Genomic DNA, 57671 nt, shown 5'->3' with positions numbered 1-57671 from the left:
TCTTCCAGCTTCAATCCTAAAAAGCGAGAAAAAGAAATGGAATCATTTACACGCTCCTCCAAGGCAACGTCGCTGAGATTGTACCACGTTTCCAAAAGCAACATCTTAAAAAGAAGTATCACGTCATAGGCAGGTGCCCCAACTGCATTCTGTCTCTTCGTATATTTCTTATTGATCAACGTACGGATGGGGCGCCAATCAATCAATTGGTCAATTTGATTCAAAAATTCATTTTGAACCTTACGATATCGTCTCTGATAAAGAATGTCTCCAAAGGTTACATCCTCTTCTTGTGTGTTTTTTTGCTTGTTTGCCATAATAAACTACTGAATTTTATACTACAATATACTAAATATATGGCTAACATACAAGCTTTTACGATACTATTTTTCGCCAAATTACCATGCAAAGGTCTCTTAATAACCATTAGACAAGATACAAATTAACGCCTGACCATGAAGCTCATCGACTCATTTATACCCTCTGAAATTTCATCCTATACGGACAACTGACTTATCCTATACGGACAATCGACTTATCCTATACAGTCGTTCGTCCGTGTACGATAAAACGTTCGTCCGTGTACGATAAGTCGATTGTCCGTATAGGATAAGTCAGTTGTCCGTATAGGATGAAATTTTTACCAGATGTAAGGCGCCCTTTTTTATGCCACCTTAAATTGATCGGAAAGCAGTAATATGGAAATAAATACGGTATCAGAGCGTTTGGTTATTATACAATGATTGCAATTGGCTATCTTTGTATGTTTATATATGTTATGTGCTAGGATTTAATCATTGTATATGTCTTTACGCCGTAAATTCAGCGGTTTTTATCATTGGGTTCTCAACCATTTGCGCAAGATTGCCATCGTGTTTGCCGTCCTGGTGGCGGTATTCGTAGTATTGCCCAATATTGCGCTTAGAATTCCTTTTGTCCAGGAAAAGATAGGGTCACAAGTAGCTCATTTATTACAAAAAGAGTTATCATCAGAAGTTCGTATCAAGGGGATATCATGGGGGATAGGCAGGCTACTTGAGCTTGATGGCGTAGTGTTTTACGACCGAGCCAATAAACCAATGGTAAGCGGAGAAAGGCTTATTCTCAGCATCAACGTATGGGAACTCATCAAGACCGGCAATCTTAAGTTTTCCTCGGCAAGGCTCTTTGGGGGAGATGTCAACATCTATCGCACAGCCAAAGACAAGCCCCTCAACATCCAGTATGCTATCGATATTCTGGCCAAGCCCTCCGATACTCCATCTCAAAAAGTAATAGACTTCAACACCATATTACTCCGTGGTTGTCGCATAGCATATACTGAGATCGACAAACCTACTTATGAGCTAAACGAAGTTTCTATAAAAGCACGCTTACTCAACATCAAAGGGGATAAGATATCCGGAAGCCTCGACAATCTCAGTTTTGTGGACAACAGAGGCTTTGTGCTCAAGAAACTCAGCGGAAAATTACTTCTCAATAAAGAAAAAGTAAGTATCACCAATGCTGTAATGCATTTGAAGAATACGAGGCTTGAGATGCCGCTATTGAAATTGCAGATACTCAAAAACAAACCACCCGCACTACGTTCTTTGAAGATAAATCCTTCCGAAATATATCTCAATGACTTCGCCGGATTCATACCTGCTCTATCCAAGATGGACGAACCAGTGAAAATCAATCTTGAAGTTGTGCCCGGCAGAGATGAAGAATTGCAGATCAAGCATCTTGCTCTCTACGGACAGGGGATGATAGAAGTCGATGCGCACGGATTACTGACACACCATGCTGATGGAGTTTATATTCCCCAACTCTCAGTGGATAGGTTCTTTGTCACAGACAAAGCTTTGGAGACAGCACTTTTGTTCTCGCCCCATCTTGTGAATGAAGAAGCCGTGGTAATGGCACAACGCATCCGCCAACTCGAATTCAAGGGCATTGCCGGTTATAGCCCCCATGAGTATAAGCTACAAGGAACTCTCACAACACCCCAAGGGGCACTACTCACCGATATCACGGCTGATATACAGCCTAAGCCATACGAACTCCATGCGGTAAAAGGGTCTATAAAATCCGAGTCGTTCAATTTCGAACCTTTCTTCGGACTAAAGAAGACCTTGGGCAAAGGTGTTTTTGACATCCGATTCGACCTTTCACATCCTAAGGGCGGAGCTTTCGACCTCTCCAACTTAAAAGGCTATCTCAGTGCAGAGATTCCTTTGATCACATGCAACACGGAAGCTTACCGACACCTTCTGGTCAATTTCAGCGCCGAGTCGGCAGGTCATTATATAGCATCAGCAGACATTGAGAATGAGCATGTCAAAGGCTTTGTCGATGCGACTTTCAACAGGGGCAAAAACCTCAATGACTTCCATAGTGTAGACATGAAAATGGATATTGACCACATTGACCTCAAGATTTTAGGGATGAGCCCGGATTGGGGACAAAACAGCGCTTCGCTTGCAGGCACAGTATCGCTTCATGGCAAAGATATTAATTATGCATCGGCGGATATGCACATGAAGGAGCTGATTCTGTTTCGAGGTAAAACCAAAATTGATCTGAGCGATAGCCATCTCTCCCTTCAAGGTGATATTACCGACCGCACAGCTACTATCACTACCCCCTATATTGATGCTTCGCTTACGGGTGCATACAAGATCAAAGACATTGGAGAACATCTCAAATACCTTACCTATGCTTACCTCCCGGCTTTGAGCCCGATAAAAGACAAACCACGGAATCTCTCCACAGAAGTACGTGCGGGGTTCTCTGTAAAGGTCAAGAAATGGGACAATGCTGTAGCCGATCTATTAGATATACCGCTCAAAGTTTATGAACCCATAGATATCAACGGAGAATATAACTCCCTGTCACAATTCCTCAATATCGGTATACGATCTACCAAAGTACGGTATGGCGTGAACGAAATAAGCAACCTCAACGGGTCAGTACTGGCTCATGAATCCGAGGCCAAAGTATGGCTGAGCGGGTCTGTGATGACACCGGACAGTGTACGCTTCAATCACGCATCTATTCTAGCCCGTGCCGCAGAAGACAAGGTAGATGTGAATATCGACTTAGGTAAGGGTACTGACAGTCTGCCCAATGGTAATGTACGGCTCAATGCTTTGCTCAAGCGTGATTTGTACCATACAGCACAGGCTGGAGCAGGGGGATTGCAAGGTATTATCAATGTTGCACCGTCTGACATACGCTTGGACGGGACGGCGTGGACGCTGAGCCCATCTCATATCTACGTATCCCCAAAAGGGGTATACGTAGATCACCTAAACCTTGTCTCCGATGATAAATATATCAAGATCAACGGCGCACTTACCCACAATCCATTGGACAAGATGGAAGTAGATCTCAACAAAATAGCTCTTATTTACATCCTCGATGTGGCGAAGGTAGATTTTGACATGCTCGATACCAAACTCTCAGGCAAAGTGCTCATCCGTGACATCTTTAACAAACCCGATATCACGGCTGATATTCATGGAGAAGACTTTAAGGTAAATGGCATCATAGCAGGCGATGTAGATATTAAGGGAAGATGGGATCAAGCAGGAAAGAAGATTATGCTTGATGGTGATGTAGATGATCCTTTGGGAGGCAAGGTGCATGTCAATGGCTATATCAAGCCTGTAGATAATGCGGGGCTGTCTCTCAATTTTGACGCTGATAAGTTCAGACTCGACTTCCTGTCGGGCTTTGTAGATACTTTCTCCCATGGTATGGGAGGTAAAGCTACCGGTAAAGCACGCCTATTCGGACTTTTTGAGAATGGAGTCACCATAGAAGGAGATCCATACATCCAAGATGGTTATTTCTCCGTCAAGCACCTCAATACTACTTACCATTTCTCAGACACATTGCATTTCACTCCCACTCTGATGTCTTTTGAGAACATCAACATGAAAGACTCCGAGGGCAATACAGCTATTTTCGACGGTAGGATTACACACGACCACTTTGGGAATTTTGTACTTGACCTTGATATGAAAAACCTCAGCAATCTGCTCGCATACAATGTGGGGGTCAACGAGAGATTCCCTGTTACTGGACGGATTTACGCATCGGGTGATGCATCACTCAAAGGGCCTGTGGAAAAAATGGATCTGCGATTGAAGATGAAGACGGAGAAGCGTACCGATGTGAAGCTGGACTTTAACAGTCCGTCCATCAATGCCGATCACAGATTCATCACATTTACAAACTTGTCGTCGCCCACGAAAGCGGAGTCAGCACCTGCCGATACATCTATCATAGACAAACTCAAGGCTCTACAAGCTACCACAGAGGATGAATTTAATATCTATATGGATCTTATGGTGACACCGGATGCTCAGGTATCCATGGTGATAGACCCCGTGAGTAAAGACGGTATCAAGGCTCGTACCAACGGCAATATCAAGATCAACATCCCTACTCTCGGTGATGCTACGATGTATGGCACCCTCAATGTAGACACAGGTACGTACAACTTCAGCTTCGAGCAACTCTCTCATAAAACATTCAAGATCAAAGAAGGTGGTAAAGTGATGTTCCGAGGCGACCAAAACAATATATTCCTGGACCTCTCTGCCGTCTATTCCCTTACGGCCAATATATCGGATCTTGATGATCACTTGTCTGCCGACGTAAGACGTACCAACGTGCCTGTCAACTGTGTACTGAATGTAAGCGGACAGATTGCCAAACCTACCGTAAAGCTCAATATAGAATTACCGGGATCAGACACCGAGCTGGAGCGCAGAGTGCGATCACTCATCAATACCGATGAGATGATGGCTAAGCAGGTAATCTATCTGCTCGTACTGGGCAAATTTTATACATCGGACAGAAACACCGGTAATTCATTCAACAACAACCTCTCCTCGGGCTGGGCGTCGGTAGCTTCGTCCACACTCTCCGAGCAACTGTCATATCTCTTGGGCGGACTATCCGAAAACTGGTCTATAGGCACCAGTATTAAAACCAAAAATACATCCTTCGATGATACTGACATCGAGCTGCTACTCTCAGGGTCTCTACTCAACAACAGACTGCTCTTCAATGGTAATTTCGGGTATCGTGACAATCCCTATCTGCGTAATACATACATCGGAGAGTTCGACCTGGAGTATAAGTTGGATGAGGGCGGGGTATGGCGCCTCAAAGCGTACAATCATTATAACAATATGTATCAATACTTACGTCAGTCACTCACGACTCAGGGTGTAGGTATCCTTTACCGCAAAGACTTCGATACATTCTCCGAGCTCTTCCGCAGTTCCCGTAAGCGTACTCCGCGAAGACCTGTATTCCGAACGGATAGCATTAAAACAATCAAACCTCCCCTCCGCTGATTCGTGTACTGCAGGATGTGATGAGCTGATGGATGTGTATTTGGCGTTTGCTGTCTGTTTTGCCCAACTATAATTTGTATTTTTGTAATGATAGGCTCTGTCGCATGCATAAGTACAATGCGCAACCCCAAATACATAAGCCGCGAATAAAGTATGACTATAGATCAGTTGCATATTATCAACTTCAAAAGCATTGCCTCTGCCGAGTGTAGCTTCTCCTCCAAAATCAATTGCTTTGTGGGACTCAACGGTATGGGCAAAACCAATTTCCTTGATGCCCTGCATTACTTGTCATTCGTCAGGAGCCACTTGGGCATTCCTGATACACTGGCAGTAAGACAAGGTCAGGAGATCGCTATGCTGGAAGGATTGTACTCCTCTCACAATGGTGACCAACGGAGCGTGATGCTTACTTTACGGCCGGGTAAAAAGAAGATACTGCGCAGGAATCAGAAAGAATACACCAAACTCAGTGAGCACATCGGGCAGTTTCCACTTGTGATAATATCTCCGCAAGACTATCAGCTCATACAAGGTGGCAGTGATGAGAGACGTAGGTTTCTGGACCAACTACTGTCACAGCAAGACGCTTCGTATATGAATGCACTCATCCAATACAATAAGAACTTGGTTCAGCGCAACAGCCTTCTCAAAAATGAGCACAAAGACATCGCCCTCATGGAGGTAATAGAGATGCAAATGGATAGATACGGCACTATGATTGCCTCCAAAAGGCGTCAGTTCATCCACGAGTTTATCCCCATCTTCAACGAATACTACGCTATCATCAGTGGGGGACACGAGCGTATCAATTTGTCATACGAAACACAGCTCACACCGGATGCACCCGTGCTTATGGAGCAGCTTAGGCTATCGCGCCCCAAAGATTACATCCTAGGATATACTACCCATGGTATACACAAAGATGAGCTGCTCATGACACTCAATGGCGAACTTATCCGTAAGGTAGGCTCCGAGGGACAAAACAAAAGCTTCCTGATCAGCCTCAAATTGGCGCAGTTTGCACATTTACGTAAAGATAATCCGGAGATCCCCATACTTCTGATGGATGATATCTTTGACAAACTCGACTCCGAACGTGTCGAGAGAATCATCAATCTGGTTGGCGGTAATGAGTTCGGACAGATATTCATCACTGATACCAACCGCAAATACTTGGATGAGATCATCCGAAAATGGAGTAATGACTACAAGATATTCCGTATCTACAATGGGGACATACACGAAGAGACAAGTCACCGTCTGTAACGTAATCACAACATTATGAAACGATCACGTACACTCAGCGTAAGCGACATAGTCAAAGCTTGGATGGAAGAAGAACCCACTATGCACGAGCACCTGAAGGAAACGGAAGCTATGGAAGTTGTGCATAATATCTTCGGCCCTCTCAAGCGCTATATAGCCGAGTGTCGCATCGTGGACGGGACTCTCACCCTTCGCCTTTACTCCTCTGCCATGAAACATCAGATATTACTTACCAAGGCCGATCTGATCCAACGCATCAATAATGAAATTGATGCAGAACTCATAAGAGATATAGAGGTTTACTAAGCCTTTTGATACAATAATCCACCAAAAGCTGGGTATGTAACGGTCTCATCAATGCGGATATAAAAGAGATTAAGAACTATAATACCCGGCTTTCGATATACAAGCCATTCAACCAATGAAAAAGACTGTTTCAAATCAGTAATTGATTCAGAACAGTCTTTATGGTTGTTATATATACTGAGACTGTTGCAAAAGTCAACAGTCTCATGGATTTTGGAGGCAAAGCCGACAAAAGACACTTTGACCGGGCAAAGAGGGTAAAGTGCAAGGCGCTAAGAGTGAGTGAACAGGGAGTTTACTTCAGGTAAATGACCAAGCGCGAAGCTCGCAAGCAACGAAGCAATTGGCCTGCTATGCAACGGTCTCATCCTGAGAAAGAGGGCTAAGGATGCTCCGTACGTATGAAGCGTGCCTGTAAGTCCAAGTCCTCTTCTATCAGGAACGTGAAGAAGGGAGCCTTAGAAAATACTATTCCTTGGTATATCCAGGCATCGAATACATATCGATGCGATGACGGTTGGGCTTCCAATGTCACCAGTGATCCTACACGGTATTCTCCCGCGCCATGCAATACACCCGCACCTTCGGGGTCAGGTGTAAGCGTGAGCATAAAACTATTGCGCTTACTGCTCATTTCAAAGCTTTGGGGAGTAGCAATATCGTGATATTTATTGGGCGTTGAGGAAGAGTTATTTTGTTCGTTGTCCATATTTATGCTTTTTCCAATGTCAATGCTAATGTATTATTTTTCGGTATAATCTTCAATTGGTTTTATCAATAGCACCATAGATTACATGACTCAGTATCAGTGAATGATGAGGCTATAGATAGAGGAGGAATAGATATTTGTGTAACAAGTCGATTTACGATAAGCTACAGCCGTCCCTCCTCCACCAACAAAACGATGCGCTCAGTAAAGGCATCAGTACTATCGTTGATAGGGTCATAACCTGTTTTGAGGCTGGCTCCGAAGAACCCCGCAAACATATTCCACCAAAAAGCCTTAAATCCGCCAAAGAATGCCTTCACGATATGATAGCTCGATTGGTTGCACTGTCGGTTTATAAGTTTGATGAGCAACTTCCCTTGCCTCAAAGTCAGTTTCTTCATCTTGGGCTTATACTCAGCGAGAAGTTCTTTTTCCACTTTTTTCAGATGTTCACGTTGCATCTTCTCGGCGGGCATCGTTTCCATGTACTCGTAAGTTTCTATCAGCGTCGATGATATTATCTTGGCATACGGCAGTGTGCGCTTCACATCTCGAATGAGTCGCCAGAATTCCTCTTTTTGTTCTTGAGTAAGAGCCTTAGCCTTATAACTTTTGCCATATACGGTCACAGCCGGCAAGGCGTTGATGTAGATAGTATCACCGTCGATCACCTCCATTTGCATCACTTTCTTGAGTGCTTCTGTTCTATTCTCATTGGATTGGGCTGCGACAGGCGCTATACTCCGTAATATGATCAAGCAGAAGACTAAGGAAGGAAATATATTTTTTAAACAGGTCAGATGCATATTATAATAAATTGTCACGGTTATGATTATTGCTTTCGAGATGCTAATTTATAAATATGTAACGGATTACGATGCAAAATCATGCATGAGGTCATAGGCTTTTTATGAAATCACGCCCCACTCTTCCTGTTTATGGTATATTTTATTCATCCTTTCCTTGAGAACGAGATGTTCCGGACGTGACATTTCAGGGTCAGTAGAGAGGATCTGCTCCGCCAAGTCCCGTGTATATTGTACCATAGCTCCGTCTCGAGCCGGATTGGCTATCTTGAGGCTTATCTGTTTACCGCTTTGCCGCGTACCTTCCAGCTCGCCGAAACCTCTGAGGCGCATATCTTCCTCCGCAATCTCAAAACCATCGTTGGTATCTACCATCACTTTGATGCGCCTGCGTGAGTCTTCCGACAAGTTATGACCGGTAACAAGGATACAATAGCTCTGGTCAACCCCTCTCCCTACACGACCTCTCAATTGATGCAACTGCGAAAGCCCGAAACGATTAGCCGCCTCTATCACCATCACACTAGCATTGGGTACATTTACGCCCACCTCTATCACCGTAGTTGCAAGCAATATTTTGGCTTTGCCCGTAACAAAATGCTGCATGTGCGCATTCTTTTCTTTGGCCTTCATCTTACCATGTACCCATGTGACTTCATATTCGGGAAAGACCTGACAATAGAGCTCATACCCCGCCTCGAGGTTTTTCAGGTCTTCGGTCTTAGACTCTTCTATCATGGGATAAACTACATAGACCTGGCGTCCCAACTCGATCTGCTGTCTGATGAAATTATATACAGGCACCATACTATTGTCGTAACGATGTATCGTTTGTATGGGCTTCCTGCCGGGGGGCAATTCGTCTATCACCGAGATATCAAGATCACCATATAGTGTCATGGCCAATGTGCGGGGAATAGGTGTGGCACTCATGATGAGAATATGAGGTAATACGGCCTGATTTTTCTGCCACAAACGGCTCCTCTGCTCTACCCCGAAGCGATGTTGCTCATCGATTACCGCCAAGCCCAGATGCTTGAAAATCACTGTAGGCTCAAGCAAGGCATGTGTCCCCACAATAATTTTCATAGAACCATCAGCCAAGGCGGGGAGCAACTGTGCTCTCTGCCTTGCGGTACTACTTCCCGTAAGTATCCCCACCTCCAGGCCTATAGGGCGTAACATCTCCTCCAATGCGGCATGATGCTGGCGTGCCAAGATTTCGGTAGGAGCCATGAGACAAGCCTGACAGTCATTGTCGAGAGCCAGCAACATGCTCAGTAGCGCCACAAGCGTTTTACCGCTCCCCACATCCCCTTGCAACAGGCGATTCATCTGCTTACCGCTCAGCGTATCTTGCCTGATCTCCTTGACCACCCTCTTTTGAGCTCCGGTGAGTTCAAACATCAGGCATTCGTTGTAAAACCTATTGAAATTGTCTCCTACATTGGTAAACACAATACCCTTGAACATTACCTTGCGCTCGTGTTTGAGACTTTGTAGCTTGAGCTGGATAAAAAAAAGTTCCTCGAATTTCAGCCTTTGTCGGGCAGCCTCCAGCAGACGTGCATTCTCAGGAAAGTGTATCTGTCGCACAGCTTCAGCGTAATTCATAAAACCGGTATGACTAAGGAGATATGCAGGTAATGTTTCTTCGAGATAAGGTGAAAGCACCAGCATGAGGGAGTGCATAATCTTTTGCATCTGCCTGTTGTTGAGCCCGATACCCTTCATCTTTTCGGATGTATTGTACATCGGCACCAAACCACCGGCCACCTGAGCAGCTTTTTCCTGCGGATCTATCTCCGGGTGTGCAATATTGTATATTCCGTTATACAAAGCCGGTTTGCCAAATATTATATAAGGACGCCCCAGTTGATAATTCTCTTCGATATATTTAAATCCCTTGAACCACACGAGCTCAATCACCCCCGTTTTGTCATGAAAGTTTGCGACAAGTCGCCTTTTGCGCCCCGTACCCATTTCTTTAAATTCGCGTATGGTGCCGCAAAGCTGTATATAGGGCATATCCGATGACATCTCACTGATAGTATAGATACGGCTGCGATCGATATATTTGTACGGAAAGTAGTGAAGCAGATCAAGGTAAGTCTCCACATCGATCTCTTTGGAAAGCACTTCGGCCTTCTTGGGCCCTACGCCGGTAAGATATTTTACGGAAGTATTGAGTATATCTGCCATAGATAGCCAATTTTGGTCTTGGATATCAAAGATCCTTGGGCAATAGATGCTCAGCTATGATAAGGTCTGTAGGCGTGGTGAGCTTGATGTTTTCCACATTGCTTTCGACCAAAGCGATGGGGTTGTCAAATGTATTCTCAAATACTGATGCGTCATCCGTAAAGAGTGGTTTATACTCTGTGTCGTATGCTTTGCTCAGCATATCCAACCGAAAAACTTGTGGTGTTTGTATAGCTATATAATCCGATCGATCTACCGCTTTGCTGACATTACCTTCGCGATGTCTGATGCTCTCCGTGATGGGGCGGTAGGGAATAGCAGCTCCATGGATGGCAGCTTGAGTATAGAGTTGCTCTATGGTTTGAACCGAAACCAGTGGTCGCACACCGTCATGCACAGCCACAAGGTCGCTATCACCGGTCTTCTCTCCCAAGGCCTGGAGACCGTTCTTAACGGATTGGAATCGAGTATCACCACCGTCAGCTACAATGTGGGGTACACTGAAGCCGTACTCATCCACCAGTTGCTCCCAATAATCTTGATGATCATGTGGTATTACCAGCACAATCTCTTCGGCCTGACGCTCGAATACGGCAAGCGTGTGCATAAGTACGGGTATGCCGCCAATAGGAATGAATTGCTTAGGCAAGTCCGTCCCCATGCGCAGTCCCTTTCCTCCTGCTACAATGATGGCATAACGTCTGGCTGTATTCATGACTCCTGTTCTTCTTCGTCCAACTTAGCCATCAGCTCTTCCAACTGCTTATCTGCCTTGGTAAGCTTGTCCCGGCAGAAACGAGTGAGATCAATGGCCTCCTCTACCAGCTTGGTAAGCTCATCTACATCCGGGCTTTCGTGCTCTATACGGCTTACTATAGCTTCGAGCCGATCAGCCGCTTCTGTATAGGTCATATTTTCTTTCATAATTACAAATATAAAAAATATAACGGCTCATGATTGCCACAGCCTGATGAATACTTTTATAAATAATATCATTGGCTCATAAAACGGACTTACAAGAGACCTACTCCCTTAGCCAATCTATACAGCCTAAGCTCCACCTCCTACATAGGATATAACTATCATTTTGTCAATTTCGGGGATAAAACATCGGACCATGTGTTCCCGCTTTGTACCTCTATGTTAGAGCTCTTGACAAAGGGGGGTACATGTTGTATCTTTGTGATTGCCCCATTTACATCCCACGAATTACATTACTACAAAAACAGAGTTATGACGATAAACACTTTACATCCTTGTACAGACAAGAGCTTATCCGTAGAGGGATATGCGGGGTGTGTGCATGCTGCTCGATTGCCATTCGTCACCTCCTATGGGGCAAGTCTTTGCCCCCTCAGTGAATGATCCAAGCCGGGGACTATCATACCGGGCATACCCGCTCTGATACTTCTGTACATTCCTTACTTAAACATCAACAATCCCGCATCTGACCCCTGTGACCTATCATAATAAGTCGGCTGATTCATCGTATAGAGTCAGCTGACTTATCGTATACGGACAATCGACTTATCGTATCAAGTCGGTTGACTTATCATAATAGGTCATTAGACTTATCCTATATGGATGGTGATCCTATTATGGTGAAATTTTGATCTCAAATTCTATCCTCACAAAATTGGTGTGTAAGATAAAGAAATAGAATAATGCCACGGCATATTTTGCCATTATTCATTTGGGAGAGAAAAGTATAGCCGCGGATTTATTTAGCACCTGTTTCAGGTCGATTCTGATACTCAAAATAGAGGATTCTTATTTAGACTTTGTATAAATAAGCCTATAATTGTAACTAAGACACGATAAATTCTGAGCCTTATCAAAAGTTAAGAAATTTATTTAATATCCTTGTGTATATACTGTTGCGTATTTCAAGGCAATTATAAGTGAAGGCGGTTTATTTTGACATTATGTCAGGATGATAGAGCATTTTCTGCAAAGTGTCAAATGTTAAGATTTATGCCACAAACCAGTATTTATCGCAAACATGGTACATGATGAGACCGTTGCATAGCAGGCAAATTGCTTCGTTGCTTACGAGATTTGCGCTTGCTCATTTACCTGAAGTAAACTCCCTGTGCACTCACTCTTAGCGCCTTGCACTTTACCCTCTCTGCCCGGTCAAAGTGTCTTTTGTCGGCTTGGCCTCCAAAATCCACAAGACTGTTGACTTTTGCAACAGTCTCATGATATTGATACATTATACTGGATAGCATCCATCCAAAAAACCCATAGTCTTCACCTAAGCATGGTGACGACTATGGGGAAAATAATAAGGCTCTATCGGCTTAGCAATAGAAATATCGCTCCACTATTCTGGCAAGCAAGCCGGGATCAGCTTTGATCTGTTCCCTAAGGTGTGCATCGTTGTAGGAATTGAGCTGTGTTTCGATACTATCGATAAGATCTTTGCTGAATACTCCGTACTCCTCATAGATACTACGGTCTTTTTCGAGTCGTAAAGCCGACTCTGCACAGGATGCAGGCAGACTGTCAAGATGCCCCAATCTATCGGTAAATTCACTCTTGTGAATATTGACATCTACATAAGTTGAACGAGCTATTTCTTCGGCATCATTCATTTCAAATCCATGACGTGCCGCACACACAAGTCCTGCCAATAAGAGATAGAGATTGGCCGAGCCATCAGGGCATCTGAACTCTATGGTTTGCTTGAATGAGTAATCTTTGGTGCATGGTTTCTCCTTCGGATTCACAATACGGCACATATCAGATTTACCGGCCCATCCCAGAGGCACACGTACCAAGGCAGAACGGTTGCGGTCGCCCCAACAGATAGTGGTGGGAGCCTCCTGATGCGGTACAAGGCGTAGATATGATGTAGGATTGGTATTACCAAAAGCCGTGAGGGATCCGGACATCGTCATCATACCCGCAATAGCTTTGCGTGCTATGGAAGTCAGTAGTCCTGCACTGTCGACATACATATTCTTTCCTTCTTCAGAGACAATCTTGGTATGTATGTGTAAACCGCTACCGGCTTTACCCACACTGATCTTGGGTGCAAAGGTTACATTGAGCCCCATACGCCAACCGAGCTCATACAAGATCCATTTTCCCAAAAGCAATTGCTCTACGGCCCTCTCCACATTGACTGGCAAGAATTCTATTTCGTTCTGTTCATAATTATGCGCATCCGTGCTGAAGTTTCCGACTTCGCCATGACCATATTTGATCTCTCCGCCACACTCGGCAATAAGCCTCATAGCATGCGTGCGAAAATCGATATGTTTGCTGAAAGGCCCCATCTCGTGATAACCTTTCTGATCTACGGCTGCAAAATCCGTCTCACGCGGACTGATCACATAATACTCCAGTTCGCCCATAGCATAGAACTTCAGACCTCCTGTCACTTCCTTGAAAGCATCATGAGCTTTTTTGAGAATATACTCAGGAGAGGTTTCCAAGGGTTTTCCGTCTTTGTCCATAAAAGAACAAAAGAAAGATATGGTGGGATTCTCTGCAAAAGGATCCATAAAAGCGGATGAGTATCGAGGTATCACATAGAGATCCGAAGATCCCGCTTCCATGAAAGAGAAGAGACTGGAGCCATCGACACGCTCACCTGCGGTGAGTACCTCGTCGAGGTAAGAGGCGTTGTGAATAACGAAGTTGAGAACTTTGAGCCTACCGTCGCCGGCTATGTAGCGAAAGTTCATCATCCGTATTTTATTGCCCATGATATAACGTATCATATCGTCTTTGGTAAAAGACGAAGGCGTCTTTTCAAGGAATTGCACAATGGGATTGATGGTGTAATTCATAATTTATACGATTGTTTATTGAGGTGGAAGCACCCTTCTGAGACTTTGATTGTGAGTGAAAGTCATAGTTGGGTCAAATAAGTTCAGCTAACACATTTTTCTGCGGAAAGGTAGCGATTTTTTTATTTATCACGGGCGTACTAAAAGCTTTTTTCGCAAGGTGGACAAAATTTGGGCGAAAAAAGATCCGATGATCATCAAGAGGATGATTGTGAGGCGCTAAGAAAAGAATGCCGTAGCACCTAAGAGTGCTACGGCATCACTAAAACAATATGGAAGTAAAAATCAAATCGTATCCTTACAATCTATATCCTAACGTAAGAGCTAAGTGTAGATCATTACGATCGGTTTTTATAGGAGGCAGAGATGTTACCTTTACGTCCTTGTCATTGATGGATGGGAACGAATAAGTATAACTCTTATTGGTGGTCCAAACCAAAGCCAGATCGGCAGTAAACTTAGGCGTAATACGGAAACCTACACCGGCAGTAATAGCACTCAACCCCTTGTCCAGGGTGTAGTGGGGTAATGTCCTGTCGATATAGACCTCTTTGGTAGCAGGTCCGTCTGTATTTTTTATCCTTTCGTCTTTGATAGGAGAAGTACGCATCATATATCCTGCACGCACTGATAACCTGTCTGTGGGTCTCGCTTCGGCTCCTATACGTAATGTATGCTGAGCTCCAAAGTCATCTTTTAAAGCCAGGTTGGTATATTTATACCCATCATTTTCGTCGGGAGACTTCAACTTTACATCTGCAAAATTGGTGTATTCATAATCAACACTAAGAAGTCCGTAACGGCCGAAAACATAAGACGCACTTCCCACAAAACGTCCGTTGGTAGTCAAATCAAAATCCGTAGAACCGCCATTGGGAGTATTAGCTTTGGTAAATAAATTGGTAGTGGAGGGCTCTACAGGAATCTTGTAGTGTGTCTCGGCATAACCGCTATACTTATCAGTCAAGCTATAAAACATAGGAGTGAAATAGGATAACCCGAGTTTAAACCCGTCGAAAGGCTGTACTATAACGCCTAAAGAACCTCCTAAACCTCCGCCGGTAGTCTTCTGGTAGTTCTCGAGATAGAGATAATCAGGCTTAACAAAAGACTCGTTGTAAGCTGAGGTGATCTCTCTATAGAAAGTGGAGTAGATAAACGACCCTCCGATATACACACGCTCGTCATAATTTGCTCCGAATGTAAAGTCGAAATTGGTTGTAGCACCTTTTTCGGTCAATACCATAGACGCTGTGGAGGGCCCTACAGGCTTACCTGCTCCCGCTCCATATCTAAAGCGTGAATAGTAAGGACCTCCCTTGTCTGTATCCGAGGTAATGAAACCGGCATCATACCCAAGCACCGGAGCCCATGGATATCTGCTGTATGCATCATCGCCCAAAAGGTCTTTTTTGGTAATACTATTGTATCCGCCGTTGCCCAGAGCAGTGAGGTTGAGCAAGCCTGCAAAATAATCACCTAAGGAATGGATAGACCCTGCGTTGTCGAAACCTCCTTTGATATCAATTTTCCTATCAAAAACAGCGTCTTTCTGAAGACCAAAGCCATAGGAAAAACTCCATCCGCTATAACTCCTGCGACTGCATGAAGCAAAACTGAAAGCATCGAAGTCGACACCTCCTTTGGTTTTGTCATTATTGCTTCCTGTCCATGACGACTTAAACTTAGTAGAGTAGGCACTCAGTGTAAGGCTCAAGTCCATAGGTGAACGCATCAAAGCAATACCTGCGGGATTTTGCTTGGTAGATGAGTAATCCCCTCCTAAAGAGCCAAATGCACCTGCCATACTTTGGAAGCGTGCTGATCCTCTCAATTCTTTCTGGGTGTTACGGATAGGGTCTGTCTCACTTTGGGCGTTGGCCATGGAAGGTAATGCCAAGCAAAGGAGTGCAAACGCACCCCATATGTTGATCTGCATATATATTCTTTTCATAGATTATCTTCTGTTATATGAACTACGTGCACTGGATGAATTGCTACCTGATGAACCTGAAGAGTTGCTGTTATTATAACTGCTGCGACTATTGCTCGATGATGAGCGGTCATAGTTGTATGATGATCTGGTAGAGTTAGAGTCATAGCTACGACTATTCACATTATTTCTGTTGTTGTAATAGTCACGTCTTGAAGAAGCTCTATTGTAATCAGACTGATAGTTATAATTATTGTTGCGGTTACTATTGTAATCATAAGTGCTACTGCGACTCTCCCATCCTCCGCGAGGTCTTGAATAAGAATCATTGTAGCGATCTATATTATCCCTGTTGTAGGAACCATTACCTCTATCATATCCATAACGGGGCGAAGTCTGACTGTGGGTGTAATAATTACGTCTCTCATATATAGGATACCCATTGTACCACCCATCATAAAAACCATTCCAATAACCACCATAATAGCCACCGTAATAGCCCCACGGTCTATAATAGAAATCGTAATAAGGGGAATAGAAGGGATCATAGAAAGGATCGTAATATCCCCATCCTCCCCACCTGCGTGGGTAGTAATTATTCCAATATCCGCCATAATATCCGGGACGATAATATGGACCATACCAAGAGTCGTACCAAGGATACCAATTATTACCCCAACCGAAGTTGAAGTTGAAATTAGTATTGCCCGAAGGCACCATGTAGTAGTCATATGCTCCTGCTGAAGAAATAAGCAACGGCTCTGAGCCATCTATCATAATTACATCAGGATTATGAAAGCGATCGAGTCTGGCAGAGTAAGTGCCGTATACCCTATTGTTCTTGTCAAAAGACAAAGAGTTATACCCCATTCGGGATAGACTGTCGATCTGCTTATCCGATAAACGTCTGTTGTATGCCTCTATCTGAGCATCAGTGGCATTGCTTGTTATTAAGACATTAGTATTGCTACCTTGGTTTTTTGCCAACTCTTCCTGCGCAAGACGATAACGAGCGCGCTCTTCTTGGAGCCTTTTCTCTTCTATCTTGCGATCTTTTTGCGCATCCTTGCGTGAATAATAAACATCATCCTTATAAGGATTGTCATTCTGGGCAAAAGCCAGTAAGGATGTCATGAACATCACTCCGGCAAGGAGTTTAAATTTATTCCGTTTCATACCCATATTGTTTTTAATCGATTTGAATTCCTTCTATATATATTAGACTTCCTTAATTACGGGAGTTTAATCTTTGCGTGTACTAAAATTATATATTTTTATCAAATATACAATTTTAAACATTTATATATTGCATCAGAAATGTTAAAAGGAGCATTTCTATACCATAACGGGAAAAGAAATGCTCCTTGTATACTTTTCTCGTATAAAATAAACGAGAAAAATAACATTTTACTGCTTATGAGTCATAATATTAAGCACATATTTATCTGTCTGCTCCATAGCTTCGCGGCCGATACTGGTAAGATTGTCTATTGACTTATCCACATCATCTTCCACAATACCTTCATTACTGGTTACCACCTGATGTTCCATTGCCAATAATGCAGAAAACATAGCAGAACTTACCCCACTGGAGACTTTCATACTGCAACTGGGCTTGGCTCCGTCGCATATCATGCCGGTAAGATTACCAACCATGTTCTTTATAGCATAGCTAATCTGCTGTTTGGTTCCACCCATAAGATAGGTAATACCACTGCTTGACCCTGTGGCAGCCACCACACATCCGCACAACGCTGAGAGACGCCCCAGCTTCTGTTTGATATAAATTACCATGAGGTTGCTCAACATCAGAGCACGTATCTTTTTCTCTTCTGATACCTTCTCGTCTTCTGCAAAACTCAATACCGGCAATGTAGCCGTGATACCTTGGTTACCACTGCCGGAATTGCTCATCACCGTAACGGGAGCTCCATCCATACGGGCATCACATGCAGAGCTGGTGTAGGTGAGCATATGTGTAAGAGCACTATTACCCAAATATTTTTGGCCTAATTTCCCTTGTATCATTCGGCCTACAGAGTGTCCGTATTTACCCTTTAGGGAGTAGTCACTGGCAGCTCTGTTGAGCTCGGCAGCCTCCAGAATAAAGCTGATCTTTTCCAAGGGAGCATTCAATGCAAAATCATAAACCATGTCAAAATTAAGGGTGATATCCTCGTCTTGTACCTCTTCCTCTGTTTCACAAGGCTCGTCATCATGTTTATCATGATCAAGATGCACCGGGACATTATTGAGAAGAAGCTTATGGAGTGCATTATGCTTTTTGCTAATAATGGCAACAGCATCATTACCTTCTTCGTCAGTCATGATAGCTTCGATATAAAGTTTGTCCACATCGCCTTCTTTAAGATCGACATGTATCATCCCTTTTTCCACAATCGCTTTGGCTTTAGCAAAGTCTTGTTGGCTGAAACCATCGAGGACTTTGAGATCTTTGGACGGATCCGCCACTACAGCTCCCAATGCTATGGCAATAGGAATACCTATCATACCGGTGCCCGGTATACCAACACCCATAGCATTTTTGAGCACATTAGCGCTCAACTTCACTTGGATATCTTTTACCTTGCCGGGCAAGATAGATGAAGCATATGCCACTGTGAGAGCTACTGCCACAGGCTCGGTACATCCCGTAGCCGGGACTACTTCTCTTTTTATTAGTTCAATAATACGTTCTTCAGTTCGTGCATTCATGATTTTTATAATTCCTTTCGTTTGTTTTTTATGCTAAGATAGATTCATAGTACCATTGACAAAGTCTATTCACACCTTCTTCAATTTCTATCTTATGATGCCATCCCAGTCCATGCAGTCTAGCAGGGTCGGTAAGCTTTCTCATTGTACCATCAGGCTTAGATGAGTCGAAAACGATATTTCCCTTATACCCCACAACCTGTGCAATGAGGCTGGACAATTCTGCAATGGAGATCTCTTTACCGGTACCTATATTGATATGGCAGTTTCGGATCTCATGCGCATCCTTCTGATATAAATCACTAAAATTCACCCTTTCCATGATGTAAACACAGGCATCTGCCATCTCTTCACTCCAAAGAAACTCTCTTAAAGGCTTACCGCTACCCCAGAGACATAGTTGGTGAGGGGATATCCCATAGTTGGTCAGGGCTTCGAGAAGGTCTTCGGGAGTAGCTTTCATAGAATCCTCAACCTGAGGAATAGGACGGCACAAAAGATCTTTTCTGATCATATCATAGTCTCTTTCCTTTACACATTTTGCCAGAAATATCTTTCTGATCATCGCAGGCATCACATGTGATGAGACAAGGTCAAAATTATCTTGAGGGCCATAAAGATTGGTAGGCATCACCGCAATATAATTGGTGCCGTACTGGATATTGAAGCTCTCGCACATCTTCAGACCGGCTATCTTGGCTATGGCATAGGGCTCGTTGGTGTACTCCAAAGGAGAGGTGAGTAAGCAATCCTCAGACATTGGCTGAGGAGCTTCGCGAGGGTATATACACGTGCTTCCGAGAAAAAGAAGCTTTTTGACGCCATGGCGATAACTCTCGCCGATCACATGCTGTTGGATACCGAGATTATTATATATAAAATCGGCTCTGTAGGTATTATTGGCCATGATGCCACCAACAAAAGCAGCCGCTAAAAATACGTATTCGGGGCGTTCTTCGTCGAAAAAGCGCTTTACCGCAATAGCATCCAAGAGATCGAGCTCAGTGTGCGTACGACAGATGATGTGAGTGTAGCCTTTGGACTTGAGGTTATTCACAATAGCACTCCCTACCAATCCTCTGTGACCTGCTACATATATCCTGACATCTTTCTTCATCATTTATTCGAAATAGTTGAGGATCTTATAACCGCCCTCTTTGAGATAAGCATCCTGCTTCATCAGTTTGACATCACATTCCACCATATCAGCAACGATATCCTTGAGTTCGTATTTAGGGAACCAACCAAGCTTTTCGTGCGCTTTGGTAGGATCACCCAGTAGCAAATCCACTTCAGTGGGTCGGAAATAAGCCGGATCTACAGCCACTACATCTTGTCCTATGAGCGTTTTTACTACGGGTAAATAGGATTCGCCTACGCACCGCACAAACTTATCTTCATTGATATAAGACAATCTGCCGGTCTCATGCACGCCTTCTCCTGAAAAAACAATCTCAAGCCCAACCTCGTCAAAGGCAAGCCGAGCAAACTCTCTTACCTCAGTGGTAATTCCTGTAGCTACGACATAGTCATCAGGGCGATCTTGCTGCAAGATCAGGTACATTGAGCGCACATAATCCTTGGCATGCCCCCAATCTCGTCGAGCAGAAAGGTTGCCCAAATAAAGCTTCTTTTGAAGACCAAGGGCAATACGGCTTACCGATCTGGTAATCTTGCGAGTTACAAATGTCTCTCCTCGAAGAGGGGATTCGTGATTGAAAAGGATACCATTGCTACAATGCATACCATAAGCTTCACGATAATTGACTGTAATCCAATAAGCATAAAGCTTGGCACAAGCATACGGGCTACGCGGATAAAAAGGCGTCATCTCACTTTGGGGAGTCTCACGCACCAAGCCGTAAAGCTCACTGGTCGACGCCTGGTACATCCGTGTTTTCTGCTCAAGCCCCAAAAGGCGTATAGACTCCAATATCCTCAAAGCTCCTAAACCTACTACATCACCTGTATACTCGGGACTCTCAAAGCTTACTTTGACATGGCTCATAGCTCCAAGGTTATAAACCTCATCAGGTTGGATTTCTTTGATGATGCGAGTAACATTCATCGAGTCCGACAAATCACCATAGTGCAGGAAGAAGTTCCTGTTACTCTCATGCGGATCCTGATAGATGTGATCCACACGCTGAGTATTGAATAGAGAAGATCGCCTCTTGATACCATGCACTTCATACCCCTTCTTTAGCAAATATTTTGAGAGGTAGGCGCCATCTTGACCGGTCACCCCGGTAATTAAAGCAACTTTCATCGGCTTGTATAGTATTTTCTTATTATTCTGTTATTGTTTCTTGCTCTACCTCCGGCAGTTCGTCAGATAGTATGATGCTGGTAGCCCCCAAAGTAATCACCTCTCCGGGTTCTATCCAAGCCCACTCTTTCTTTCCGAGAATGCGCCCGCCAACAAATGTACCCACAAGACTGTCATCATCCTTAACGGCAAATCTTTTAGTTCCGTCAGCTTTGGTCTCAGCCTTGATCACCGCATGGTGCCTCCCCATACTGGGGTCACCGGTAAGTACAGGGATATCCACATCCGTATCCTTGTTGCGTCGTCCTATATGATTAGCACCTTCGTAAATGGCAAATGACTGTCGGTAACCAAAGCCATTCTCAAGTACTATGATTTGTCCCAATACATTTCCCTTGCGAGAGTCATGTCCGGCAGTAGTTTTATTTACAGATGATTTTATCCGTGCTTTTATTTGTCTACCGCAACTCCCACACACCACAGCCAATTTACCATCGATCTTGGCTTGTTCCATTTTTTCATCAGAGATGATGATCTGCTTGTCACATTTGGGACAATGGATTACTTTCACGCTTTCACCTCCTTTTCATCAGATTTCTTGGTGAGGATTTCTTTGTATTTATCAGAATTGTTAAGTATTTCCAGAGCTTTCTCCACAGTCTTATCTTTTATGAGCATTTTCTTTACGGCTCCCTTCTTGTAATAAACTCTCGTCACTATCTCACTATTAATATAGTCTGTAATCTGAGGTTTAAACTTCTCAAGATCTCGGTTTAGATTCGGCTTGAGTTGCTCTTCAAGTTTCTTGATAGTCTCTTGAGCAGAGTCGAGATAGCCTTCAAGTCGAGCTACCTCTTTTAATTTTTCCAACATCTTGCCACTCTGCCTGTCATATTCAAATTTCTTATCGATGAGCATCTTCTTGAAGTCATCATAGTCTTTGTCAGTGATAGAGAATTGTTCCGGCTGGGATATATGAGGGTGCTTGCTCATATAGCCTGTGACATAGTCGAAAGCTATATTGTTGGTAGCAATATAAAAAAGCATGGTGGGCATAGAATCCGGCACCACGGATATATCCGGCAGTATACCACCCGCATCTCTTACCGGTCTGCCACCTGCTGTATGAAATACCTTTGTCAGGCTGTCAGGGGTAACGGTATTGGTATTTCCCTCTCGGGCTTCATGGTAGTCAATACGCTGTATGCACCTGCCACTGGGGATGTAATACTTAGCTGTTGTGAGTTTAATAACTCCACCGTATGGAAGTTGACGAGTGCTTTGTACGAGGCCTTTGCCATAACTTTTTTGTCCGATAACTACTGCTCTATCCATATCTTGCAAAGCGCCTGTAACGATCTCAGCAGCAGAAGCCGACTGACCATCTATCAACACTGTGATAGGAATCTCTGTGTCGACAGGCTTGCTGAATGTCTTAAAGATATTCTCGTCATTGAGGTCAGGACGTCCTTTGGTTGTTACGACCACCTTGCCCTGGGGGACAAATAGATTTACCATCTTTATAGACTCTTCGATCAATCCGCCTCCGTTGCCTCTGAGGTCTATAACCAGACCCTTGATCTTATGATTGGTCTTCAAGTCGTTGAATGCTTTTTTGAAAGCATCGGCGCTTTCTGAGGTAAAACTATTAAAGTTGATATAGCCATTATTACCGGGCAATACTCCATAATATGTTATAGGGTTTACCACCACTATACGTCTCTTGAACTCAAACAACCTGTCTTTTTTCTCAAAAGGTCTGCGTACAAGAATTTTAATTGTAGTTCCCGGCACGCCTTTCAAGGCTTCACTCACTTTTACGGTAGTGGTTTTTCTGAAATCCTTACCATCTATCTCCAAGATTACATCACCGGCCTTGAGCCCGGCTTTATCTGCTGCCATACCTTCGAATGGCTCATTGATCACAACGGTACTATCGGGTCTCTGGGATATAATAGATCCAATGCCTCCATACTCACCCTTAGTAAGGAGCTTGAGCTGATCAGTATCTTCTGCTGCAAAATACTCGGTATAAGGATCAAGACTGCTGAGCATGGCGTCGATACCTTTACGGCTCATCCTATCTACACTCACTGTATCTACGAAGTACCTGTTGATATTGCTCATCACAGAGCCAATTACATCAAGCGAGCGTATATAATTGTACTGGTTAGCAGACTCTTTATTCTCCTTTTTAGGAGTCGGGGTCTGCGCTGAAGAAGAAAGCATAGCTCCAAGTGTCATTAACACACAAAGGCTGATATGTCTGATATTCATATAGGATTTTTTCTTTCTGTTAATTAAGCAATAATACCTTACACCGCACTCAAAGCAATGAGTTTCGGGCTATAAAGTTACCAAACTTTTATAAGGTAACGTTTATTTGGCATATCTAAGTATTTATATTCTCCTCTTACTCCACATGATAAAGTTATATCGAGCATATAACAGTGCGGTTCTTACTCTTCAGCAATTATACCTCGACGAATAAGCTCCTTGACCGATGCTCCCAAAACCCTCACATCCGAAAGTGTTTTGCTACGCCATTCTACCTTCACGGCAGGGGTTCTGAAATACAGGGTTCCGAAGAGCTCCGAAAGCTTGGGTAGTTTCCATCCGCCTCCGGGCATCATAATATGTACAATATCTACCCCCAATTGCATCGTACACAACTGCTGGAGAAGAAACATCGGAGAGGGATCCAAGCCCAAGCGCTCCATATCCGCATACAATACCTCTCGATGAAAAGAAAGGTTGTGAGCGACCAAAACTTTACAACTCAGGACATCTTCAATGAATCGGTTATAAATAATAACGGCGTCATTACCCTCTGATAGCTCTCCTCTACTTATTCCACAGCATTGCAGGCTGTCCGTATCCCTGACTTCTTTTCTCATAATATAACTATGCTCATTCAGGCAGGAACCTTCCTCAGACAATATTTGCCATGACAAAGCAAGCAATACAGGAGTATTATCATGATCTGTATCGAGGTCTTCAGAGGCAATATCCGTAGTCTCTGTATCAAAAAGTAAATAATAAGGAGGTGAAGTACTATTTGTTTCTATACGGGGAACCAATAGTGATGACTCGTGCGCATTGAGGATATGAGCCGGCTTGAAGTTCTCTTGCTCGTATGCAGATATGTCTTTGCGACGGCTAAGTGCAAACCATGCAAATACCAGGACAAAAAGGATACAAGCGATAAGTCCCCAAAGTGTCATGATAAACCTCCTAAGGGATGAAACAGTTGATTATGATTGTAAGCAGACAAAAATGTAATTTATGTGGGAATTATAAATCCATAAATGTAGCATCCTTCTTTATCGCCGCGCTTACCCACGCTTTGGGGACGAAGAGCCAGTTAGCCGGATTTACAGGGTCAATTGTACCCTTACTCTCGAAATATTTCATGAGCAAATACATTTCGTCGTAGGAGGATGTCTCCAATACTCTTGAGGATAATGCCTCGCGGGGTATCTTGGCACCGTCTGTCATGTGACCACCACCGCCACCGCCACGATATGAATTGAGAGCCACACGGTAATGCTTGGCTGATTCAAACGGTTTACCGTCGGACATTTTGTGAATAGTTACACGCTCACCCACCGGTTTGGATACATCTACAATATAGTCTATACCCTGCGCCGCACTGAAGTTGAAGGTGGGGTTTTGTGTCTTATATTTATCCTCCTTCTTGGCATCAGGTCTAAAAAGAAGCAGGTGATCCTGAGCTGACTTCATTTCATTCGTCCATAACCCATAAGAATACTCAAGATAATCTTTAATCTCTTGCCCCGTCATGTCCATCACGTATAAGAAATTCGAAAACGGACAAAACTTAAAGAGATCACGCACATAGATATCACCGGCCTCCACTTTAGCACTCAAGGACAAAGGTGCAGCAAGTGAGATATCAGCTTTTCCTGACTCTAATTGCATATTATGGATTACGGACAAATATCCTGAGGCTCCAAACAAAGCATCTTTTCCATAAACCGTTTTTTTCAATTCACCAACTTTCTTGCCCAAAAACTGCGTCACCGCAGCCTCCTGCGTAATAAACTTAGACATAAAAGCTGTATCGGGGTCAAAAGCATTCAAGTCCGCAAAACCCGCAGTAATATGCTTTTCAATAATTTTATCTCCTTTTTTCTTAATCTGTATCTTGATATCCGAAGCAAAATCAACATGATTGGCAGGATTCATTAGCAGCACAGAGTCGCCGTTGCTGTTTTTCAGCCATCGCATATCTTTTTGGTGGTCATGCCCCAAAAGCATAATATCTATCCCCGACACCTCTTTTGCCAGTGTTTCTCCTGCATTTTCAAGATAGTGAGTATCCGTATTCTTCAGCCCTGTATGCAATAGTGCAACCAAAATATCAGGCTTGACTTCCTTACGTATAAGAGGAATCCAATGTTTTGCCGATTTTATAATATCTTCAAATTCCAATCCTGTCCACATTTTTTGGGGTACCCACTCAGGTATAGCCGGGGTAACCATCCCCACAACAGCCACTTTCACGCCATTGAAATCAAATGTTTTATACGGAGGGAAATAAGGCTTACGTTCAGAAGATTTCAAGCTGATTACATTAGCACCCAATACAGGGAAGTTACACTCCTTTACCCACCGATCATAGATTTCATGCCCCGGCTCTATATCATGATTACCTATACAAGCAGCATCGTACTTCACATAGTTCATTGCAGAAGCCATGAGATGCGGAGCCACCGTATCGATGTAATTGTAGTAATAAGCCGTAGGTTCGCCTTGCAAGATATCACCTCCGTCCAACAACAACACGTTTCTATTTTCTCTACGCACTTCCTTCATCATAGATGAAAGTCTTGCCAGGCTACCGGTACCCTCTTCATTATTAATGAAGTTTTTAGGGAAGACGTTTCCGTGCATATCTGTGGTGTGAATAATACGAAACTCCACCGAAGAAGTTTTGTTACAACTACTAGTTATAGCGCCTGTCAGCACCAGTGATATCAGGCACAGGATATGATAATGAAATGATCTCATAAGATTTCGTGTTTTTAATATTGGTTAAAGATATAAACTTAGAGATAGATAATCAATAAAAACCATAAAATTAATAGACATCAAAGTTACGGAATACCCCAAGCGTCCTCACAATCTGCTCATCAGAATGCCTTGCAGTACCACATTATCCCAATATTTGTGATGTCATACATCTTCATCAGATCGATGGTGCACAACAAACGAAATCAAAACGAAAACGAACCGGAAAAGCAAGCATAAGTCATAAAAATATCGTATATTGCCGAATCGTAAAAGAAAATACCACACGATTTTTTGCAAGACTAATCGAACCATATAAAACATAATGCATCATGAAATTTACGCTGGATAATAACTTGCCGCATTACCCACAGTTTATTGAGGGTATTAGGCGTGCACCCGACCGCGGATTCAGACTCACACCCGATCAAACAAGAACAGCTCTCAAGAATGCTCTCAGATACATACCGAAAGAGTTACATGCTGAGTTAGCTCCCGAGTTTCTTGAAGAACTCAAAACACGAGGCAAAATTTACGGATACAGGTATCGCCCCGAAGGTGATCTCAAAGCCAAAAGCATCGATGAATACAAAGGCAAGTGTATCGAAGGCAAAGCGTTTCAAGTCATGATCAATAATAACCTTGCTTTCGACGTAGCACTCTATCCTTATGAACTCGTGACTTACGGCGAAACGGGGCAGGTGTGTCAGAACTGGATGCAATACCGACTTCTTATCAAATATCTGGAAGAGATCACACAAGACCAAACGTTGGTTGTTGAGAGTGGGCACCCTCTGGGATTATTCAAATCCAAGCCCGAAGCCCCACGCGTCATCATCACTAACTCCATGATGGTAGGACTCTTCGACAATATCAAAGACTGGGAAATAGCCGCACAGATGGGTGTTGCCAATTACGGGCAAATGACGGCCGGCGGGTGGATGTACATCGGCCCGCAAGGTATAGTCCACGGCACTTTCAACACCCTACTCAATGCTGGACGTCAGAAACTGGGCATCAAAACAGGTGAAAACCTCGGTGGTAAGTTATTCGTATCCTCAGGGCTCGGAGGTATGAGCGGGGCTCAACCCAAAGCGGCAGATATAGCCGGGGCAGTATCCATTACCGCCGAAGTAGACAACTCACGCATCGATACCCGATACAATCAAGGATGGGTAAAGCATCGCACAGACTCTATGCAAGAAGCTTTCGACCTTGCCCATAAAGCCATGCAAACCGGAGAGGCTTGTTCCATAGCCTACCATGGCAACATCGTAGATCTGCTGGAGTATGCTCTTGCTCATCATATTCATATTGACCTGCTCTCGGACCAAACCAGTTGTCATGCTGTATATGAAGGAGGGTACTGCCCTGCGAGCCTTAGCTTTGAGGAGCGTACCAAGATGCTCAAGGAAGATCGCAAGCAGTTTTGTGACGAGGTAGACAAAAGCCTGCACCGTCATTTCAACGTTGTAAAAGCGTTGGTTGCTACCGGTACATATTTCTTCGATTACGGCAACGCCTTTATGAAAGCCATCTATGACAGCGGAGTAAAAGAGATTTCCAAAAACGGCATAGACGAAAAAGACGGTTTCATTTGGCCAAGTTATGTGGAAGATATCATGGGACCCGAGCTGTTCGACTACGGTTATGGCCCATTCCGTTGGGTATGTCTCTCTGGCAATCATGAAGATCTTATCAAAACCGATAGGGCTGCTATGGACTGCATAGACCCTGAAAGACGCGAGCAAGACCGCGACAATTACAACTGGATACGTGATGCGGAGGAGAATAAATTAGTTGTGGGCACAGAGGCGCGTATCTTATATCAGGACGCTTTGGGACGAATGAACATTGCACTACGCTTCAACGAGATGGTGCGGAACAAAGAGGTAGGCCCCATCATGCTGGGTAGAGACCACCACGATGTAAGCGGCACAGACTCACCTTTCCGTGAGACATCCAATATCAAAGACGGGAGCAATGTTATGGCTGATATGGCAGTACAGTGCTTTGCAGGCAACGCTGCCCGCGGCATGAGCCTTGTGGCTCTGCACAACGGTGGTGGCGTGGGCGTAGGCAAAGCTATCAACGGCGGCTTCGGTATGGTTCTGGACGGATCAGAGAGAGTAGACACCATCTTGCGTTCTGCCATGTTGTGGGATGTTATGGGTGGTGTGGCACGTCGCTCATGGGCAAGAAATGAGAACGCCATGAAGACAAGTGAGGAGTTCAACAAATCTCACGCCGAGGGCTATCACATCACAATGCCTTACTTGGTCGACGAGCACCTGCTGGATGAGGTCTTGTAAACTAAATCTCTCTATCTCTAAATAAATATTCAGTACAATCCAATCCGGTCCGGAGAAGTATTATCCTACCGGAAATATTTAAAAAACAACAAAATCATGGCATCTTTATCAAGAATCATGGAGTGCGTACCCAATTTCAGTGAAGGACGCGACAGAGAAAAAATCGAAAAGATAGTAAACCCTTTCCGCACCAGAGATGGGGTGAAGCTACTCAACTATAGCAATGACGAAGATCACAACAGACTGGTAGTAACCGTAGTGGGTGAGCCTGAGCCTCTCAAAGAAGCCGTATTGGAAGCAGTAGGTATCGCTGTAGAGCTTATAGACCTGACCAAACATCAAGGACAGCACCCGCGCATGGGTGCCGTGGATGTAATCCCATTCATCCCTATCCGCAACGTAAGCATGGACGAGGCCATAGGGCTCTCCCAACGTGTGGGAGAGGAGATCGGGAGTCGCTATGGCATCCCCGTATTCCTGTATGAAAAGTCCGCCACTTCACCACATCGCGAGAATCTTGCCGCTATTCGCAAGGGCGAGTTCGAAGGTATGGCCGAGAAGATACATCAGCCGGAGTGGCATCCCGACTTTGGGCCGGAAGAGCGTCACCCCACAGCCGGTACTGTAGCTGTGGGGGCCAGGATGCCTCTGGTAGCTTATAATGTAAACCTGAATACAGCCGATCTTGACATCGCCTCAGCTATCGCCAAGAAGGTGCGCTTTATAGGCGGTGGCCTCAGATTCTGTAAAGCCATGGGGGTAGAGCTTAGTGACAGACACATCACACAAGTATCTATGAATCTCACCGACTATACCAAAACATCCGTTTACCGTGCTCACGAGATGGTGAGAATGGAAGCCAAGCGCTATGGTGTAGAGGTAGTAGGCTCCGAAGTGATAGGCCTTGTGCCCATGATGGCGCTCATCGACTGTGCCGAGTATTATCTGGGTATCGAAAATTTCTCCGCTGACCAGATATTGGAATCACGCATGATGGAATAGCCATGAAGCCCGCAGACAACCTATTCATAAAGAACATCGGCCAACTCGTCACTTGCAGAGGATCTCATGCTCGCAGAGGCACGGAGATGGACGACCTGCAAGTGATCGACGGCCCTGCTGCTATCGTAGTGCGCAACGGCTTAGTCGTTTTTGCAGGATCGATGAATGACGTGGACAAGCACCACGTCATAGGGTGTCATGAGTATGACGCCCATGGCGCATGTGTACTGCCGGGTTTCGTAGATAGTCATACACACCTGGTCTTTGGGGGCTACCGTGAGGATGAGTTCCAGTGGCGACTCGCAGGCGACTCTTATATGAGCATCATGCAACGTGGCGGCGGTATAGCCAGCACCATGCAGGCTACGCGCTCCGCTACCGAGGCCGAGCTATTCCAGGGAGCCGGCAAGCACTTGCAGGCTATGCTACGTATGGGAGTCACCACCGTTGAGGCCAAGAGTGGCTATGGTATGGAACTCGACACGGAGCTCAAACAACTTCGGGTGGCACAGAGGCTCAATACCGCACAACCGATAGACATATTCTCCACATTCATGGGGGCGCACGACACTCCTCCGGAGTACAAAGGGCGCGAAGATGAGTTCATCGAATATCTGTGCAAAGAAGTATTGCCTGCCGTGGAGCGAGAGCAACTGGCTCAATGCTGTGACATATTTACGGAAAAAGGAGTGTTCGATCACGACCAGACACGCCTCATGCTCAATGCGGCCAAAGCACACGGGCTCCAAATAAAAATGCATGCCGACGAAATCGTTCCCTTTGGCGGAGCTGAGTTGGCAGCCGAGCTGGGCTGTCTCTCTGCCGATCATCTACTACAGATTTCCCCCGCCGGCATCGAAGCTCTGGCACATAGTAACACCGTGGGCACCTTACTGCCCTGTACGGCTTTTAGTCTCAAAGCAGATTATGCTCCGGCACGTCGCATGATAGACGCCGGCTGCGCCGTAGCGCTGGCATCAGATCTCAATCCCGGTAGTTGCTTTTCCGCATCTGTTCCGCTCATGTTTGCGTTGGCTACCATCTATATGGGTATGACTGTGGAGGAAGCTGTAACTGCGTTTACCATCAACGGAGCTGCGGCTTTGGGGCTAGAGCAAAGCATCGGTAGCATCGAACCCGGCAAGAAAGCCGACTTCGCTATTCTTCATTATCCGTCATACAAATTCCTCTCCTATCACTTCGGCATGAATCTCGTAAAAGCCACAGTGAAAAACGGAGTAGTGTATGATTTTGGATGAAGGGTAAATACTATTCAAGCTTCGTAATAATTAATAAAGTATACAAAGAATAAAACAACAACAACCAATAAAATGAATTTGACAGAACTCACCGTATCAGGTTTTCTGGGCGAAACAGCAGGCCAGGAGCCTGTGCCCGGAGGTGGTAGCATCTCAGCTCTCAACGGAGCCATAGCCGGTGCTTTGGCAGAGATGGTGGCAAACCTCACCATAGGCAAAAAGAAATATGCCGAAGTCGAAGACGAAATGAAACAAATAAGCTCCAAAGCCGATGCAATCTACAAGGAGCTTGTGCTGGACATCGACCGCGACAGCGAAGCGTACAACTTGGTTTTCGATGCTTTCAAACTCCCCAAAGAGACAGACCAAGAGAAAGCTCACCGCTCCGAGCAAATACAGCAGAGCACCAAGCAGGCTGCTCTGGTACCTATGGAGGTAGCACGACGCACACACAGCCTTCTTGATCTTATCGAACAAGTGGTGGCAAAAGGTAATCAGAATGCCATTACAGACGGTTGCGTAGCCATGATGTGTGCACGCACAGCCATCATCGGGGCACTGCTCAATGTGCGCATCAACCTCACTTCGCTCAAAGACGAGCAGTTTGTGAGCGAGCTCAAAGCCGAAGCGGACCGCCTCGAAGAGGATGCTGTGAAGAGAGAAAAAGTGATCCTCGAGCACGTCAAAAATACATTCTAATCAAACCCGGAGCAATCATCGGCAGCAACCATCATAAGAGGAAGCTGCTTTATTGCTCCGGTTCTTCACACCACATGATACAATGAAAACATATAATTTAGGCACCGAACAACTCACCTTAGACTTCCTCAAAAAATATCTGAGTGCACCATGCCATCTCAAACTATCCAAAGATGCCGTAAAACGTATACATCACTGCCGGGAGTATCTAGATAAGAAAGTAGCGCTTAGCGACAAACCTCTCTATGGTATCACCACGGGCTTTGGGTCACTTTGTTGCAAATCCATCTCAGCAGAAGACCTCACTCGCCTTCAGGAAAACCTCGTCAAGAGTCATGCCTGTAGTTGCGGCACAGAAGTGCACCCTGATATCGTGCGCCTCATGCTCCTCCTCAAAGCTTATGCTTTGTCGCTCGGACATAGCGGAGTACAACTAGTGACGGTAGAGCGTATGCTCGATTTGCTCAATCTCGATATTGTACCGGTCGTTTACGACAGGGGTTCACTCGGAGCCTCGGGCGACCTCGCTCCCCTGGCCAATCTCTTTCTCCCTCTCATAGGCGAAGGCGAAGTATATTATAAGAACGAAAAGCGTAACGCCGGAGAGGTACTCAAAGAAGTAGGACTGGAGACGGTGACACTCAAGAGCAAAGAAGGGCTAGCCCTGCTCAACGGCACCCAGTTTATGAGTGCACATGGGGTGTATGCCCTCATCAAAGCCGAACGTATCGCCCAGGCAGCCGACTATCTTGCGGCTCTCTCTTTGGAAGCATTCGATGGTCTCGAAGCTCCTTTTACCGAGCAACTGCACACCATACGCCCTCACGAAGGGCAGATAGCCGTAGCTCGCCATATGAGAGAACTACTTCAGGGAAGCAAACAGATCAGTCGCCCCAAAAAGCAAGTGCAAGACCCCTACTCTTTCCGCTGTGTACCACAAGTGCATGGAGCCAGCCGCGATGCTATCAACTATGTCAAAAGCGTAGTAATCCGTGAGATCAACTCCGTAACGGACAATCCCACTGTTTTCCCCGACGAAGAGATGATACTTTCGGGAGGTAACTTCCACGGGCAACCTCTCGCCATCGTTTATGACTTCTTGGCTATCGCTCTGGCCGAGCTGGGTAATATCTCCGAGAGAAGGGTAGCTCAACTGATACTGGGGCTACGCAACCTCCCCGAATTCCTTGTTGCCAACCCGGGGCTCAACTCCGGCTTCATGATACCGCAATATGCTGCCGCCTCTATGGTCAGTAAAAATAAGATGTACTGCTACGCTGCATCCAGTGATAGCATAGTCAGCAGCAACGGGCAGGAAGACCACGTGAGCATGGGTGCCAACGCTGCTACCAAGCTACTGCCTATCATAGACAATCTGGAGCATATATTCGCTATAGAGCTGATGAATGCGGCTCAGGCGTTTGAGTTCAGGAGACCTGTCAAAACATCCAAGACGCTTGAGGCCATGCTCGCCGCATTCCGCAAGGAGGTGCCCAGAGTGGAAGACGATGTAGTGATGTACAAGCAGATACAACAAAGCGTAGAGTTTGTCCGCTCATACAAGTTCAACAAATAGCAGTGCTGTATAGCATAGTGGAACTTCTTTACCAATAGCAGCATTTACCTTAGCAGAAATACACAGGCACGTCCTCAACAGGAGGCACAATAGATCCCCCCCTTTCTGATCTGTAACCAATGGGCATGCCACATACCCTCGTGCTGATATGCAAGCATAGGCCCAATACAGATTGGTATATTGCTCGAAATTACGATTATAAACCTTACTACGGATCCATTCCGAATGATGGGGAAGAAGTCTTACGGCACTTAACGTCGGGGGCTTCTTCTTTTTTTCATCCAAGCCTGAAGATATCACCATAGACCTTGGGGAGTACCTTTGGGGATGCTCTCTTTAAGGGGGCCAACCTTTGCAGCACCTACTAACTTATTGCTGTTCCCTCAATCTAAAAAAGACGAGGCTGTGAATCTCCGGCCCTAGCATTTGGATAGTAGCCTGTATTTTAGGCATAAGCTCCACTCCGCTCCCTACATAAGCCGTGCTGTAATAAAGAGGTTGTGTATGCCACCTATAATTTGAACGTGGGAGTAAAGCCAACCCATAATACGATATTTGATCTCTTCATTGTAAAAAGGTTACATTGTTGTAGTAAGATCCCGAGATTTAATATAACCTTGAGATTACATATATAATATAATTCCAATCGTAACATCTACAGCTATGAAGTGGCATTGTGGACCTTGACCTTCGAATTTAAACAAATGAACTACAAGAAAATTATCCATTCTAAAACAACTATTATAGTACTGCTCACTTTAGTAAACTCTATTTTCTTTACAGTAAACAAACCATCTTTTAGAGTTAAAGACATCCTTTGGTTGTGGATCATATCATTAGTAACAGCACTGTATATACCCTCTAGAGCAGAAAAAATACATGCTCATCTCTGTAAATCCACCGAAAAAGAGAAAAGCAATTTCTAAACCAAATCGCACCCTGTATGGGAGCGTAATAGATATTCATAATCACTACGTTATGCAACTGTTGTTTTATGATCATAGCCCACAGGCTACCTTGTCACAGATGAGGCACCACTGACCTCATGCAACTGTAGCGCATCCGTTTTCCATTGAATAGAGCAAGATATTACAGACAAAACAACTGAAAAGGGCTCCATTCAATTTGCAATTATTAACATTAGCCCAAATACCCACAAATCATTGCAACAGTATTTAACCCTACGGGGGATAGACTATTATTAAAAAACAGACACCGAAGGAGTAGAAGTTTCAAAATAAATCTGCTAACTCCCTATTTGATTTCAAGTTCTGAGGGTAAGTAAAGGTCCTTAATACAAGATTTTAATGTAGGATGAAGGTACTGTAGTGATAGGGCAAACGCTCTGTGTCTTAACTAAAACGTTGCAGTGTTTTAGTTAAAACACCAAAATAGTTTAACTGTGATATTGCGGTACTTTAACTGTAATAGATCTGTATCTTAACTAAAATGTTGAATCATTTTAGGTGTAAAAGGTGAATATTATATCAATAGAAAGGGGATAAATACTCACAGCTCGAAAGCAACAATAGCTTCCGAGCTGTGAGTATGTTTATAGGTGATGACTCCTTATATAATGGTGAGATAACGTAGACTTATGAGAGACCTGCAAGAATGAGACTACGTTGGGGGCACAACGTCACAGGATGTAAAGCCTTGTGCATGTAAAAACTGAAATAAACAAACAAAAGCATGCAAATACCGTACACCTCATATATACGGGATAGAGGTGTGGAGCTTCGGTTTGGTACTATAACAAACTGGGCTCCATTACAGATGATGCAGATGCAAATGAATATGGAGAGGATAATAAAATAAACAATCATGGCGTGTGAAATAAAAAAATATACTCCTGCAAATATACAATGACGAGCCCCCCGCTGTCAAGCTAATCTATACACATATCTCAACGATTTAACATACTTTTATTCAATTTATTGCATTGTATCCTCGTTGTTTTTTTCGTATCTTTATATATGTAACTTAACATTTTCAGGCGTCATAAAAGATGCACGTATCGCTAAGCGATTATATTTCGTCTTGGCAGCAATGACACGTCGTGTGGACGGGGTCATGAACAGTTGTTTTAAGAATCATGCAGAAAGGCAGGGGGCTTATCGACTCCTAAATAATAAAAGATGGAAAATGGATCAGTTTTTGGACTGCGTTACCGCAAATAGCGCACAATGTTGCAAAGATCTTAAGCATGTGCTTTGCATTCAGGATACTACAGAGTTTACTTTTGATAATATCAGTGGCAGATTAAACCCTAATGACGAAGATTATGGGTATGGAACCAACAAGAGTTCGGAGTACAGCATCTTTGCTCATCCTTGCTTGCTCTTTGACCCTGAGACGGAAACCCCTATGGGTTATAGTTCGATTGAGTTGTATAACAGAGATCGCAAAGACGCACGCCAGAAGAAACAGCTGCGTAAAAAAATTGGATTTAATGAGAAAGAATCGTCTCGTTGGGCTGCATCGGCTAAAATGGCAAACGCAAATTTGCCAGAAAATTTACGTAAAACCATGGTGGGTGATCGTGAGAATGATATCTACACCGTCATGAGTAAGACGTTGGAAGAAGGATGTGATTTTCTGATTCGCTCCATTCACAATCGGCTTCTCGAGGGAGATTCAAAATCTAAAAAAGAACGTATCATCGAATGGTTGGATAAACAACCGGTTAGTTTCAGTTGCACATCCCAGATCACTAGGCAAAATGGGCGTAAACCTCGCAAGGCGTTGTTCGACGTCAAATATGCACCAGTCACTTTCGGCAACACAGGTAATGGTAAAGACGATGTTTCAAAGAGTATTAGCTGCCACTACGTTCATGTCAGAGAAGATGCCGGTAGCGTTCCCGAGGGTGAAAAGCCTATCGAATGGCGTTTGCTCACCTCGCACGAAGTAAAGAGTAAGGAAGATGCACTCCGGATTATACAGTGGTACAAGTATCGATGGCATATCGAAGAAGTCTTTAGATTAATGAAAACCAAAGGCTTGGGTATTACCTCTGCCCAATTAGAAAACGGTATGGCGATGAAAAAGCTTATGGCAATGGGGTTCTATGTTGTGCTAAAGTGTATGACTCTAAAGAAAAAATATGACACTGCCAATGAGAGCGTTTCATGTAATCGACTCTTTACAGAGGAAGAGTGCGAGATGCTGCATCTAGAGATGGAAATGCTACATAAAGAGTCTCCTCGATCAAAAGATGGGAATAATCCTTTTCGGGAAGATTCGTTAGCTTGGGCTTCGTGGATAATAGCCCGACTGGGATCATGGAAAGCTTATGTAAAATCTGGCGGACCTCCAGGATATAATACCATGTGCAAAGGTCTAAAGGTTTTCCATGAGCACCTCACTGTACTATCTTTCATGAAACAAAAAAATTAAAAGATGTGTATAAAGATTAGGCTGTCAAGAGGGGTATGCTAAAAAATGTAAACACCCCATGCTACAGATAACAAAAACTCCTCCGTCTCAATGCAGAAACGGAGGAGCAATAATATAGAGCGGATCGGTTATGCTTTGTAAGTTAGTGGCATGGAGTAGCTTTTCCTGATGCTTCTAAGCTTGTGACATAAGGCCGTAGCTTCACTTGTATTACCACTTTTGCTTTGCAATAATTTTTCGGCCTGCTTAATTGTATTTACAAATTCAACTCTGCGAGGATCTTTGGGTACCAAATAATCTTCTTGACCGTGATAATAAGCGTCTTTCATTTTGGCGAGAGCGACTTCCGCTCGCAAGGCCACAATACCAAAATCTTTTTTCTTATAAGGACCTTCTTGGGCTTTAACACGATATCCCTCCATAGCCAATTGACCATATGTTACACGTTGATTTTTTTCGAAACCTGTACCATCGTAACCGACTGAACAAACGTAGTTTTCATTATCAAATTTGTCTATGAAATAAATCTTTTTATCACCAAAAGCTATTTGCTTCCATAAATATCCTTCTTTAGCGGGACGATTAAGCTTGTAGATAGTTTGCCTATTACTTCCATCGAAATAACTTTTATAAATGCACATATCAGTCATAGACAAATAATACCAGTATTTATTTATGTAAATAGCTTCGGTTTGATTTGGATTTTTACGAAAGAAATAGTTATCATTCTCAAAACGACGGCTGTTTGCAGCAGGAATCTTAGGAAATTCAGTTGCTCTTACATGCTTGAGTTCATCATAAAATCTACTATCGGATGTGAAAGCAAATTTACATACAAAGTCGGAAATTGGGAATGATCCACCGGAATCATCCCATGTAAGATCCATATTGTACCACTGCCCTTCAATAAAAATTCTATTCCAGACATGTCCTAAGTTCTCATAAAGACTACTGCCACGTATATAATCGGTACGAATACCAAGGTTTTCCATCAACATACAATATGCAAGACTATAACCTTGGCATACAGCTTTCCCTAAAACGAGAGGCCCTAATAAATCGAAAGGATGGTCAGCAAAGCTATATGATGTTCTTTTGGTAATCTGATATCCTACTGAATAAGCAATTTCTACATCAGACATCCCCTCAGCCAAGGAGGCATAGCACTCTTCCATGCCCTTCTCCACATTATTAGCCCACTCACGTATCTGATTCATTGGGACCTTAGACTCAATCCGGTATTTGTCAACCAAAGAATGATCGGATTCCTTATAAACTACAGAGAAACTACCATCCGTTTCTATATGAAATATAAAAGGATACTTTTTGACAAATTTTGCAAATAATTCTTCGCTTTCTGAAAGGGTGCCTTCCTTAGCCTCCATCTTTATATTCAAGTCTCCCACATCACATGTTTCTTGTCCTCTCAATGCCGCGTTTGCCAATCGACGAAATAAAGTTTCTTCGCGTGTCAAAGCTGAGTCATGCTCATCTGAAGTAATAGAATCTCCCGATTGTTTCGGTGTTTCGGGATCCTTCTTTTCCGGGTCTTCTTTTGCCTGTTCTTTGGCAGGCTCTTCAACAACAGGCAATACGGGCACATCTTTATGACATGACCAAAGGCTTAATAAAGCAAATAGAATAAATATTTTTTTCATGTTACAAAAGTACTAAAAAGTTGTTTGGTTTAAATATAACACATAAAGATAATAGTTTAGCCTTAAAAAGCCTATATAAAAGGACTAAGGACTGTAACAGCGGTAAATGATAAAAATGAAATCGGGCAAGACAGCCTCTCAAGAAAAGATTGCTCTATATATTTGATATTAAATCACAATTGAGATTTTGTAGAAACAAAACGTCAGAACATTTGGGACTTTAGGGAATAATTATTTACTTCAATGTCTATATGAAGCACCGACTTAGAGTCGTTTATATTATAAAGGTATTAAAAGGATCATAATGATGAAAAAGAATCTATTACTTAGGAGTATGTTCGTCCTCACGGCTGTAGTATTGAGCTCAATGTTGCTGACCTCTTGTGACAAGAAAGACGAACCAAAGAAAACTACAGAACTAACCGGCAAATGGGTGTTGACTGATGGAGACACCAGTGTCCCCCAGATAAAAGAGCTGGTTATGATGTATTTCAAGAAGATGCAAAAGATGCCGCCGCAAGTCACTTTTGATTTTGTAACGCCTACAGAAATGAAGATCGATGCTGTACCTTACGGTACGCCACTTTCTCCTAAAGAGCATAAAGGGCTTAGTGTAACATACAGCTATAAGGAGAATGGGATGCTTGCACTCAATATTCCCCAAAGCGAGGGAGCGGCAATGCCACTGAATATGGGACAAGTAAAAGTGTCGGAAACAGAGCTTACCACTTATGCCAAGTACTCGGTGAAAGAACAGATTATGCTAAAGATTGTGCTGGAAGCACAAAACAAAGCATTCCTCGAGAAAGCCGCCAAAGAGCACATCGAGATACCCAAGCTCCCTATAGTAATCACAGCGGATAATCTGCCGGAGCTCATAGATAAGTTGAGTAAAATTAAAGATGGTGTTGATTTTCTCGCCCGCACAATGGTATTGAATATACTGACCAAAAACATCAATGAGAATAAAGAGCTAACGATAAAAACAAAGTTTATACCCGTAAAATAAAGCTGTCAACTTATTGACGAACCCATTGCAAAACTACCCCAACCCATGGTGCGATAGCCAATGCTTATTTACGAGACGATGATGCCTCCACTAAAAAGCTTAGCTGCCACAACTCTCCTAATAACAGAAGAAGAAACATCAGCTATTACAGGGGATATATCAAGGTCAAGGAAAGGTATACGCAATGAGGCTAAACTCTCAACAATACAGAACAAACCCGATGTACGCCATAGCAGTACATCGGGTTTGCATTGATGTGACAGAAGGAACTCTACCTCAGTATGCCTTGAGCTTTTCCTTGAGAATAGCATTGCGCTTGTCCAAAGTAGGATAACCTCCGTTCATCGCTTTTTCCCAAGTACCGTAATTGGGATTGGGCAATACGATGAATTTCTTTCCAAACTCGGCTCGTTGCTTCACAACACTCTCATGCCTCATGGCTTCTGTGCCGTCATCATAGACATGATCGAAATCGCCAAGATTGTCTCCCAAAAGCAAAACGATATCGTACTTGGAGAGAACAGCATCACGACGTGACTGTTTGTTGGACGATCCCTGACGGAGAAGCAGATGCTGATCATCTGTCTGCGGAAATCCGAATTTCTTCAGATTCTCCAACGTACCGGCTCTATCAGCCTCCGATCTATTGGAGATATAAAATACTTCTACACCCTTGCTGTGGGCATACCTAAAGAAATGCAAAGCTCCGCACAAGGTATCGGCTTCAGCTCTCCGGCACCACTCATTCCAAGACTTTTCTTCATAATCTTTGCCCAGTAATGCCTGATGCACGCTGTTGGGAGTATTGTCCAGCATAGTCTCATCAATATCCGTTACTACGGCCAAAGGTTTGGACGCCAGATTTTTCTCTTTCTCTTGCAAAGCTTCGTTTAACCTCAGCTCAGCAATGTTATAAGCTTGCATGCACAGAGCCTTATACTCGGCAGAGCGCTGTATCCAGGCGGAGCTGTAAAGCTTACCTCCCAATACAGCATTGTCGGGTGCTTGAGTGTGGGTGTTGATCATGTGCGAAGATGTACTGCATGCAGATGTAAGCAGTATGGTGGCACATGCCGAGATGAATGTAGTTTTATTGATTTTCATAAAGTTGATTGTATTAACTGTTTCTATCTTGTAGCGCAAGCATTACGATGATTCCCCAACTAATAAGGGAACCGCTGAACTTCTATTTGCTCTCTTGAGAATGATGCTTCATGTAGCACCCGCGACACAAAGGACGATATTCATTGAGCTCCCCCAGCACTACCTGCTCTGTAGCTTCAACGAGTCTGTATGAATAGTTGGCAAGACGACCACACTCCACACAAATAGCATGTACCTTGAGAACGCTATCGGCGATAGCACATAATGCCGGCATGGGGCCAAAAGGATTACGTCGGAAATCCATATCCAACCCCGCTATAACCACACGAATACCCTGATCAGCCAATTGCTGCACGATGGAGACAAGACCGTCATCGAAAAACTGCGCCTCATCAATACCCACGACATCGACTTCGGAACACATCAGAAGGATATTGCCGGAATTGTCCACCGGTGTGGAGTCAATAGTATTGCGATCATGAGAAACAACTTGCTCTTCGTCATAACGTGTATCTATGGCGGGCTTGAATATCTCTACCTTCTGGCGAGCTATCTTGGCACGGCGAAGTCGACGAAGGAGTTCTTCAGTTTTTCCGCTAAACATAGATCCGCAAATGACTTCTATGCTTCCTCTCTTAGATACACTGCCACAAGCATTATTCTCAATAATATAATGATCCATGGGATAAAAAAAAGATTGATTACAGGTTTAACTTAATACGGATAATAAACGCGAACCGTCAGCTTGCTCCTCAATGGCTATCTTGACGGCATCGTGGGGCAAAATATCTTCTAAAACCTCCGGCCACTCAATAAAACAAACACAACCGCTTTCGAAATAATCCTCTGCACCAAGATTGAGTGCATCGGAAAGCTTGTTGAGTCTATAGCAATCGAAATGATAAATGAGTTCGCCCGAATCCTCGGAACGGTATTCGTTGATAATAGAAAAGGTGGGGCTATTGATAACATCGGTAACACCGAGTTCCTCGCACACCGCTTTTATAAAGGTAGTCTTGCCTGTGCCCATGGGGGCATAGAAAGCAAATACATCTCCGAGAGGAAGTACCTCTCGGATGAACTCACGAGCCGACTCACGTATAGTATCTGCGGACTCGATTTTTATCGTCTTTGACATAAAACGCTACTTAGGTTGCATGGTGATAATTGGGACTAACATCTCCTCCATAGAGACGCCTCCGTGCTGGAATGTGTCTTTGTAATACTGAACGTAGTAGTTATAATTGTTCGGATAAGCAAAGAAATCATCATTCAAACAGAATACAAATTTATCTGAAATATTGTTTTGTGGCAAACCGATCTTAGCAGGATTACTGATTTCAAAAACTTCTTTAGGATTAAAACCTAGACTTTTACCTATCTTATATCTCAGGTTAGTATTGGTATTTTTATCTCCAACTATTTTCACCGGATTTTTGACACGTATGGTACCGTGATCGGTGGTAAGTATAACACGGTATCCCATCTCGGATATGCGCTTGAAGAGATTGTAGGTAGTAGAGTGCTTGAACCAGCTACGCGTGAGGGATCGGTATGCAGCTTCAGAGCTGGCAAGCTCACGGATCATCTTGCTTTCGGTGCGGGCATGAGAAAGCATATCCACAAAATTAAGAACTATGACATTGAGCGGAAACTCCTTGAGCTGGGATATATTTGCCAGCAATCTTTCACTAAATCGTGTCTCATATACCTTATTATAAGAAAACTTATAAGGCTTGCGATATCTATCGAGAAGTGTCCTGATCATGGGCTCTTCATTGAGATTCTTGCCCTCCTCACTTTCTTCATCAATCCATAGTTCAGGGAACATCTTCTCTATATCCAAAGGCATAAGTCCTGAGAAGATGGAATTGCGAGCATACTGAGTGGCCGTAGGAAGAATGGAGACGTAGAGATCTTCCTCGAAGGTATAAAACTCACTGAGCATATCTTTGACGGTAGCCCACTGGTCGAGACGAAAATTATCAATAAGAATGAAAAAAACTTTCTCGCCGTTATCCAGCAAAGGAAATACTTTGTGCTTGAACAAATCCGGGCTCATCACAGGTTTGTCCTGCGAGGCGTTTAACCAACTTTCATAATTATTCTTGACAAAGCGGCTAAACATGCGTCCTGCCTCGGCCTTTTGCATCTCAAGCAAACTACCCATATCTTGAGCATTCTCTTCCAGCTCAATCTCCCAATACACAAGTCTCTTGTAAAGATCTTTCCATTCGTCCAGCGTGAGAGTATCACTTATCTGGGCACCAAGGCGGGTAAACTCCTGGCGATAGTTTTCCGTAGCTGTTTGGGTGAGGATGGTGCTTTGGTGGAGGTTTTTCTTGAGAGAAAGAAGGAGCTGATTGGGATTGACCGGTTTGATGAGATAGTCTGCTATCTTACCGCCAATAGCCTGATTCATAATCTGCTCCTCCTCACTCTTTGTCACCATGACGACAGGAATATATGGCTTGAGCTCCTTGATTACCTGTAAAGTATCGAGCCCCGTAAGACCTGGCATATTCTCATCAAGAAAGATAAGATCAAAGTTGTCGTTCTTTACCGCTTCTACAGCATCTGCGCCACTTAGTACGGGAGTTACTTTGTATCCTTTCTTTTCAATAAATAGAATATGAGGTTTCAGGAGATCGATCTCGTCGTCAGCCCATAATATGTGATACTCTTTCATAATGTCTATTAATCTTTTAATTAGTTCTATTTCAAAGATAACAAAAAAGAGATAAGATATATTGCCTTTATCCACTCACAACAGGTATTCCTATGCTGTTTGAGAGTTGATATATAATCGATCTACAAAAAAGATTTAAGAGCAAAAAATCTAAAAGACCTATTATTGGCACAGTCATATACATTTTGACATCAAAACATAAACAATATGGAATAGAATGAAAAACAAGAAGCCAACCACCAACGCTATCACTTTGAACAAATAAAAGCCAACTAAAAGAGCATTATGAAATAATAAACATAAGTATTGATAAATTATTTTGAAAAAATAAATAAAAAAACTTTCTAAAAGTTTTGGTCGTTAAAAAAACGTTTGTATATTTGTGATGTGGTTTTTTCATAATAGTATTAGATTTAAGGTTAACAAAGATGGTTAGGGGATGTCGAGAGATATTCCCTAATTTTATTTTATAACGTATATAAAAATTTGTACCTTGCAATTAATAATTGGTATTGAATAACTATAAAACATCTTGAATTATGTCACAAGTGTTTCTATTCATATTCATAATCTTGTTAGTGCTGGTATTGGTATTAGCTTATTTCCAATATTACAATTCGGCCAAAAAGAGACGCAACCGCCATTTCAGAAACAAAGATCTGTAATCAATATATGGTGTACTGCATCTTGTCACATCCGGTGAAAAAGAAGGCTCTCTTAGTATATCCACAAGAATAATCCTAATAGCTCCATAACTATTGGTTGAATATTACTTAAATGTATAGGAGGAGGGTGCACTTTGCCTTAGGGGAGGCTCAAAGGCTACTTTTTACCTGTCCGGGGTGATTCACCCACAAAAAGGAATTATCATTTTGAAATAAATGCCCCCAATAAATATCTCCCCCTCAAAAAAAGATCGAAATGCCCAAGTTATGCTGTCATTATAGTTCCATAGTAAACTTGATTCAGGTTAAAATAAATCATTAGTTTACTCATAAATATTAGTTTTTTTCTGCAAAAAGAACGATTTATATGGTTCAAACTTCGACTCCGTCAAATTCAAAGATTGGCTCCGTCAAGTTCAAAGATTGAGGAAGTCGTTCTCAAAGATTGATATAAATGCTTTAGGGGCAATTCAGGATAGAAAAACCGCAAACGGGATATGGTTATACCCATTTGCGGTTTTTCTATCGTTATAATTTTCTGTTTCTTTACATTCTGACAATTTGATATTTCTTTTTTACCGGTCCTGTTTGACAGGATGAAATGCCCTGGAAATCAATATTATGTATATCGTGAAATATATTATTGAAGTAGTATTCATTTCTGTTATAATATAATTTGATATAAAAAGGTGTTCATACAAATTCAAAGATATAACATCGCCCCTTAAAAATACACGACATATTGACTACCAATAATATACACATGAATATTCTTTGACAAATCTGGATATTTGAGTATCTTTGAGATCTAAGAAATTGCTGATTTTTATGATAAAACACGCTATAACAAGATATATATTTATATTATGGGTGATAATTTTATCCCCCATAGCATTCGGGTGCGGTACCTGCAAACCGGTATCTAATATATCTCTAGTCCCCCGTCCAATGCAGGTAGTACCTGGTGATGGAAATTTTATTTTTACTGATAAAACGGTGTTTTCCGTAGAAAGCGCCGAACAAGCCTTAATTGCTAATAGCTTCATAGACTTATTTACACATGCTGCCGGCTTTACTCCAAAGCTAAACGTAGGGAAAAAGGAGGGAGCAAATATCCGTTTCGAAACAGATAGTTCTCTGAAAAGTGAAGCCTACTCACTAGATGTTTTACAAAAAACGATACTCATTAAGGCCTCTGATATAAAAGGCTTCTTTTATGCTTTACAGACGATACGTCAGTTGCTTCCGGCATCTATCGAAGAAAAAAATACTTTTGGGTCACACATGGAATGGAAGATTCCGGTAATGAGTATTCGGGACGAACCGCGCTTTGAATACCGGGCTTTACTATTGGATGTATCACGATTTTTTATCCCTAAAGAAAATGTGATGCGAATTATAGATTGTATGGGCATGCTTAAGATTAACATACTTCATCTCCATTTGACCGATGATAATGGATGGCGTATAGAAATAAAGAAATACCCTCGCCTGACGGATATCGGAGCGTGGAGGGTCGATCATATGGATGTACCGTTTCCCAGCCGTCGTAATCCGAACCCCGGAGAACCTACTCCTATAGGAGGTTTTTACACACAAGAAGATATCAAAGAAATGGTAGCTTACGCTACTGAGCGTCAGATCGAGATAGTACCTGAAATCGATGTGCCAGCTCATAGCAATGCGGCTTTGGCGGCTTATCCTAAATTAGCATGCCCCGTGGTAAAGGATTATATAGGTGTATTGCCCGGTTTGGGAGGAAATAATTCCGATATTATTTTTTGTGCCGGAAATGACAGTGTATTTACTTTCTTGGAAAACGTGTTTGATGAAGTCTTGGCATTGTTCCCTTCGCGCTATATCCATATCGGCGGAGACGAGGCTCGGAAAAAATACTGGAAACAATGTTCATTATGTCAGGCACGAATGAAGCGTGAGAATCTCAAAGATGAAGAAGATCTGCAAGGATATTTCATGAAGCGCATCAGTGATTATGTGTGCAGTAAAGGCCGTGAAGTGATTGGGTGGGATGAATTGACCAATAGCAGTTTCCTGCCCAAGGGGATTATCATTCTGGGTTGGCAAGGTTATGGACAAGCTGCTCTGAAAGCGGCAGAGAAAGGGCATCGTTTCATTATGACTCCGGCACGTGTGATGTACCTGATTCGTTATCAAGGACCGCAATGGTTCGAACCACTAACCTACTTTGGCAATAACACGCTCCAAGACGTGTATGATTATGAGCCGATACAAAAAGGTTGGAAACCGGAATATGCTTCTCTTTTGATGGGCGTACAAGCCTCCTTGTGGACAGAGTTTTGTAACAGACCTGAGGATGTTGATTATCTCGTGTTCCCACGCTTGGCTGCATTGGCAGAAGTTACTTGGACACAACCGGAAAAGAAAGATTGGGCTTCATTTCTGAAAGCTATGGATAAGTATAATGCACATTTGGACAAGAAGGGAATAGTTTATGCTCGTTCCATGTACAATATTCAGCATAAAGTGATACCGGAGCGAGGGATGCTCAAAGTGCTACTGGAGTGCATCCGCCCGGATGTGGAGATACGCTTGACCACCAATGGACAGGAACCTACATCAGATTCGCAGTTATACACAGAACCCTTGATTGTAAAGGATGTACAGGGGATCAAAGCTGCTACTTTTGCAGATGGCAGGCAGATGGGCAAAACCCTTAGATTACCCATTATTTGTAATAAAGCTACCGGAAAACCTGTGATAGGCATCCAACCAATTGATAATGTATTGACAAATGGCGTTCGGGGAAGTCTAAAGCAAACCGACTTTGAATGGTTTAGCAACATGAAAAATGGTCTTGTTTCTTTTACTATCGATTTGCAACGACAGGAGAAAATAAGTTCTTGCATTATCGAATGTATTACAAATTACGGAATGGGCGTACATAAACCGAAAGCCATTCGAGTAGAAGTATCCGATGATAACATAATATTTCATGATGTGGGAGGATTGGGCTTTGCTCCTTCAGAAATATTCCAAGAAGGTACTTTCATTGAAGACATCACAGTGAAAATGAAACAAACGTGTGCGCGTTATGTGCGTGTGACGGCAGAAGGAGCCGGATGTTGTCCGCCGAACCATGTACGTCCCGGACAAGAATCCCGAGTCTGTTTTGACGAGGTGATTATCGAATAGTAATAAATCAAGATGCTGTTTTGAATTTTTAATTACAATATTTCCTTCTTGATGGTTCCCCTACTCCATATCTTTAGTATTGGGATTTATAGGAAAGAAATGAGATTAAAGAGACACAAAATGAAAAGAAAGCAGCAAAAAGCATAAACAAACACATCATCCCTAAAACTCAAAACTGTTCCTAAAAACAATAAATAACCCAATGATACGAAAGTTTTTTATCTTGCCGGCATTGTTGGCAACAATCTCTGCCTTTGCACAGGAAAAACCTCTAATCGAATGGCAAAACCAGTGCGCTGTGGGGTTGAATAAGCTCTCTCCACACACTTATGTATGGCCTTATGAGGATGCTTCCGATATTGCAAAACCGGGAGGATATGAGAACTCTCCTTTTTATATGAGCTTGAATGGGAAATGGAAGTTTCACTGGGTGAAAAATCCGGATAACCGACCAAAAGATTTTTATCAGCCCTCTTATTATACAGGTGAATGGGCAGATATTAATGTCCCCGGTAACTGGGAACGGCAGGGCTATGGCACTCCCATTTACGTCAATGAAAGGTATGAATTTGATGATAAAATGTTTCATTTCAAAAAGAACCCGCCTCTGGTTCCTTATGCAGCAAACGAAGTCGGCTCATATCGCCGTACTTTCAAGATACCCGCAGACTGGAAAGGACGTAGAGTGGTGCTTTGTTGCGAAGGAGCCTCCTCTTTTTATTATGTCTGGGTAAATGGTAAACTTCTCGGATATAATCAAGGATCAAAAACGAATGCCGAGTGGGATATCACAGAAGTATTGAATAACGGAGAAAATGTGGTGGCTTTGGAGGTGTATCGTTGGAGTGCAGGCTCTTATTTGGAATGTCAGGACATGTGGCGTTTGAGCGGGATAGAGCGTGATGTATATCTTTACAGCACTCCCAGGCAATATATTGCTGATTATAAACTAAATGCATCTTTGGACAAAGTTGGGTATAAAAACGGAATTTTCGGACTGGGCATAATGATAGAAGGCATTTCCGGATCAAAGGGAACTATCGGTTACTCTCTGATAGATGCTGGTGGTATAACTATATTGCAGGATGCCATTGAGATAGAATCGTGTGGGCAGAATAATTTTATTGAATTTGAAGAGAAGAGTGTTCCGGATGTAAAAACATGGAATGCCGAACATCCTAATCTCTATACTTTGGTACTGGAGTTGAAAGACGCAGAAGGAAAGACAACAGAACTCACAGGATGTGAGGTCGGATTTCGCACATCTGAAATCAAAGGTAGAAGATTTTGCATTAACGGTGTGCCTGTGTTGGTCAAAGGCACCAACCGTCACGAGCACTCCCAGCTTGGACGCACGGTGAGTAAGGAGTTGATGGAAATGGATATCAAATTGATGAAACAGCACAATATCAACACTGTACGTAACTCACACTATCCCACTCATCCCTTTTGGTATCAGCTTTGCGATCGTTACGGGCTCTATATAATTGATGAAGCGAATATAGAATCGCATGGTATGGGATATGGTTCTGCGTCTTTGGCTAAAGATAGTACATGGCTTACAGCTCATATGGATCGTACACGCCGCATGTATCAACGATCTAAAAATCACCCGGCTATTGTGATTTGGTCCCTGGGTAATGAAGCAGGCAATGGTATTAATTTCGAGCGAACTTATGATTGGCTGAAAGTTACAGACAAAACTCGCCCCGTGCAGTATGAACGTGCCGAACTAAATTACAACACGGATATTTATTGTCGTATGTATCGTAGTGTAGACGAGATAAAAGCGTATGTGGCAAAAAAAGATATCTATCGCCCCTTTATTTTGTGTGAATATCTCCACGCAATGGGTAACAGTTGCGGTGGTTTGAAAGAATACTGGGATGTGTATGAAAGCGAACCGATGGCACAAGGAGGCTGTGTGTGGGACTGGGTAGATCAATCCTTTCAGGAGATAGATGCAACGGGAAAATGGTATTGGACTTACGGTGGTGATTACGGTCCGGACAGCATTCCGAGTTTTGGTAACTTCTGTTGTAACGGATTGGTGGGAGCCGACCGGAAACCTCACCCACATTTGCTGGAAGTGAAGAAAGTATATCAGAATATAAAAAGCGTTTTAGTCGACCGTAAAATGATGAAAATTCGCATTAAGAATTGGTTCGACTTCTCCAATCTGAATGAATATGTCTGTCATTGGAATGTCACGACAGACCGTGGAGTAAAAATAGTAGAAGGAAGTAAGGTTTTTGATGGTGAGCCTCATGCAGAAATAGAGGCCGTGTTGGGAGGTGTAAATCTTCCTAAAGGAGTGCGCGAAGCTTATTTGACTATAAGCTGGACACGAAAGGATCCTTCTCTGACAATTCCACTGAGTTGGGAGGTAGCTTACGACCAATTTGTTTTTACAGGTGATAAAACCTCTACGTCTCACCGTCCGCGTAAAAAGGGTGAAACAAGGTTTAGTGTCGATAAGAAAACGGGAGCGTTGACCTCCTTGAGCCTTGATGGCAAGGAATTGTTGTCCACTCCGGTTTCATTGAACCTTTTCCGTCCGGCTACGGACAATGACAACCGCGATAAGAACGGAGCACATCTATGGCGCCAAGCTGGACTTGATAATGTTGTGCAAAAAGCCATAGCCATTAAAGAATTCCAATCATCGACTAAGGCACGTGTGGAACTTCTCAATAAGAAAGGCATACGGATAGGAGTAGCAGACTTTGTATATACACTTCATCGAGACGGAGGGCTTAAAGTAACAACCGTCTTCGAGCCGGATACTTTAGCAGTAAGATCAATGGCTCGCTTGGGGCTGACATTTCGTGTGAACGATGAGTATAACCGGATCTCATATCTTGGCCGTGGCGATAACGAAACCTATGCCGACCGTAAACAATCCGGTAAAATAGGGTTGTACCGGACTTCTCCCGAACAAATGTTTCATTATTATGTCAGGCCACAGTCAGCAGGTAACCGCACGGATGTACGCTGGACACAGCTGACCAATCAGGCCGGTGAGGGCTTCTTTGTCGAATCGAATCGGCCTTTTCAGTTTAATATGATGCCTTTCTCCGATATCGTTTTGGAAAAGTCTAGTCACATCAATGACCTGAAACGAGACGGAATGATAACAGTACATCTAGATGCCGAACAAGCCGGTGTGGGCACGGCAACTTGTGGCCCGGGTGTGTTGCCTCAGTATTTAGTCCCTTTAATAAAAGGATATTTTGAGTTTACTATTTATCCGATAAAATAATAAACTGTTTTGAATTTTAAGGATGCAGTATTTGTCCATATCTTCTTATTGCTTTATGATAAAATTATTCTCCCCCAAAAAATCACCGGAGAAAAATAAAAAATCAACCCAATTTCTTATAAAACAATCTTATCCACCAGAATATAAACAAAAATGAAGAAATCCATTAATGATAAATCAATCTTTGAAAATCATAATTAATGTTAAAGATCGACATAATTATAAAAAAATATTGGCTTAAATCAATTAAAAGGCCATTATAGCAGCTCCTTAATGCCCCTTCATCTTATTAAAAATATTTACGATAAAAAAAAACAAAACTTATCGATTTATTATAAAAGGATAGGTACAGCCACATTTCTTAATTTCAACAAAGACCCTATTTTTACTTGTCATTATTTTAATAAAAGGAAGGGCATTCCGTCACTTATTAATAAACTTATTTATATTTTTTAAATTAGATACTACCTTCGGATCATTTTTATTTATATATACCAACCTCGGCTTGATTAATAAATATAAATTTATAACAAGATGCATATTACAAAATATAAATTATATTTGCACAGAAAAAAGAGACAAAGAACTATTTATTAGACATCAATCTTCATTATGACTAAGTCTTCACTCAGCATAAACAAAGGTATATTTCACTCATCATCTACGCTATTTCACAATAGAATAATCATATTTCTTTCACAATTAAACATTCGGATATGAAGAAACTTTTACGTCATGGAATGAGATTGTATCTCATCCTATTAATGACTCTAAGCTCTGTTTCTGCATTTGCTCAAAGCACAATAACCGTAAAAGGGACTGTGACAGACGGCCAAAAGGAACCGCTTATCGGAGTTAGTGTACGAGTTAAAGGCACCACCAATGGTGCAAACACTGATGTAGATGGCAAGTTTACCATCACCAATGTAAAACCTAATGCTACATTGGAATTCTCCTACATCGGGATGAAGAATTTAGAAGTAGCCATAAACGGCAAAACTACTATTAATGTAGTGATGGAGGACAACGCCAAGATGCTGCAAGAAGTAGTGGTTGTGGGCTACGGAACTCAGAAGAAAGTCAATGTGACAGGTGCAGTTTCGCAGGTAGACTCAAAAGTTTTTGAGGCAAGACCCGTAAACAACGTCTCTCAAGCTTTACAAGGAGTAATACCCGGTCTGAACCTTTCTACAACTAATGCGGGAGGAACGTTAAACTCTTCTATGAGTATCAATATCCGTGGTGTAGGAACTATTGGTCAGGGATCAAACTCTTCTCCTCTTATTCTTATCGACGGAGTGCAAGGAGACTTGAACTCCCTGAACCCAAATGATATCAAAACCTTTACTGTACTGAAAGACGCTGCTTCATGTGCTATCTATGGAGCAAGAGCATCCTTTGGAGTAATCCTCGTTACAACTAAATCCGGGATGAATGGAAAAGCCAAAGTTAATTATAGCACAAACATGCGGTTTTCCAAGGCTAGCCAAATTCCGGAAATGATGGATTCATACCACTTTGCACGTTATTTCAATGAAGCAGCCAAAAATGGCGGTCAAGGAGCAGTGTTCTCCGATACAGCATTGAAAGAAATCCAGAATTATATGGATTGGCAAAGTGGTAAGATCAAAGAACCACAGCCTTTTACATTCGCAGGCAATGATAATAGATGGCTGATGTACGGAGGAAGTAGAGCCAACACCAACTGGTTCAAAGAAATGTACAAGAGCTGGGTGCCATCATATGAACACAATATCAGTGTACGTGGTGGCTCTGACAAAATTAACTACTCGGTAAGCGGAAGTTATCTTGATGCTAATGGCCTTATCCGCCATGGTAAAGATCAGATGAATAGATATACGTTGTCCGGTAAGATTGGTTTCGACATAACAGATTGGGCACATCTAGACTACAATACCCGTTGGATCCAGGAGTCATACTCAAGACCTTCTTACATGACAGGTCTGTTTTTCCACAATATAGCCAGACGTTGGCCTACTAACCCTGTATATGACCCAAATGGTCACTACATGGAAGGCAATGAGATATTGCAGATGGAAAACGGAGGTAAAGACAAGAATGAAAAAGACTGGTTATACCAAACATTGGCATTGAATCTGAGACCATTGGAGGGATGGAATATCAATGCTGAATTCAATTATGTTACCACCAATAACTTTAATCACTGGGATAAGCTCCCAACATATGGATACGATGTGGATAACCACGAGTTTGCAGCACCTTGGGCAGGTGGAGATGCCGGCAAATCAGAAGTATCAGAGTCTGCTGTAAAAACCAAATACTGGACAGCTAACGTGTACTCCGATTATAGTAAGGCTATTGGAGGTCATTTCTTCAAAATCTTAGCAGGGTCAAATGTTGAATTAATGAGATCAAGAGACTTAGGAATTACTAAGAAAGACCTGATAACTCCACTCGTCCCTTCTATAAACACAGCAACAAATGACAAGCCCAGTGTTTGGGGTGGATACGGAGACTGGTCCATAGTCGGATTCTTTGCTCGATTCAATTACAATTACAATGAAAAATATTTATTCGAAGCAAACGTTCGTCGTGATGGCTCATCTCGCTTTGTAGGAGACAAAACATGGGGTACTTTCCCATCATTCTCAGCTGGATGGAACATTGCCAAAGAAGACTTCTTTACTCCTCTTTCTGAGTACGTAAGCACACTGAAGCTACGTGCTTCGTGGGGTGAGCTTGGAAACATGAATACGAATGCCCTATATCCTTTCTTCTTATCAATGCCCGTTGGGACTGCTAACGGTAGCTGGCTTGTAGATAATGCAAAACCCAATACGTCGAGTGCACCGGGTATTGTCAGTTCTGAAATGACTTGGGAAAAGATAAGATCTTGGAATATTGGTCTCGACTGGAGCGCATTTAATTCGAGACTAACAGGTTCTTTCGACTACTTCAAGAGAACAACCAAAGACATGATAGGTCCGGCTCCGGAACTTTCAAGCCTTTTAGGCACAGGCGTTCCTCGCGTAAACAACGCAGATATGGAATCCTACGGATGGGAAATGCAAGTAGAGTGGAGAGATCAATTGGGCGATTTTAGCTATGGCGCCAAATTAGTACTTTCTGATGACCAACAGCGAGTAACTAGATACCCCAATGAAAATTATTCATTGGATAGTTGGTACAATGGCAGGAAAAACGGAGAGCTTTGGGGCTATACCACTGCCGGTATTGCCAAAACCGACAATGAAATCATCGAGCACCTCAAAAAGAATAAACCTTCATGGGGTAGCAAATGGAGTGCTGGTGATGTGATGTACAAAGATATGAATGGGGATGGAGAGGTAAACAGTGGTAAAAATACTCTGAACGATCATGGCGACCTCACCGTTATCGGAAACTCTACACCAAGATACAAGTATGGTATCACACTGGATGCTGCTTGGAAAGGCATAGATCTAAGAGTCTTCTTACAAGGAGTAGGTAAGCGTGACTATGTTTTAGGTGGGCCTTACTTCTGGGGTGCATCAGGAGGCATGTGGCAATCAGCAGGATTTACCAAACACTGGGATTTCTTCCGTGCTGAAGGTCATGAGCTCGGAGCCAATACGGATGCTTATTACCCAAGACCCATATTTGGTGATGGCAAAAACCAAGCAACTCAAACCAAATATCTCCAAGATGCCTCATACCTGAGATTAAAGAATATACAATTGGGTTATTCACTGCCTCAAGCATGGGTATCAAAGCTTTATATGCAAAACTTACGCATTTATATTTCCGGAGATAATCTCTTTACAAAGTCCAAAATTTCGGGAATATTTGATCCTGAATTATTAGGCGGAGATTGGGGCCCTGGTAAAATATACCCGCTTAGCAAAGTTATTTCATTAGGCGTAAATGTTAATTTCTAATTTGACTGAAGATGAATTTCTTAAATAAATCACTCATATTGACGTTGGCTTGTGTATCACTGGTATCATGCAATGACTTCCTCGATAGACAGCCAGGATCAGAAGTAGGGCCGGAGAACTACCTGAATACAGAAAGTGACTTGGCATCATATCCAATTGCATACTATCCTTTTATTTTCAATTCTCATGGAGGCTGGAGTACAGGAATTGGACGTTATGATGACCATACCGACAATCAGGCTACCTCTGATGCCAGTTTAGCAAGATTTGAAGTAGGAAAAAGAACAGTTCCTGCTGATGGTAATCTGGGAATGAGTACAATTCGCGGTTGTAATTATTTCTTGAATAATGTACTCCCTAAATGGAAAAGCAAAAGTATCTCCGGTAATCCGGAAAACATCAAGCATTATATTGGGGAAGTCTACATGCTCAGAGCCATGGCTTACTATGACAAACTCCAAACTTACGGGGATTTTCCCATTATTTTGACACCTCTACCTGATAAAGACGAAGTTTTAGTTGAAAACGGGAAAAGGGCTCCACGTAATATCGTAGCAAGACAAATCATCTCAGACCTGGACTCAGCAGCATTGTTGATGAAAACAAACGCATTCAATCGTACTCGCCTTACTCGTGATGCGGCCTTGATTGCGAAGTCAAGAGTAGCTCTTTTTGAAGCTACGTTCCTTACTTATCATCGTGATACACCACGAGTCCCCGGAGGCCCCAATTGGCCCGGAGCAAAAATGGCCTACAACAAAGATTTCAAAATAGATCTTGATAACGAAATCAACTGGTTCCTTGATCAATCTATGGTTGCTTCAAAAGATGTTGCTGAGAGAGTGAGACTCACGGAGAATAGTGGTAAGTTTAATCCTGAAGGGGGCAAATTTAGCGGTTGGAATCCATATTTTGAGATGTTTGGCGCAAGAGATATGGGACAATATCCTGAGATTATATTTTGGAGACAGTATAACTCTGATCTAAGTGTAGCTCATGGAGTAAGTATATACATTCGTAGAGGAGGAAATACAGGGCTTACAAGAAGTATGATGGAAAGCTTCATTATGAAAAACGGATACCCTATCTATGACGCTCGCTCAGGCTACAAAGGTGATGTGAAAATAAGTGACACCAAAATTGGGCGCGATGACAGATTGAATCTTTTCGTTCTCGGAGAGGGTGATCCAGTAGATCTGAATAAATCAAATGGATCATTTGTAGTGCCTTATATTATAAATCTCAATGAAACTCGAGATGTCACAGGATATAGGAGTCGTAAGTTCTTAAATTATGATCCTTCGGAAGGTCCGGGATCTGACCTTACTTGTCAAGCCGGTGCTCCTGTTTACAGAGCTGTAGAAGCTTATCTGAATTACATCGAAGCTTCTTATCTAAAAAATAAGACAATAGACGCTACGGCTGATAAATACTGGAAGAACATTCGCAAAAGAGCCGGAGTGGATGAGGATTATAGGAAAACCATCAATGCTACCGATATGCAGAAAGAAACAGCAGACTGGGGAGCCTACTCTGCGGGTAAATTACTTACAGATGCTACTCTTTATAATATCAGACGTGAAAGACGTGATGAGTTCGTTAGTGAAGGAATGCGTTGGGAAGATGTTTTACGCTGGAGATCATTGGATCAAGTAAAGAATTACATAGTAGAAGGATTTAATCTCTGGGACGAAGCGTACAAAAATGAATTATATGTCAATCCCAAACCCGGAGAAACAGGTGGTGGTACATTATTAGCAGATGGCTCTGCCAAAGCAAACGTATCAGCCAAGAGTTTGAGTAAGTATTTGAGACCATATCAAATTGTGAATGTTGCGACAAATACAGTATTCAATGGCTATAATACATATAAAGCAATCTATTTAGCACCGTTGCCTTACAGACAAATGGAGCTTGCATCACCGGATAAGACGGCTGAAAACTCCAATTTGTATCAAAATCCCTATTGGCCTACTAAACCTAATGCAAAAGCTTTAGAATAATTAAGTAGACTAAGAAACTTTGATAACGCCCCGAATAGATTGAGTTCTATCCGGGGCGTTATTTTATTATACCTACAGTGTCATCGTAATTGCTTATCTTTGCGATTGAAATCCAAATTATTTATTTCTCAATCAGCATGCAGGAGAAGATTTTAATACTTGACTTTGGGTCTCAGACCACACAGCTTATCGGCAGACGTGTCAGAGAACTCAACACCTATTGCGAAATAGTTCCCTATAACAAACTTCCTGAAGATCTCAAGGGTATCCGCGGTATTATCCTTTCAGGCAGCCCATACTCCGTTTATGACGAAAAAGCATTCCGCACGGATCTGAGTCTCATCAGAGGTAAGTTGCCCATATTAGGCATATGTTTCGGTGCACAAAGCTTGGTACATCAATTCGGAGGCAAGGTAGAGCCATGTGACTCTCGTGAATACGGTAGAGCTCATCTCAATATTGTAGAACCCAAAGACCCATTGATGAGAGGTATCAACGAAGGCTCCACGGTATGGATGTCACACGGCGATACCATCACAAAAATTCCTGAAAAATATCGACTCATTGCAAGCACCGGTGACGTACCGGCAGCAGCATTTCATATCGATGGAGAGCAAACATGGGGCGTACAGTTCCACCCTGAAGTATTCCACTCGGAACAAGGTACCCTGCTCTTGGAAAATTTCATCGACATCTGCGGTATCAAAGGTAACTGGACAGCCGCCTCATTTATAGAAAGCACCGTAGCAGAACTCAAGGAGCAGTTGGGCAACGACAAAGTAATCCTTGCTCTATCGGGAGGCGTAGACTCTTCCGTGACAGCAGTACTGCTCCACAAAGCCATAGGTAAAAACCTTACTTGTATTTTTGTAGACCATGGTTTGCTGAGAAAGAATGAATTTGAAAATGTAATGCATGATTATGAGCACCTGGGGCTTAATGTCATAGGCGTCAATGCAAAAGAAAAATTCTTCTCAGCCCTCAAAGGGGTTACAGATCCTGAAGAAAAGCGCAAAATCATAGGAAGAGGCTTCATTGAAGTATTTGATGAAGAAGCTCACAAACTCAAAGATATTAAATGGTTGGGACAGGGCACTATCTATCCTGACGTTATCGAATCGCTCAGCATTACGGGGATGGTCATCAAAAGCCACCACAATGTAGGGGGACTTCCCGAGAAAATGCACTTGAAGCTTGTAGAGCCTTTGAGACTTCTTTTCAAAGATGAGGTACGCCGTGTAGGACTTGAGCTTGGGATGATGCCTCATTTGATACATCGCCATCCGTTCCCGGGACCCGGTCTGGGAATCCGTGTTTTGGGAGACATCACTGAAGAAAAAGTGACAATCCTACAGAATGCCGATGACATCTACATGAGCCTCATGCGTGAGTGGGATTTGTACAAAGATATATGGCAGGCAGGCGCCATACTGCTCCCCATAAAATCTGTAGGCGTGATGGGTGACGAACGTACCTATGAGTACACCATAGCTCTGAGAGCAGTTACTTCCACCGATGCGATGACAGCGGATTGGGCGCATTTGCCTTATGAATTCCTCGC

The 57671-nt window shown here is 43.0% G+C and carries 37 protein-coding genes (2 of these 37 only partly in view); 15 read left to right on the top strand and 22 right to left on the bottom strand.

Translation table 11 applies throughout. From position 1 onward, the window contains the following. Positions 1-317 carry the start of an IS5 family transposase gene (locus tag VYJ22_RS02690; protein WP_329903044.1) on the bottom strand. It extends 769 nt beyond the left edge of the window, so the window shows 317 of its 1086 coding nt (coding positions 1-317); it begins with the start codon at positions 315-317; its stop codon lies beyond the left edge, outside the window. 486 nt (positions 318-803) lie between these two features. Here VYJ22_RS02690 and VYJ22_RS02685 point away from each other — a divergent pair, with 486 nt between their 5' ends. The 3 genes from VYJ22_RS02685 (at position 804) to VYJ22_RS02675 (ending at position 6932) form a co-directional block, all read left to right on the top strand. Then, positions 804-5357, top strand: a complete 4554-nt coding sequence (locus tag VYJ22_RS02685; protein ID WP_329904897.1) for a translocation/assembly module TamB domain-containing protein — start codon at positions 804-806, stop codon at positions 5355-5357. A 153-nt stretch (positions 5358-5510) separates the two neighbouring features. Continuing rightward, a complete protein-coding gene (gene recF, locus VYJ22_RS02680) occupies positions 5511-6626 on the top strand; it encodes a DNA replication/repair protein RecF (RefSeq protein ID WP_329904896.1) in 1116 nt (371 codons plus the stop codon). Between the two features lie 15 nt (positions 6627-6641). Further along, a complete protein-coding gene (locus tag VYJ22_RS02675) occupies positions 6642-6932 on the top strand; it encodes a DciA family protein (protein WP_329904895.1) in 291 nt (96 codons plus the stop codon). A gap of 382 nt (positions 6933-7314) precedes the next feature. Here VYJ22_RS02675 and VYJ22_RS02670 read toward each other — a convergent pair whose 3' ends face one another. The 15 genes from VYJ22_RS02670 to VYJ22_RS02600 form a co-directional block, all read right to left on the bottom strand. Continuing rightward, positions 7315-7641, bottom strand: coding sequence for a hypothetical protein (locus VYJ22_RS02670; RefSeq protein WP_329904894.1), 327 nt, complete (start codon positions 7639-7641; stop codon positions 7315-7317). A 164-nt stretch (positions 7642-7805) separates the two neighbouring features. Next, positions 7806-8447 carry a DUF4294 domain-containing protein gene (locus VYJ22_RS02665; RefSeq protein WP_407989231.1) on the bottom strand — a complete coding sequence of 214 codons (642 nt, stop codon included), beginning with the start codon at positions 8445-8447 and terminating at the stop codon, positions 7806-7808. 102 nt (positions 8448-8549) lie between these two features. Beyond that, positions 8550-10649, bottom strand: a complete 2100-nt coding sequence (gene recG, locus VYJ22_RS02660; protein ID WP_329904893.1) for an ATP-dependent DNA helicase RecG — start codon at positions 10647-10649, stop codon at positions 8550-8552. Positions 10650-10674: 25 nt separating this feature from the next. Continuing rightward, positions 10675-11364: a 2-C-methyl-D-erythritol 4-phosphate cytidylyltransferase gene (locus VYJ22_RS02655; RefSeq protein ID WP_329904891.1), complete on the bottom strand. Its 690-nt coding sequence runs from the start codon at positions 11362-11364 to the stop codon at positions 10675-10677. After that, on the bottom strand, positions 11361-11573 hold the full coding sequence (gene xseB / locus VYJ22_RS02650) for an exodeoxyribonuclease VII small subunit (protein ID WP_329904889.1): 213 nt from the start codon (positions 11571-11573) through the stop codon (positions 11361-11363). The genes VYJ22_RS02655 and xseB overlap by 4 nt, the downstream gene beginning before the upstream one ends. Positions 11574-12952: 1379 nt before the next feature. Next, the gene (locus VYJ22_RS02645; RefSeq protein WP_329904888.1) at positions 12953-14449 is read right to left on the bottom strand and encodes a glutamine synthetase family protein; all 1497 of its coding nucleotides are present in this window, start codon (positions 14447-14449) and stop codon (positions 12953-12955) included. Positions 14450-14747: 298 nt separating this feature from the next. After that, positions 14748-16403: an OmpP1/FadL family transporter gene (locus tag VYJ22_RS02640; protein ID WP_329904887.1), complete on the bottom strand. Its 1656-nt coding sequence runs from the start codon at positions 16401-16403 to the stop codon at positions 14748-14750. Positions 16404-16406: 3 nt separating this feature from the next. Next, complete coding sequence (locus tag VYJ22_RS02635) at positions 16407-17558, bottom strand: hypothetical protein (protein ID WP_329904886.1); 1152 nt, start codon at positions 17556-17558, stop codon at positions 16407-16409. A gap of 231 nt (positions 17559-17789) precedes the next feature. Beyond that, the gene (locus tag VYJ22_RS02630; protein WP_329904885.1) at positions 17790-19097 is read right to left on the bottom strand and encodes an L-cysteine desulfidase family protein; all 1308 of its coding nucleotides are present in this window, start codon (positions 19095-19097) and stop codon (positions 17790-17792) included. Positions 19098-19125: 28 nt separating this feature from the next. Beyond that, positions 19126-20217, bottom strand: coding sequence for a GDP-L-fucose synthase family protein (locus VYJ22_RS02625; protein ID WP_329904884.1), 1092 nt, complete (start codon positions 20215-20217; stop codon positions 19126-19128). Then, the gene (gene gmd / locus VYJ22_RS02620; RefSeq protein ID WP_329904883.1) at positions 20218-21366 is read right to left on the bottom strand and encodes a GDP-mannose 4,6-dehydratase; all 1149 of its coding nucleotides are present in this window, start codon (positions 21364-21366) and stop codon (positions 20218-20220) included. Positions 21367-21388: 22 nt separating this feature from the next. Continuing rightward, positions 21389-21937, bottom strand: a complete 549-nt coding sequence (locus VYJ22_RS02615; protein ID WP_329904882.1) for an FHA domain-containing protein — start codon at positions 21935-21937, stop codon at positions 21389-21391. Beyond that, positions 21934-23610, bottom strand: a complete 1677-nt coding sequence (locus VYJ22_RS02610) for a S41 family peptidase (protein WP_329904881.1) — start codon at positions 23608-23610, stop codon at positions 21934-21936. Before VYJ22_RS02610 ends, VYJ22_RS02615 begins: the two co-directional genes overlap by 4 nt. A gap of 215 nt (positions 23611-23825) precedes the next feature. Further along, entirely contained in the window at positions 23826-24590 is a 765-nt protein-coding gene (locus tag VYJ22_RS02605; RefSeq protein ID WP_329904880.1) for a hypothetical protein, read from the bottom strand. Between the two features lie 70 nt (positions 24591-24660). Next, a complete protein-coding gene (locus tag VYJ22_RS02600) occupies positions 24661-26400 on the bottom strand; it encodes a bifunctional metallophosphatase/5'-nucleotidase (RefSeq protein ID WP_329904879.1) in 1740 nt (579 codons plus the stop codon). Positions 26401-26732: 332 nt separating this feature from the next. On the opposite strand from VYJ22_RS02600, the gene VYJ22_RS02595 reads away from it, so the two are divergent. The 5 genes from VYJ22_RS02595 to hutH all read left to right on the top strand — a co-directional run bounded on the left by VYJ22_RS02595 (position 26733) and on the right by hutH (position 33248). After that, entirely contained in the window at positions 26733-28712 is a 1980-nt protein-coding gene (locus VYJ22_RS02595) for a urocanate hydratase (protein WP_329904878.1), read from the top strand. Between the two features lie 96 nt (positions 28713-28808). Continuing rightward, complete coding sequence (ftcD, locus tag VYJ22_RS02590; protein ID WP_329904877.1) at positions 28809-29714, top strand: glutamate formimidoyltransferase; 906 nt, start codon at positions 28809-28811, stop codon at positions 29712-29714. Between the two features lie 2 nt (positions 29715-29716). Then, positions 29717-30973, top strand: a complete 1257-nt coding sequence (hutI, locus tag VYJ22_RS02585) for an imidazolonepropionase (RefSeq protein ID WP_329904876.1) — start codon at positions 29717-29719, stop codon at positions 30971-30973. A 72-nt stretch (positions 30974-31045) separates the two neighbouring features. Beyond that, positions 31046-31672 carry a cyclodeaminase/cyclohydrolase family protein gene (locus VYJ22_RS02580; protein WP_329904875.1) on the top strand — a complete coding sequence of 209 codons (627 nt, stop codon included), beginning with the start codon at positions 31046-31048 and terminating at the stop codon, positions 31670-31672. An 82-nt stretch (positions 31673-31754) separates the two neighbouring features. Continuing rightward, positions 31755-33248, top strand: coding sequence for a histidine ammonia-lyase (gene hutH / locus VYJ22_RS02575; protein WP_329904873.1), 1494 nt, complete (start codon positions 31755-31757; stop codon positions 33246-33248). Here hutH and VYJ22_RS02570 read toward each other — a convergent pair. Then, positions 33228-33551 (bottom strand): hypothetical protein, encoded by a 324-nt coding sequence (locus VYJ22_RS02570; RefSeq protein WP_329904871.1) that lies wholly within the window; start codon positions 33549-33551, stop codon positions 33228-33230. The two genes, hutH and VYJ22_RS02570, sit on opposite strands and share 21 nt — an antisense overlap. Positions 33552-35297: 1746 nt before the next feature. Between VYJ22_RS02570 and VYJ22_RS02565 the strand changes: the two genes are divergently transcribed. Then, positions 35298-36647 carry an IS4 family transposase gene (locus tag VYJ22_RS02565; protein ID WP_329903389.1) on the top strand — a complete coding sequence of 450 codons (1350 nt, stop codon included), beginning with the start codon at positions 35298-35300 and terminating at the stop codon, positions 36645-36647. Positions 36648-36775: 128 nt separating this feature from the next. Here VYJ22_RS02565 and VYJ22_RS02560 read toward each other — a convergent pair whose 3' ends face one another. Further along, entirely contained in the window at positions 36776-38305 is a 1530-nt protein-coding gene (locus tag VYJ22_RS02560) for a transglutaminase domain-containing protein (protein WP_329904870.1), read from the bottom strand. A gap of 304 nt (positions 38306-38609) precedes the next feature. On the opposite strand from VYJ22_RS02560, the gene VYJ22_RS02555 reads away from it, so the two are divergent. After that, positions 38610-39314, top strand: a complete 705-nt coding sequence (locus tag VYJ22_RS02555) for a hypothetical protein (protein ID WP_329904868.1) — start codon at positions 38610-38612, stop codon at positions 39312-39314. A 276-nt stretch (positions 39315-39590) separates the two neighbouring features. Here the strand turns inward: VYJ22_RS02555 and VYJ22_RS02550 are convergent, their stop codons facing one another. The 4 genes from VYJ22_RS02550 to porX form a co-directional block, all read right to left on the bottom strand. Then, positions 39591-40418, bottom strand: coding sequence for a 5'-nucleotidase, lipoprotein e(P4) family (locus VYJ22_RS02550; RefSeq protein ID WP_329904867.1), 828 nt, complete (start codon positions 40416-40418; stop codon positions 39591-39593). An 82-nt stretch (positions 40419-40500) separates the two neighbouring features. Next, positions 40501-41100 (bottom strand): thymidine kinase, encoded by a 600-nt coding sequence (locus VYJ22_RS02545; RefSeq protein WP_329904866.1) that lies wholly within the window; start codon positions 41098-41100, stop codon positions 40501-40503. Between the two features lie 27 nt (positions 41101-41127). Then, the gene (tsaE, locus tag VYJ22_RS02540) at positions 41128-41556 is read right to left on the bottom strand and encodes a tRNA (adenosine(37)-N6)-threonylcarbamoyltransferase complex ATPase subunit type 1 TsaE (protein ID WP_329904864.1); all 429 of its coding nucleotides are present in this window, start codon (positions 41554-41556) and stop codon (positions 41128-41130) included. Between the two features lie 6 nt (positions 41557-41562). Further along, a complete protein-coding gene (gene porX, locus VYJ22_RS02535; protein ID WP_329904862.1) occupies positions 41563-43107 on the bottom strand; it encodes a T9SS response regulator signal transducer PorX in 1545 nt (514 codons plus the stop codon). Between the two features lie 1508 nt (positions 43108-44615). Between porX and VYJ22_RS02530 the strand changes: the two genes are divergently transcribed. The 5 genes from VYJ22_RS02530 to guaA all read left to right on the top strand — a co-directional run. Next, positions 44616-46946, top strand: coding sequence for a beta-N-acetylhexosaminidase (locus VYJ22_RS02530; protein WP_329905556.1), 2331 nt, complete (start codon positions 44616-44618; stop codon positions 46944-46946). Between the two features lie 202 nt (positions 46947-47148). Then, entirely contained in the window at positions 47149-50208 is a 3060-nt protein-coding gene (locus tag VYJ22_RS02525) for a glycoside hydrolase family 2 TIM barrel-domain containing protein (RefSeq protein ID WP_329904861.1), read from the top strand. Positions 50209-50924: 716 nt separating this feature from the next. Beyond that, entirely contained in the window at positions 50925-54107 is a 3183-nt protein-coding gene (locus VYJ22_RS02520; protein WP_329904860.1) for a SusC/RagA family TonB-linked outer membrane protein, read from the top strand. An 11-nt stretch (positions 54108-54118) separates the two neighbouring features. Beyond that, positions 54119-56110 (top strand): RagB/SusD family nutrient uptake outer membrane protein, encoded by a 1992-nt coding sequence (locus tag VYJ22_RS02515; RefSeq protein ID WP_329904859.1) that lies wholly within the window; start codon positions 54119-54121, stop codon positions 56108-56110. A 137-nt stretch (positions 56111-56247) separates the two neighbouring features. After that, on the top strand, positions 56248-57671 hold the 5' portion of the coding sequence (gene guaA / locus VYJ22_RS02510) for a glutamine-hydrolyzing GMP synthase (protein WP_329904858.1). The gene runs 97 nt beyond the window's last position; only the first 1424 of its 1521 coding nucleotides appear in the window; its start codon is at positions 56248-56250; its stop codon lies beyond the right edge, outside the window.

It is taken from the genome of Porphyromonas pogonae (assembly GCF_036320655.1).
Taxonomy (GTDB): Bacteria; Bacteroidota; Bacteroidia; order Bacteroidales; family Porphyromonadaceae; genus Porphyromonas; species Porphyromonas pogonae.
This window is presented reverse-complemented; position numbering and strand designations above follow the sequence as displayed.

Coding starts and splice junctions, on each gene's coding strand:
- VYJ22_RS02685 (WP_329904897.1), top strand. CDS start 804: ATGTCTTTACGCCGTAAATTCAGCGGTTTTTATCATTGGGTTCTCAAC.
- recF (WP_329904896.1), top strand. CDS start 5,511: ATGACTATAGATCAGTTGCATATTATCAACTTCAAAAGCATTGCCTCT.
- VYJ22_RS02675 (WP_329904895.1), top strand. CDS start 6,642: ATGAAACGATCACGTACACTCAGCGTAAGCGACATAGTCAAAGCTTGG.
- VYJ22_RS02670 (WP_329904894.1), bottom strand. CDS start 7,641: ATGGACAACGAACAAAATAACTCTTCCTCAACGCCCAATAAATATCAC.
- VYJ22_RS02665 (WP_407989231.1), bottom strand. CDS start 8,447: ATGCATCTGACCTGTTTAAAAAATATATTTCCTTCCTTAGTCTTCTGC.
- recG (WP_329904893.1), bottom strand. CDS start 10,649: ATGGCAGATATACTCAATACTTCCGTAAAATATCTTACCGGCGTAGGG.
- VYJ22_RS02655 (WP_329904891.1), bottom strand. CDS start 11,364: ATGAATACAGCCAGACGTTATGCCATCATTGTAGCAGGAGGAAAGGGA.
- xseB (WP_329904889.1), bottom strand. CDS start 11,573: ATGAAAGAAAATATGACCTATACAGAAGCGGCTGATCGGCTCGAAGCT.
- VYJ22_RS02645 (WP_329904888.1), bottom strand. CDS start 14,449: ATGAATTACACCATCAATCCCATTGTGCAATTCCTTGAAAAGACGCCT.
- VYJ22_RS02640 (WP_329904887.1), bottom strand. CDS start 16,403: ATGAAAAGAATATATATGCAGATCAACATATGGGGTGCGTTTGCACTC.
- VYJ22_RS02635 (WP_329904886.1), bottom strand. CDS start 17,558: ATGAAACGGAATAAATTTAAACTCCTTGCCGGAGTGATGTTCATGACA.
- VYJ22_RS02630 (WP_329904885.1), bottom strand. CDS start 19,097: ATGAATGCACGAACTGAAGAACGTATTATTGAACTAATAAAAAGAGAA.
- VYJ22_RS02625 (WP_329904884.1), bottom strand. CDS start 20,217: ATGATGAAGAAAGATGTCAGGATATATGTAGCAGGTCACAGAGGATTG.
- gmd (WP_329904883.1), bottom strand. CDS start 21,366: ATGAAAGTTGCTTTAATTACCGGGGTGACCGGTCAAGATGGCGCCTAC.
- VYJ22_RS02610 (WP_329904881.1), bottom strand. CDS start 23,610: ATGACACTTGGAGCTATGCTTTCTTCTTCAGCGCAGACCCCGACTCCT.
- VYJ22_RS02605 (WP_329904880.1), bottom strand. CDS start 24,590: ATGACACTTTGGGGACTTATCGCTTGTATCCTTTTTGTCCTGGTATTT.
- VYJ22_RS02600 (WP_329904879.1), bottom strand. CDS start 26,400: ATGAGATCATTTCATTATCATATCCTGTGCCTGATATCACTGGTGCTG.
- VYJ22_RS02595 (WP_329904878.1), top strand. CDS start 26,733: ATGAAATTTACGCTGGATAATAACTTGCCGCATTACCCACAGTTTATT.
- ftcD (WP_329904877.1), top strand. CDS start 28,809: ATGGCATCTTTATCAAGAATCATGGAGTGCGTACCCAATTTCAGTGAA.
- hutI (WP_329904876.1), top strand. CDS start 29,717: ATGAAGCCCGCAGACAACCTATTCATAAAGAACATCGGCCAACTCGTC.
- VYJ22_RS02580 (WP_329904875.1), top strand. CDS start 31,046: ATGAATTTGACAGAACTCACCGTATCAGGTTTTCTGGGCGAAACAGCA.
- hutH (WP_329904873.1), top strand. CDS start 31,755: ATGAAAACATATAATTTAGGCACCGAACAACTCACCTTAGACTTCCTC.
- VYJ22_RS02570 (WP_329904871.1), bottom strand. CDS start 33,551: ATGGTGATATCTTCAGGCTTGGATGAAAAAAAGAAGAAGCCCCCGACG.
- VYJ22_RS02565 (WP_329903389.1), top strand. CDS start 35,298: ATGACACGTCGTGTGGACGGGGTCATGAACAGTTGTTTTAAGAATCAT.
- VYJ22_RS02560 (WP_329904870.1), bottom strand. CDS start 38,305: ATGAAAAAAATATTTATTCTATTTGCTTTATTAAGCCTTTGGTCATGT.
- VYJ22_RS02555 (WP_329904868.1), top strand. CDS start 38,610: ATGATGAAAAAGAATCTATTACTTAGGAGTATGTTCGTCCTCACGGCT.
- VYJ22_RS02550 (WP_329904867.1), bottom strand. CDS start 40,418: ATGAAAATCAATAAAACTACATTCATCTCGGCATGTGCCACCATACTG.
- VYJ22_RS02545 (WP_329904866.1), bottom strand. CDS start 41,100: ATGGATCATTATATTATTGAGAATAATGCTTGTGGCAGTGTATCTAAG.
- tsaE (WP_329904864.1), bottom strand. CDS start 41,556: ATGTCAAAGACGATAAAAATCGAGTCCGCAGATACTATACGTGAGTCG.
- porX (WP_329904862.1), bottom strand. CDS start 43,107: ATGAAAGAGTATCACATATTATGGGCTGACGACGAGATCGATCTCCTG.
- VYJ22_RS02525 (WP_329904861.1), top strand. CDS start 47,149: ATGATACGAAAGTTTTTTATCTTGCCGGCATTGTTGGCAACAATCTCT.
- VYJ22_RS02520 (WP_329904860.1), top strand. CDS start 50,925: ATGAAGAAACTTTTACGTCATGGAATGAGATTGTATCTCATCCTATTA.
- VYJ22_RS02515 (WP_329904859.1), top strand. CDS start 54,119: ATGAATTTCTTAAATAAATCACTCATATTGACGTTGGCTTGTGTATCA.